Raw genomic sequence first — 55526 nt, forward strand, 5'->3', positions numbered from 1 at the left:
CGGTAGCCCTCGGAGGGGATCTCGAACGTCGCCAGCACGGCGTCGATCACGTGCTTCTTGATGTCGGCCTCGAGGGTCGCGTGCTCGACGTCCTCGGCGTGCTGGGTCGAGAGGACCACGGTGTCGATGCGGAGGGGACGGTCGTCCTCGTCGTACTCGATGGTGACCTGGGTCTTGCCGTCGGGGCGGAGGTAGGCGAGCGTGCCGTCCTTGCGGACCTCGGTCAGCTTCTGCGAGAGGCGCTGGGCGATCATGATCGGCAGCGGCATCAGCTCGGGGGTGTCGTCGCAGGCGTAGCCGAACATCAGGCCCTGGTCGCCCGCGCCGCGCTTGTCGAGGTCGTCGTCGGAGGAGCCGACGCGCGACTCGTGGCCGTCGTCGACACCGGCGGCGATGTCGGCCGACTGGGCGCCGATCGCGACCTGGACGCCGCAGGTGGTGCCGTCGAAGCCCTTGTCGGAGGAGTCGTAGCCGATCTCGAGGATCTTCTTGCGCACGAGGTCGGCGACCGGGGCGTACGCGTCGGTGCGCACCTCGCCCGCCACGACCACGAGGCCCGTGGTCAGCAGCGTCTCGACGGCGACGCGGAGGTTCTGCTTGTCCCCGTCGTTCTCCATCAGGTAGTCCAGGACGGTGTCGCTGATCTGGTCAGCGATCTTGTCCGGGTGACCCTCGGTCACAGACTCCGAGGTGAAGAGGCGTCCAGCCACAGTGGTGCTCCTGTCAGGGTGCTCAGGGATCTCAGGCAAGGTGAGGCTCGCGCGGGTCGCGCGCGGGCCGGGTGACACGATAGCGATCGCCCACTATGCGGGACTCGCGTCTCAGTGGTCGAATCGCGACACGACCTCGTCCCAGATGACCTGGGCGAGGGCGCGCTTGGAGCCGTGGGGCACGTCGACGGCGGCGCCGTCGGCGCCGAGGATGACGGCCTGGTTGTCGGGGCTGCCGAACACCGCTCCTCCGCTCACGTCGTTGACGACGAGCAGGTCGCAGCCCTTGCGCGCCAGCTTGGTCCGCCCGAGCTCGAGGACCGTGCCGGTCGCGTCGCCAGTCTCGGCGGCGAAGCCGACGATCACCGACCCCTCGCGGAGGCGGTGCTGCGAGATCTCCTTGAGGATGTCGGGGTTCTGCTCCAGCTCGATGGCCGGCGACGAGCCGTCCTCCGCCTTCTTGATCTTGTCGTCGCTGACCGCGGTCGGCCGGAAGTCGGCCGGGGCAGCGGCCATGACCACGGCGTCGGCGGAGGCGGCGGCGGACACCACCGCGTCGTGCAGCTGAGCGGTCGTCTCGACCGTGACCACCTTCACGCCGGCGGGGTCGGGCTGCGCCACGTTGGCCGCCACCAGGGTCACCTCGGCGCCTCGGCCTGCGGCGGCACGGGCGAGGGCGTACCCCTGGAGCCCGGAGGAGCGGTTGCCGAGGAAGCGCACCGGGTCGAGGTACTCCCGGGTGCCGCCGGCGCTCACGACCACGTGGCGACCGGCCAGGTCGGGGGCGACGACACCGCGGGCGAGCACGTCGACGCCGATCTCGAATATCTCGAGCGGGTCGGGCAGCCGGCCCTTGCCGGTGTCCTTGCCGGTCAGCCGGCCCTCGGCGGGCTCGATCACCACGGCGCCGCGCGAGCGCAGGGTGGCGACGTTGGCCACCGTGGCGGGGTGCTCCCACATCTCGGTGTGCATCGCCGGGGCGAAGACGACCGGGCAGCGTGCGGTGAGCAGGGTGTTGGTCAGCAGGTCGTCGGCCAGCCCGTGCGCGGCCTTGGCGAGCAGGTCGGCGGTCGCCGGGGCGACGACGACCAGGTCTGCCGATTGCCCGATGGCGACGTGCGGGACGGCGTGGACGTCGGTCCACACCTCGCTGGAGACCGGCTTGCCCGACAGCGCAGACCAGGTCGGGGCGCCGACGAACTCCAATGCCGAGGCCGTCGGCACGACGGTCACGTCGTGTCCCGACTCGGTGAAGCGGCGCAGCAGCTCGCAGGCCTTGTACGCCGCGATGCCTCCGCTCACCCCGAGGACGACCCGCGCAGAACGAGCACGAGGCCGCGTCCCCTCGGGGGACACGGCCTCGGACGACTCAGTGGTCACACGTCACTCGGCAGCGTTGAACTGCGCCTGCGCCTCGGCGCGAGCAGCCGCGGCGGCGGCCTCCTCGGCGGCGAGCTCGGCGGGGTCGACGTCCTCACAGGTCAGCAGGTCGTCGTTGATCTCGCGCAGCGCGATCGACAGCGGCTTCTCCTGCACGTGCGTGTCGACCAGCGGGCCGACGTACTCCAGCAGGCCCTCGCCGAGCTGGGAGTAGTAGGCGTTGATCTGGCGGGCGCGCTTGGCGCTGTAGAGGACCAGCTTGTACTTGCTGTCGGTCTTGGTGAGCAGGTCGTCGATCGAGGGGTTGGTCACGCCCTCGGCGGCGATGTTGGGGGCAGACACAGCTAGAGCCTCACAAGGTCGAAGAGATGGATCGGCCGACGACTCAGGACTGATCTGGAGCGTCGACCATCATCAAGGCTACCAACTCCTCGGCTGCGGCGTGAACTTCGTGGTTGACGACGGTGACGTCGAACTCGCTCTCGGCCGCCAGCTCGTCGCGTGCGGTGCTCAACCGGCGCTCCCGCTCGGCCTCGTCCTCCGTGCCGCGACCGACCAAGCGGCGTACGAGCTCGTCCCACGACGGCGGCTTGAGGAACACGAACAGCGCCTCCGGCATGGTCGAGCGCACCTGCCGCGCCCCCTGGAGGTCGATCTCGAGCATCGCGGGGTGGCCGCTGGCCAGCGCCAGGTCGACGGGCCCGCGCGGCGTGCCGTAGCGGTGGGTGCCGTGGACGACGGCCCACTCGAGGAGGTCACCGCGCTCGGCCATGGCGTCGAAGTCCTCGTCGGTGACGAACCAGTAGTGGACGCCGTTCTCCTCGCCGGGTCGCGGCTTGCGGGTCGTGGCGGAGACCGAGATCCAGACCTCGGGATGGGCGCGGCGGACCTCCGCGGCGACGGTGCCCTTGCCGACGGCGGTCGGGCCGGCCAGCACGATCAGCCGCGAGTGGCCGGAGGCGGTGCTCACAGGGTCTCTTGCGGGCCGAACTCGCGCTCGAGCGCGGCGACCTGCTTGATGCCCAGACCCCGCACGCGACGACTCTCGGCGATGTTGAGCCGCTCCATCACCTGCTTGGCCCGGACCTTGCCGAGTCCGGGCATCGACTGCAGCAGCTCGACGACGCGCATCTTGCCGATGACCTCGTTCTCCTTGCCCTCACGCAGCACGTCGACGATCGAGGCGCCGGAGTTCTTCAGGCGGTTCTTCACCTCGGCCCGCTCTCGTCGCGATGCCGCGGCCTTGTCGAGAGCGGCCTGGCGCTGCTCGGGCGTCAGTGGGGGCAGGGCCACGAAGAGGTCCTTCTGGTGCGGGTGTCGGCGGTCCGGGTCAATCTAGTCAGATCGCGTCGGCAGGGGCAATCGGCCCACCGGGTGGGGTGGCGTGACGTCGTCCGCGCCGGACGCGTCACTGCGACAGCGGCGTCTTGCACACGTCGAGGGCCTGCTGCTCGATCCCGGCCATCGCGGTGACGGTCTCCTGGTCGCCGAGGTTGCGCGCGGCCGCCTCGATCGCGCGGCGCTCCGCAGCGGGGAGCGTGTCGGGCGTCGTCTCCGGGTCGTACGTCGAGGGGTCGACGTCCGCCGCGTCGAGGGCGTCCTGCAGCGCCTCGAGCCGGGAGACGACCTGGCTCCACTCGTCCTCGAGGTCCCGCGGGGCCGACGACCGGAGGTCGCGGTAGGCGTCCAACGTGTCGAAGATCGCGCCGGGGTCCTGGCTGGCGGCGGCGTCGCTGAGCTCGCGCTGGTGGTCCTGCACGGCCTCGCAGTAGCCGCTGGGGCCGTCGCCGCCGCAGCCGGCGAGGAGGGCCGCGGCCAGGGCCACCGGGAGCAGGACAGGGAGGCGGCTCACGCCTCGCCCAGCCCCGTCACCGACTCGTTGCCGCGCAGGGCCGCGTCGCGAAGGGCGACCGGGTTCGGCCCGGCGGCGAGCACCTCGCGCGAGGAGCTCGGCAGCACGTGGCGTGCTGCCGGCCCGAAGATCCGCTTGAGGTCGGCCACCGTCCCGCCCTGGGCGCCGAAGCCGGGCGCGAGCACGGGTCCGTTGAAGTCGAGGCGCTCGTCGCTGCTGCCGATGGTCGCGCCGACGACGGCGCCGAAGTCGCCGAGCGGCGCGGTGTCGGCGTTGAGGGTCGCGAGGTGGCCCAGCACCGTGCCCGCGACGGTGCCGTCCGCCGTCCGTGCGTGCTGCACCTCGGGTCCCTCCTTGTTCGAGGTGAGCGCGAGCACGAACACCCCGGCGTCGTGGCGACGCGCGGTCTCGATCATCGGGTCGATCGACCCGAACCCGAGGAACGGGCTGGCCGTGATCGCGTCGCTGGCCAGCGGGGAGGCCGGGTCGAGGTAGGCGTCGGCGTAGGCCTGGCTGGTCGAGCCGATGTCGCCGCGCTTCACGTCGAGCAGCACCAGCGCACCGGCCGCCCGCGAGTCGGCGATCACCCGCTCCAGCACCGCGACGCCGCGGGAGCCGAAGCGCTCGAAGAAGGCGCTCTGCGGCTTCACCACGCTCACGTGCGGCGCCACCGCCTCGACCACCGTCAGCGCGAACGTCTCGAGCCCGGCGACGTCGTCGCCCAGTCCCCAGTCGAGGAGCAGCGACGAGTGGGGGTCGATGCCGACGCAGAGCCGTCCGCGGGCCTGCATCGCGTCGTGCAACCTGGCGCCGAACCTCATGCGGGGTCCTCTTCTCGGGTGAGGGCGGCGCGCACCCGCGCCACCGTGGTCGGATCATGCAACAGGGCGGTGCCGATCTGCACGGCACGGGCGCCGAGGTCGAGGAACCGGCGGGCGTCCTGCTCGGAGGCCACTCCCCCGCCGCCGATCACCACCACGTCGGGCAGGGCCTCGGTGACGGCGGCGACGCAGCGCAGGGCGACCGGACCGATGGCCGGTCCGCTGAGCCCGCCGGGACGACCGTCGGGCATGGCGGCCGGGACAGCGTTGCCGATGACGACCGCGCTCGCGCCGGCGTCCACCACACCCCGCGCACCCTCGACGATGCGCGAGGCGTCGGGCCGGAGCTTGGCGAGCACCGGCAGGTCGCCGGGGAACTCGCGGCGCACGGCCCCCACGACACTCGCCGCGTGGTAGGGCTCGCGCACGTCGAACAGGTCGGACCCGGCCTGGTCGGGGGCGCCGATGTTGATCTCGAGCCCCGCGACACCCGGTGCGCGGCTGAGGCGGCGCGCCAGGTCGGCGTACTCCCCCATCGTCGCCCCGGCGATCGAGACGAAGACCCGGACGCCGGCCCGGACCAGCCAGGGCAGCTCGGTGGCCAGGAAGTGCTCGAGCCCGGGGTTCTGCAGGCCGATCGCGTTGACCAGCCCGCTCGGCGTCTCGACGACCCGTGGCGCGGCGTGGCCCGGACGGGGGTCGAGGGTGATCGAGCGGGTGACGAAGTCGAGTCCGACCAGGTCGGTGAAGGCGGCCAGCTCGCGGCCGGTGCCGCCGCAGCCGCTGGCCACCATCACGGGTCCGAGGCGCATGCTCACGACAGCGCCTCCCAGTGCACGCGGTCGCCGCGGATGACCGGCCCGTCGGCGCAGGCGCGGACCAGCCGCGTGGCGCCGTCCTCGGCGACCACCGGCACCGGGCAGCCCTGGCACAGACCGGTGCCGCACGGCATCGGCACCTCCAGCGCGACCTGGCTCCACGCCCCGCGGGCCTCGGCTTCCGCCGCGACGGCGCGCAGGGTGTCGTGCGGGCCGACGGCGTAGACGACGTCGGCGTCGGCTCGATCGAGGACGCCGGCGATCTCGGTGCGTACGTCGCCGCGCACACCCACGGAGCCGTCGCCGGTGATCACCGTGACGGCGCGTGCGGACCGCCGGGCCTCGAGGGCGGACAGCAGGCGCGCCTCGTCGGGCGCCGCCACCACCAGCGTGACCGCGCAGCCGCGCTCGCGCAGCCGCTCGGCCAGCGGGAAGAGCGGGGCGGCGCCGTGCCCCACGCCGACGAGGACGCACGCCACGGGCTCGCGGGGCAGTGCGAAGGGTCGCCCCAGCGGTCCGGTGACCTCGAGCCGCGACCCCACGGGGCGCTCGGCGAGCCAGGCCGTGCCGGGACCGGCGACGCCCACCACGACGTCGAGGGTGGGTCCGAACGCGCCCGACTCCTTGACGCGGTGGATCCACAGCGGCCGACGGGCGAGCCGCCCGCCGTCGACGCTGACGGCCACGAAGTTGCCCGCGCGGAACCGTTGCGGGATGCCCGGCGCCGTGATCGTCAGGTGCCGGTAGGCGCCCGACTTCTTCGTCGCCAGCACCTCGCCGGTGACGTGGAGGGGACCGAGCAGCGGCCGGGCGTCGTCAGCCAAGCCCGCCCACGATCGTCCGCGGCCACAGCGGACCCTCGTAGATGAAGGCGGTGTAGGCCTGCAGCAGGTCGGCCCCCGCGGCCAGACGCTCCCGGGCGTCGTCGGGGGTCGTGATACCGCCGACCCCGATCAGGGTCATCTCCGGTCCGACGCGTCCCCGCAGGGCCCTCATCACCTCGGTGGCGCGTGCGGTGAGGGGTCGACCGGACAGTCCGCCGGCCCCGATCTCCGCGACCTCGGCCGGGTCGCTTCGCAGGCCGTCGCGGCTGATCGTGGTGTTGGTGGCGATGATGCCGTCGAGCCCCAGCGCCACGGCCAGGTCGGCCACGGCGAGCACGTCGTCGTCGCTGAGGTCGGGGGCGATCTTGACCAGCAGCGGGACCCGGCTGGCGGTGTGCCGGTCGGCCTCGGCCCGGACGGCGGCCAGCAGCGGCTCGAGCAACTCTGTGGCCTGCAGGTCGCGCAGTCCCGGGGTGTTGGGCGAGCTGACGTTGACGACCAGGTAGTCGGCGTACGGCGCGAGCAGGCGGGTGCTCTTCTCGTAGTCCGCGACCGCCGACTCCTCGGGCACGGCCTTCGTCTTGCCGATGTTGACGCCCAGAACGGGCCCAGCGAGGAACGAGCTGGGGCCGTGATGCGACCCAGCCGTGACCACATCGCGATCCCTTCGACGGCGTCTGTCGGCCAACCTGGCCGCGACCACCTCGGCACCGTCGTTGTTGAAGCCCATCCGGTTGACGACGGCCCGGTCGGCCGGCAGCCGGAACAGCCGCTTCGGCGGGTTGCCCGGCTGCGGCTCGCCGGTCACGGTGCCGATCTCGACGTGCCCGAAGCCGAGCGCGCCGAGGGCGTCGATGCCGACGGCGTTCTTGTCGAAGCCGGCGGCCAGCCCGAGGGCGTGCGGGAAGTCCAGCCCCATCGCGGAGACGGGCGTCCCCGTCACCCGCGGGAGCCGGGCGGTGACAGGTCGGCCCGCCCGGATCGCCCGGAACGCCGCGTGGTGCGCCCACTCGGGGTCGCTGCGGGTCAGGACGTGGTCGAAGAGCAGCTGGTAGGCCCGGCCCATCAGGTGCGTGCGTTCCAGTCCTGGAGGCTGCGCACGCCGATGTCACCCGCGGCGAGGGCCTCGATCCCCTGCACCGCGGCCGCGAGGCCCTGGACCGTGGTGATGCACGGGATGTTGGCCTGCACCGCGGCGGTGCGGATCTCGTAGCCGTCCACGCGGGCCGAGCCGCCCGTGGAGTAGGGCGTGTTGATGACCAGGTCGATGTCCCCGTCCCGGATCAGCTGCACCGTCGTCTTCTCGCCGTTCGGCCCGGCACCGTCGTGGTGCTTGCGCACGGTCGTGACCTCCACGCCGTTGCGTCGCAGCACACCGGCGGTGCCACCGGTGGCGAGGATCTCGAAGCCGCGCTCGGCGAGCACCTTGATCGGGAAGATCATGTTGCGCTTGTCGCGGTTGGCGACCGAGACGAAGACCCGTCCGCTCGTGGGCAGCGAGCCGTAGGACGCGGCCTGGGACTTCGCGAAGGCCGTGCCGAAGTCGGCGTCGAAGCCCATGACCTCGCCGGTCGACTTCATCTCCGGACCGAGCAGGGTGTCGACGTTGCGGCCGTCGGGGGTCTTGAACCGGTTGAACGGCATCACGGCCTCCTTGACCGCGATCGGCGCGTCCTCGGGCAGGTCGCCGCCGTCGCGCTCGGGCAGCAGGCCGCCGGCCCGCAGCTCGGCGATCGTCTCGCCGAGCATCACCCGCGCCGCGGCCTTGGCGAGCGGCGTGCCGGTCGCCTTGGAGACGAACGGCACGGTGCGCGAGGCACGCGGGTTGGCCTCGAGGACGTAGAGCACGTCGGAGCCGAGCGCGAACTGGATGTTGAGCAGGCCCCTGACGCCGACGCCGCGGGCGATGGCCTCGGTGGCCGCCCGGATGCGGGCGATCTCGGCGGCGCCCAGCGTGATCGGCGGCAGGGCGCACGAGGAGTCGCCGGAGTGGATGCCGGCCTCCTCGATGTGCTCCATCACGCCGCCCAGGAACAGCTCGGTGCCGTCGAAGATCGCGTCCACGTCGATCTCGACCGCGTCGTCGATGAACCGGTCGACCAGCACCGGCCGGTCGGGGCTGATCTCGGTCGCGCTCTCGATGTAGGAGCGCAGCCGGTCGTCGTCGTACACGATCTCCATGCCGCGCCCGCCCAGGACGTAGGACGGCCGCACCAGCACGGGATAGCCGATCGACTCGGTGATGCGCTTGGCATCGGCGTACGACGTCGCCATCCCGTGCTTCGGCGCCGGGAGCCCGGCCTCGGCGAGCACGCGGCCGAAGGCACCGCGCTCCTCGGCGAGGTCGATCGCCTCCGGCTGGGTGCCGACGATCTTCACGCCCGCGTCGTGCAGGCCCTGCGCGAGCCCGAGCGGCGTCTGCCCGCCGAGCTGGCAGATGACGCCCGCGATCGGGCCGGCCTGCTGCTCCGCGTGGACGATCTCGAGCACGTCCTCGAGCGTGAGCGGCTCGAAGTAGAGCCGGTCGGAGGTGTCGTAGTCGGTCGACACGGTCTCGGGGTTGCAGTTGACCATGATGGTCTCGTAGCCCGCCTCGGCCAGCGCCATCGATGCGTGCACGCAGGAGTAGTCGAACTCGATCCCCTGGCCGATCCGGTTGGGACCGCTGCCGAGGATGATCACCGCCTCCTTGCCCTCCGCGCGGGGACGCACCTCGGTCTCCTCGTCGTAGGACGAGTAGTGGTACGGCGTCTGGGCGGCGAACTCCGCCGCGCAGGTGTCGACGGTCTTGTAGACCGGGCGCAGCCCGAGGGCCTGCCGCACGCCCCGCACGACGTCCTCGCGCAGGCCGCGGATGGCCGCGATCTGGGCGTCGGAGAACCCGTGTCGCTTGGCCCGCCGCAGCGTCTCGTGGTCGAGCTCGACGGCGGCAGCGACCTCGTCGGCGACCTCCTTGATCAGGAACAGCTGGTCGACGAACCACGGGTCGATCTTCGTGGCGTCGAACACCTCCTCCTGCGTGGCGCCGGCGCGGATCGCGTCCATCACCGTGCGCAGCCGACCGTCCGTCGGGATCCCGGACGCGGCGAGCAGCTCGGCCTTGTCGCCGACGGGCGAGGCGAAGTCGAAGATCGCGCCCTTGCTCTCCAGCGAGCGCAGTGCCTTCTGCAGCGACTCGGTGAAGCTGCGACCGATCGCCATCGCCTCGCCGACGCTCTTCATGTGCGTGGTGAGCGTGGTGTCGGCGCCGGTGAACTTCTCGAAGGCGAAGCGCGGCACCTTGGTGACGACGTAGTCGAGCGACGGCTCGAACGAGGCCGGCGTCTCCTGCGTGATGTCGTTGCGGATCTCGTCGAGGGTGTAGCCGATCGCGACCTTGGCCGCGATCTTGGCGATCGGGAAGCCGGTCGCCTTCGAGGCCAGGGCGGAGCTGCGCGAGACCCGCGGGTTCATCTCGATGACGATCAGGCGACCGTCCTCGGGGTTGACGGCGTACTGGATGTTGCAGCCGCCGGTGTCGACGCCGACGCTGCGGATGATCCCGATCGCCATGTCGCGCATGGCCTGGTACTCCCGGTCGGTGAGCGTCATCGCCGGAGCGACGGTGATGGAGTCGCCGGTGTGCACACCCATCGGGTCGAGGTTCTCGATCGAGCAGATGATCACCACGTTGTCCGCGGTGTCGCGCATGACCTCGAGCTCGTACTCCTTCCAGCCGATGATCGACTCCTCGAGGAGCACCTCGCTGGTCGGCGACGCGTCCAGGCCACCGCCGCCGATGCGGATCAGGTCCTCCTCGTCGTAGGCCATGCCCGAGCCGGTGCCGCCCATGGTGAAGGACGGGCGGACCACCATCGGGTAGCCGAGCTCCCGGGCGCCCGCGAGCAGGTCGGCCTCGGAGTGGCAGATGAAGCTGCGGGCGCTCTCGCCGCCGAGCTCGGCGACGATCTTCTTGAAGACCTCGCGGTTCTCGCCGCGGTCGATCGCGTCGATGCTGGCGCCGATCAGCTCGACGTCGTACTTCTCCAGGACGCCGGCCTGGTCGAGCGCGATCGCGCAGTTGAGGGCGGTCTGGCCGCCGAGGGTGGCCAGGAGGGCGTCGGGGCGCTCCTTGGCGATCACCTTCTCGACGTAGTCCGGGGTGATCGGCTCGACGTAGGTCGCGTCGGCGAACTCGGGGTCGGTCATGATCGTGGCCGGGTTGGAGTTGACGAGGATGACCCGCAGGCCCTCCTCCTTGAGCACCCGGCAGGCCTGGGTGCCGGAGTAGTCGAACTCGCAGGCCTGGCCGATGATGATCGGCCCGGAGCCGATGACCATCACGCTCTCGATGTCGGTGCGCCTGGGCATGTCAGGCCCCCTTCCGCTCGGTCATGAGCTCGACGAAGCGGTCGAAGAGGTAGGCCGCGTCGTGCGGGCCGGCGGCCGCCTCGGGGTGGTACTGCACGGAGAAACTCTTCAGCGTCCCGTCGTCGTCGCGGAGCTCGAGGCCCTCCACCACGTCGTCGTTGAGGCAGACGTGGCTCACGCTGGCGTCGCCGTACGGCGTGGTGGTGGCCCCGTCGAGGGGCGCGTCGACCGCGAAGCCGTGGTTGTGGGCGGTGACCTCGACCTTGCCGGTGGTGCGGTCCATCACCGGCTGGTTGATGCCGCGGTGGCCGTACTTGAGCTTGTAGGTGCCGAAGCCGAGCGCGCGACCGAAGAGCTGGTTGCCGAAGCAGATCCCGAAGTAGGGCAGGTCGCGCTCCAGCGCCGCCTGCAGCAGCTCGACCTGGCCGGTCGTCGCGGCCGGGTCGCCGGGACCGTTGGAGAAGAAGAGCCCGTCGGGGGCGACCGCGAGGACGTCCTCGATCGTGGACGTCGCGGGCAGCACGTGCACCTCGATGCCGCGCTCGGCCATCATCCGCGGCGTGTTGGCCTTGATCCCGAGGTCGACGGCGGCGACCGTGAAGCGCTTGGTGCCGACCGGCTCGACGACGTAGGCCTCGGGCGTGGTGACCGCCTCGCTGAGGTTGGCGCCGGCCATCTCGCCCGACTCCAGCACCCGGCGGAGCAGGGCGTCCCGGTCGGTCTCCGTGGTGGAGATGCCGACGCGCATCGCCCCGCGCTCGCGCAGGTGGCGGGTCAGGGCGCGGGTGTCGACGTCGCAGATGCCGACGACGCCCTGGTCACGCAGCTCGTCGTCGAGGGTGCGGCGCGAGCGCCAGCTGGACGGCACCCGGGCGGGGTCGCGGACGACGTAGCCGGCGACCCACACCTTGCGGGACTCGGGGTCCTCGTCGTTCATGCCGGTGTTGCCGACGTGCGGGGCCGTCATCACGACGACCTGGCGGTGGTAGCTGGGATCGGTGAGCGTCTCCTGGTAGCCGGTCATGCCGGTGGAGAAGACCGCTTCGCCGAAGGTCTCTCCCTCGGCGCCGAAGGCGTATCCGGTGAAAGACCGCCCGTCCTCGAGGACGAGCAGTGCGGGCGCGCGAGAGGGCAACGCCGTACCTCCTTCTCCGCCTCACAGGACGGATCGTTAAAGGATGTTCGAGCGCGCCGAGCCTATCAGCGGTGGGGACCCGCGCCGGGACCCGTCCCGTGTCAGGACCGGCACGGACGGCGATGGGGACCGCTCGGGCAGGATGGGCCGGTGCCCGAGGGACACAGCATCCACCGACTGGCCCGACGGCATCGTCGGCTGCTGGTCGGCCGGCGCGTCCGTGCCTCTAGCCCGCAGGGCCGCTTCGCGGAGGGCGCCGCACTGATCGACGGCGCCACCGTCGTCGGCACCGACGCGTGGGGCAAGCACCTGTTCCACACCTACGCCGACCACCCGGGCGGGGAGCCGCTGGTCCTCCACGTCCACCTGGGGCTCTACGGCAAGTTCCGCGAGGGCAGGGGCGAGCCGGACGAGCCCCGCGGGGCCCTGCGTCTGCGGCTGGTCGTCGACGGGCCCGACGAGCGCTCGTGGCTCGACCTGCGCGGACCGACCGCCTGCGAGATCGTGACCGCGCCCGAACGCGACCTGATCCTGGACCGGCTCGGCCCCGACCCGCTCCGCAGCGGAACCGACCTGCGCGCGTGGATGCCGAGGCTGGCCCGCAGCCGGGCGCCGATCGGCACCCTGCTGCTCGACCAGTCGGCGGTGGCGGGCATCGGCAACGTCTACCGCGCCGAGCTGCTGTTCCGTCACGGCGTCGACCCCCACCTGCCCGGCCGCGAGGTGGATCCCGGGGTGCTGGACGCGATGTGGCTCGACCTCGTGCGGCTGATGCGGGCAGGCGTGCGCTCGGGGCGGATCGTCACCACCGAGCCCGAGCACCGCGAGCGTCCGGCCGGGCGCGTGCGCCGCATCGACGCGCACTACGTCTACGGCCGTGTCGGGCGCCCCTGCCGCGTGTGCGGGACCGCGGTGCTCGACGGCCAGCTGGCCGCCCGACGCCTCTTCTGGTGCCCGGTGTGCCAGCCGCCGGGTGGCGGTCGCTGAGCCTCACTCGAGGCTCGTCTCCGGCCCCGTCCACCGACGCCGCAGCCATCGGTCGTGCGTGGCGACGACGACGGTGCCGACCGCGCTCCCGATCGCCTCCTCCAGCTCACCGGCCAGGGCGAGCGAGATGTGGTTGGTGGGCTCGTCGAGCAGCAGCAGGTCCGGACCCGAGGCGATCGCGACCGCCAGGCCGAGCCGGCGGCGCTGGCCCACCGAGAGCAACCCGACGGACGTGCGCAGGTCGCGCGGGTGCAGGAGCCCCAGGCCGAGCAGGTCCGGGGCCGTCGCCGGGGTGAGGTCGTCGTACGTCGCCTGCGCCGACCGCCGCGGGTCCGCGAACACGACGTCCTGGGCCAGCTCGGCGACCGTCCGCGCCCCCACCTGCACCTCGCCCGCGTCGGGAGCGATCCGACCGGCGAGGACGCCGAGCAGCGTGGACTTGCCGGTGCCGTTGCCGCCGCTCACGAGCAGGTGCTCCCCCGCGGCCACGTCCAGCCGGTCGAGCCGCAACCGTCCGGCGACCTCGAGGTCGCGCACCAGGGCGACCCGCCCGCTGCCTGCCGCCGCGGTGAGCGGGGCCTCGAAGGACAGCAGCGCCCGCGGCTTGCGGACCTGCTGCTGCTCGGCGGCCTCGAGGCGCTGCACTGCGTCGCGCTTGCGGCGTGCGTGGGCGCGCTCGACGTTGGCGCCCTTGAAGGCGTGGATGAACTTGTCGTTGTCGCGTGGGCCGCGGTTGTGCGCGATCGCCTCGGTGCCGAGCTGGGTGGTCGCCCGCAGGACCTTCAGCTCCTCCTGCTGCTGGGCGTACGTCGCCTCCCACCGCTCGCGCGCCCTCCGGCGGTGCTCCTCGTAGTCGCTCCAGCCGCCGCCGAACCGGCGCCCGCCCTCCCCGTCCGTGCCGAACGCGCTCGGGTCGAGGTCGACCAGGTCGGTGGCGACGTCGTCGAGGAACACGCGGTCGTGGCTGGCGAACAGCACCACCCCCGGCAACCCGGTCAGGAAGTCGGCCAGCACCTCCAGCGCGGCGTCGTCGAGGTGGTTGGTCGGCTCGTCCAGCAGCAGGCAGCCCGGGCGCGTCGTCATGATCGTCGCCAGCGCGAGCCGGGTCCGCTGGCCGCCGGAGAGCGAGCCGACCAGCCGCGTGGGGTCGAGACGGCCGAGGCCGAGCTGCTCGGCGGCCACCTCGGCGCGACGGTCGGCGTCCCACGCGTCGTGGGCCAGCGCCACCTCCAGCGCCGTGTCGTAGGCGGTGGCCGCGGCGGGGTCGGCGAGGTCGGCAGCGAGACGCTCCACCTCCGCGACCGCGTGTCGCAGCGGTCTCAGGGTGGCGGCCAGCACGTCGGCGATCGACGCATCGGCCGAGAACGGGGGCTCCTGCCCGAGCATCACGAGATCGGCCGGCGCCTGGACGGTGCCGGTGAGGCGTGCACGTCGGGGCAGCCGGCCGGTGACGGCCCGGAGCAGGGTCGACTTGCCGGCACCGTTCTCGCCGACCAGCGCGACCCTGCGGCCGGGCTGGACGACGAGGTCGATGCCGTCGAGGACCGGCCGGTCGCCGTACGACACGGACAGGTCGGTGAGGATGAGTGGGGTCAGTGGCATGAGGGTCACCCGGGAGGACGAGGTCGGACTCGCCGGGCGCCGCCTCGAGGGAGGCTCGGCCGCGGGCGCGAGTCGGGTCGGGTTCAGATCCACATGGTGCCGTCGACCCTAACCGGACGCCGATCGTCCTGTCGCCTCCTTATCGTCTACCCCGTGCATGAGCTGACGAAGGAACAGGCGCGGCGGATCTCGGTCCTCGCCCAGCTGCTCGACGCCGAGCGCCCCGACGACCTGCTGGAGATGGTCCGCCACCTCACCCTGCTCCAGGTCGAGCCGACGGCGGCCGTCGCGCCGAGCGCGCACGTCGTGGCGTGGTCGCGTCTCGGTGCCGGCTACCGGCAGTCGGCGCTGGACGACCTCGTCGGCTCGGGCGCGCTGGTGGAGCTGCACTCGATGCTCCGCCCGGCCGAGGACCTCGCGCTGCACCGCGCCGAGATGGCCGCGTGGCCGAGCCCGGTCGAGTGGAAGGACTGGGAGCGCTCGCTCGCGGAGTGGGTCGAGGCCAACGACGACACGCGGCGCGACATCCTCGCCAAGCTGCACGACGAGGGCCCGTGCACGACGCGCGAGCTGCCCGACACGACGCTGGTGCCGTGGCAGTCGAGCGGCTGGAACAACGACCGGAACGTCAGCCGGCTGCTCGACATGATGGTGCAGCGCGGCGAGGTCGCCGTGGCCGGCATGGACGGGCGCGACAAGCTGTGGGACCTCGCGGAGCGCGTCTATCCCGACGTCGAGCCGGTGCCCCTGGAGGAGGCGATGCGGATCCGCGGCGAGCGCCGGCTGCGCTCGCTCGGCCTGGCCCGCGCCCGCGCGGCCGTCGCGCCGTCGGAGCCCAACGACGTCGGACCCGTCGGCGAGGACGCCGTGGTCGAGGGCGTGCGGGGCAGGTGGCGCGTCGACCCGACCTACCTCGCCCGCCTCGACGACTTCAGTGGGCGCGCCGCGCTGCTCTCGCCGCTCGACCGGCTGGTGTTCGACCGCAAGCGGATGGAGGAGCTGTTCGAGTTCGACTACCAGCTCGAGATGTACAAGCCGAAGGCCAAGCGCCGCTTCGGCTACTGGGCGCTCCCCGTGCTGTACGGCGACCGGCTGGTCGGCAAGGTCGACGCGACCGCCGAGCGGGACGCCGGGATCCTGCGGGTCGACGCCGTCCACGAGGACGGCCGCTGGACGAAGGCGATGCGCACGGCCGTGGGCGAGGAGATCGACTCCCTCGGCGACTGGCTGGGCCTGGTGGTGACCTGAGTCCTGACGTGGGTCGTGGCCTGGGTCAGGACCAGTGGTTGCGCATCACGTCGTAGCGCACCGCGGGACTGTCGTCGCTCTCCGGGACGCCGTTGCGCATCACCAGCGCGAGGGCCCCGTCGTCGACGCTGACCTCGATCTCCCAGGTCCAGCCGGGGGCGTACTCGTAGCCCACGGTCGCTCCCGTCGGTGAGCCGGTGCCCCGGAGCTGGACGACGTCGCGCTGGTGCCAGCTGTCCACCCACGCGGCACTCACGGCGCCGTCCTCCGCGGGGATGCCGAGCATCAGGGTGCCGCGCTGCGCGCCGTCCTCGGCGTGGGTCCAGGTGTAGGTGACGAGCACCGCCCGGCCGTTGGCCACCGCGTCGACCGAGACGCTCGACGCGCCTTCGTCGAAGTCGTCGTCCGGCATCATCCGGAAGGCGTAGCCGCCGTCGCCGTCACCGAGCGGAAGGTCGTAGGGGGTGTCCATCGGTGCTCCTCAGGCGACGGGTCGGTCGACGAGTCGGGCGGCGGGTCGGGCGGCGGGTCAGGCGACGAAGATGCAGAAGACGTGGCCGGCCGGGTCGGCGTAGGCCCGCAGCGGCTCCTCGGGCGTGTGCGTGCGGTCGTAGCGCAGCTCGCCGCCGAGCGCGAGCACCCGCTCGTGCTGCTCGTCGAGCTCCGCGACGCTCGACACGGTCAGGTCGAGGTGGAGCTGCATCGGCACCCCCGGCTCCGGCCAGGTCGACCGCTGGAGGTCGTCGGTGAGCTGGAACGCGAGCTGGCGGTTGCCGTCGTGGTCGGTGAGGACGAGCCAGTCCTCGCCCTCGGTCGGCTCCTCGTCGCCCGGCCGGAACCGCAGGTCGAGCAGCTCGCGCCAGAAGTCCGCCGTCCCTCGCACGTCGTCGGTGTCGAGGACGGTGTGCAGCAGCCGGGGGTGCGTGCTCATGTCGTCGAGGATAGGCCGGGTCAGTAGTCGCCGCGCTGCTGCAGCGGGGCCGGCCGGCCGTCCGGGTCGTGCAGCCGCTCCAGCACCGCCCGCAGCGCCGTGGCCTCGACGCGCCCGACGTGGGGTCGGGGCAGTCCCCTCAGGTGTCCGGGCGGTCGCGCCCCGACCCGCCCGCCGGCGTGCCACGCGTCGAGGGCGCGGGCGGAGGCGGCGTACGTCGCGAACATGCCCTGCGGGTCCAGGCAGTCGGCCATCGTGGTGGTCACGTCGGGCTGCGAGCCGTCGTCGGGCATCCGGCCCAGGTGCTCCATCGCGAGTCGCAGCCGCAGCGCCGTGGCGTACTCCTCGTCGAGCACCACGCACGACAGCTCGGAGTCATGGGTCCAGGAGCGGCGGTTGAAGTTGTCGGAGCCGACCGTGGACCAGGTGTCGTCCATGACGCACACCTTGGCGTGCACGTAGACGGGGGTCCCGTGGACGTTCTCCAGCCCGTAGGCCGCGACCCGGTCCGGGGCCAGCTCCCACAGCGGCTCCAGCGCGCGCGTGCGGGCCAGCAGCTCCGCCCGCCGGGAGACGCCCTCCACGTCGGGGTGCATCGGGAGCACGACCATCACCCGCAGCCCCGGGTTGGCCTCCAGAGCGGTCAGGAACGGCGCGGCGACGTCGTGGCCCCAGAAGTACTGGTCCTCGACGTAGACCAGCGCGCGGGCCTGCTCGAGGGCCTTGCGGTAGCCCCGCGCGACGCTGCGCTCGCCGCCGCGGGCGAACGGGTAGTCGAGCCCGTGCCGGAGGTTGGGGTAGGTGCGGAGCAGCTGGACGCGGTGCGGTCCGGCGGGGGGCGGCGGAGAAGTCTGCTCCGGCAGCGGGTCGGGCGTCGTGTCGTGGCGCCGCAGCGCGTCGGCCACGCGACGGATCGGGTTGCGGCTCAGTGGGGTCGGGTCCTCCCAGCGCTCCCGGAACACGGTCTCGATGGCGTGCACGGCCGGGCCCTGGATGCGGACCTGCACGTCGTGCCACGGCGGGTTGGCGCCGTACTCCTCCGCGAGCGGCTGGGGCTGCGGGTCGCCGAGGTGACGGTGGTCGTCGCGGCGGTTGTGGGCCAGGTCGATGCCGCCGATCCAGGCGACGTCGCGCGACGGGTCGTCGCGGTGCCGGACCACGACCATCTTCTGGTGGTGGGAGCCGCCGGTGCGCACCCTCATGTCGAGCAGCACCTCGGCCCCGCGCTGCTGGAGCTGCTCACCGAAGTGCCGGTTCTCCGAGGCGAAGAAGCCGGTCTGGTCGAGGTGCGAGCGCCAGACCAGCCCGCGGACGTCGACACCGCGCTCGTCGGCGCCGCCGAACACGCTGAGCACGTCGCTGTCGTCGGCCTCGGTGAGCCGCTGGTCGGCGTCACCCTGCCAGTCGGTGAACAGCACGAGGTCACCGGGCCGGGTGGCGGTGATGACGGCGTGCAGGTCGGCGAGGTAGGCCGCGCCGTCGACCAGCGGCACCACGAGGTTGCCGTCGACCCACGCGGCCCCGTCGGGTGAGGTGTCGTCGATGCGGGTGCGCGGGTTGGCCCGCTCCTCGCGGGTCAGCAGCCACTGCTCGGGATCGGTCACGGTCAGTAGAGGCCCTGCGCGTAGTTCTCCGGGCGGTAGTAGTCGTCGAGCTCGTCGAGGGTCTTGCCGGCCTGCGGCTCCAGCTCCTGGGTGATGACGGCCCGCCGCGGGACCAGCGCCTCGGGGTCCCACGTCTCGGGGTCCCACAGGCCCGAGCGCATGAACGCCTTGCCGCAGTGGAAGAAGATGGTCTCGATCTCGACCACCAGGGCGAGGATCGGGCGCCGGTCGCGGACCGCGAGGTCGTCGAAGAACGGCGCGTCGTCGACCAGCCGGCCGCGGCCGTTGATCCGCAGGGTGTCTGCGCGGCCGGGGATCAGGAAGTTGAGCCCGACGTGCGGGTTGGACAGGACGTTGCGGTAGCCGTCGACCCGCTTGTTGCCCGGCCGCTCGGCCAGCGCGATCGTCCGGTCGTCGACCACGTGCGCGAGCTGGCCGGCGGGGTCGCCCTTCGGGCTGGCGTCGCAGCGCCCGTCGGCGTCGGCGGTCGCGAGGACGCAGAACGGGGAGGCGGCCAGCCACGCGCGGTCGATGTCCGTGAGGGTCCGGCGCTCCTTGGCGACCGCCCGATCCCCCGGTGTTCCGACGATCCCGACCAGCTGCTCGAGGGTGGTGATCTGCATGGCTCGAGACTAGACCCGGGCTCCGTTTGGGTCCCGGGTCGAGGGGTAGGTCGACCGCGGACATCCACCACGAAAGGTCTCACCATGCGCACCCGCCTCGTCGGCCTCGCCGCCGCCTCGCTCCTCCCCCTCGCCGCCCTGACGGGCTCGGTCGTCCCCGCCCAGGCCGCGGTCGTCGTCGACTGCGCCGGCGGCGCGGTCACCGTCGACCAGTCGGTCGAGGACGTCACGGTCACCGGGGTCTGCACGGACATCACGGTCTCGGGCTCCAACTCCGTCGTGACGGTCCCGGACGCGACGAGCCTCACCGTCACCGGCAGCAACACCACCGTGACCGCCGGTGCGGTGCAGGAGGTCGCGATCAGCGGGTCCAACGTCCGGGTGTCGACGCCGGGCGCCGGCCGCGTCACCGTGAGTGGGGGCAACTCCCGGGCCGTCGTCGCCGGCACGGTCGGGACCGCGAAGATCACGGAGGCCAACAGCACCGTCAAGGCGGCCACCATCACCACTGGCCTGATCAAGGCCTCCAACAGCGACCTCGTCGCGACCAGCGGCACCTCCGTGGTCGTGCGCGGCGCCAACAACTCGGTGCGCTACGCCACGCTGCCGAAGCTCACCGTCGTCGGCGCCAACAACCACGCCAGGGTCACGAAGGGCAAGACCAAGGTCACGGTCAAAGGCCCCAACAACGTGATCCGCGTGAAGAAGAGGGCCTGACCTCAGGAGGTCAGCGCGCCGTCGCGGACCGTGACGCGTCCGGCGTGCACGGTGTGCACCACCCGGGACGTCAGCGATCGACCGTGCCACGGGTTGTTGCGCGAGAGCGACACCGAGTCGGCACGGTCGACCGTCACCGACGCCGACGGGTCGACGAGCACGACGTGGGCCGGCGTGCCGACCTCGAGCGACCCGTGGTCCGTCAGCCCGGCGATGCGGGCCGGCGTGCTCGACATGACGCGAGCGACGTCGGTCCACGCGAGGTCGGGCACCGCGGTCCGGACGACCGCCAGCGCCGTCTCCAGGCCGATCATCCCGAACGCGGCGTCGACGAAGGCGTGCTCCTTGTCGTGGCGCGCGTGCGGGGCGTGGTCGGTGGCCACGGCGTCGATCGTGCCGTCCGTCAGCGCGGCGCGCAGCGCCTCCACGTCCTCACCCGGGCGCAGCGGGGGGTTGACCTTGAAGGTGGGGTCGTAGCCCTCGAGCAGGTCGGTGGTGAGCAGCAGGTGGTGGGGCGTGACCTCGGCCGTGACGTCGATGCCCTGGCCCTTGGCCCACCGGACGACCTCGACAGAGCCGGCCGTGGAGACGTGGGCGATGTGCACCCGCGAGCCGGTGTGGCGGGCCAGCATCACGTCGCGGGCGACGATCACCTCCTCGGCGATGCCGGGCCAGCCGGGCAGCCCGAGGCGCCCGGACACCTCGCCCTCGTGGCAACAGGCGGTCGGGCCGGCCAGCGACGGGTCCTGGGCGTGCTGCGACACGACCCCGCCGAACGCCTTGACGTACTCCAGCGCCCGCCGCATGACCCGCGCGTCGTGGACGCACTTGCCGTCGTCGGAGAACACCCGGACCTTCGCCCGCGAGCGCGCCATCAGCCCGAGCTCGGCCAGCTCCTCGCCGGCCAGCCCCTTGGTCACTGCGCCGACCGGCTGGACGTCGACCAAGCCGGCCTCGCGGCCCAGGTCGAGCACCCGCAGCGCGGCCTCGGCCGTGTCGGTGGCCGGCGACGTGTTGGCCATCGCCAGCACGGCGGTGTAGCCGCCGACCGCTGCGGCCCGCGACCCCGTGAGGATCGTCTCGGCGTCCTCGCGCCCCGGCTCGCGCAGGTGCGTGTGGAGGTCGACCAGGCCCGGCAGCGCGACGAGGCCGTCGGCGTCGAGCACCTCCGCCCCGAGGGGCGGTTCGTCGACCAGCAGGCCGGCGTCGTCGACGTACAGGTCCTGCGTCTTCTCCCCCAGCACGCTGGCGCCGGTGATGACCAGGGACATCAGGACTCCTCTCCCGCAAGCAGGTGGTAGAGCACGGCCATGCGCACCGCGAGGCCGCTGGAGACCTGCTCCAGCACGACCGACTGGGCGGCGTCGGCCGCGTCTGCGGCGATCTCGAGGCCGCGGTTCATGGGACCGGGGTGGCAGATGGGGGCGTCGGGCCGCAGCAGCCGGAGGCGGTCGCGGGTCAGGCCGTAGCCGACGGTGTACTCCCGCGCGGACGGGAAGTAGCCGCCCGACATCCGCTCCTTCTGGACCCTCAGCATCATCACGGCGTCGGCGTCGGGCAGCACGTCATCGAGGTCGTACGACGTCGCGAACCCGGCCTCCTTCGACCACGGCCCGATCCCGCTGGGCATCAGCGTCGGCGGGGCCACGACGGTGACGCGGGCCCCGAGCTTCGTCAGGCACAGCACGTTGGACCGGAACACCCGGCTGTGCGTCAGGTCGCCGATGATCGCGACGTGCTTGCCGTCGAGCGAGCCCATCCGCCGCTGGAGTGTGTAGGCGTCGAGCAGCGCCTGCGTCGGGTGCTCGTGCATGCCGTCCCCGGCGTTGATGACGACCGCGTCGACCCACTCCGAGACCTGCTGGGCGGCGCCGGAGGCGGGGTGGCGGATCACGAGACCGTCGACGCCCATCGCGCAGACGGTGAGCACGGTGTCGCGCAGCGACTCGCCCTTCGACGCACTCGAGCCCTTGGCCGAGATGTTGATGACGTCGGCCGAGAGCCACTTGCCGGCGATCTCGAAGGACGAACGGGTGCGCGTCGAGTCCTCGAAGAACATGTTGATCACGGTGCGTCCGCGCAGGGCGGGCAGCTTCTTGACCTCGCGCCGCTGCACGTCGTGCATGTCTGCGGCGGTCGCGAAGATCTCCTGCACCTGGTCGGCAGAGACGTCGTCGATGGAGAGCAGGTGCTTCACGAGATGGTCACCTCGTCGAGGTCGTCGCACTCGGCGAGGCGGACGCTGACGCGCTCGGCGCGAGCGCTGGGGAGGTTCTTGCCGACGTGGTCGGCGCGGATCGGCAGCTCGCGGTGGCCGCGGTCGACCAGCACGGCGAGGCGTACGGCGCTGGGCCGGCCCAGGTCCGCCAGCGCGTCGAGCGCCGCGCGGATCGTACGACCGGAGAACAGCACGTCGTCGACCAGCACCACGATCTTGTCGTCGATGCCGCCGGGCGGGATCACGGTCTTGTGGGCCCGCCTGGTCGGCTGCTTGCGCAGGTCGTCGCGATACATGGTGACGTCGAGCTCACCGACGTCGACGCCCGAGCCCTCGACGGCGCGGATGCGCTCGGCGATGCGGTGCGCCAGGGGCACGCCGCGGGTGTGGAGGCCGAGCAGGACGAGGTCGTCGGCGCCCTTGTTGCGCTCGAGGATCTCGTGCGCGATGCGGGTCAGCGCCCGGGCGATGTCACCGGGGTCGAGCACGATGCGAGGGTCGGCCGCGTCAGTCATGGGCCCTGACCTCCTTCTCCGCCTCACAGGACGGATCGTTAAAGGATGTCGAACGGCGCGACCCTACCAACGGGCCGACTTCATGGGCGAGTCGTCGACTTCCCGGGGCATGCAAACCCCGGGAAGTCTGGGTTTCCCCGGCTAGCCGGGGAAACCTGAGACGGCCCACCGACCCGGGCCGACTTCATGGGCGAGTCGTCGACTTCCCGGGGCATGCAAACCCCGGGAAGTCTGGGTTTCCCCGGCTAGCCGGGGAAACCGGGGACGGCCCACCGACCCGGGTCGGCGCTCCGGAAGTCAGCGCTCCAGGATCGCGACGACGCCCTGGCCGCCGGCGGCGCAGATGGAGATCAGGGCGCGGCCCTCGCCCTTCTGCGCCAGCAGCTTCGCGGCGACCGGCACGATCCGGCCGCCGGTCGCGGCGAACGGGTGGGCGGCGGCCAGCGAGGAGCCGTTGACGTTCAGCTTCGTGCGGTCGATCTCCCCGAGCGGCTCGTCGCGGCCGAGGCGCTCCTTGCAGAACACCGGGTCGGCCCACGCCTTGAGCGTGGAGAGCACGACGGAGGCGAACGCCTCGTGGATCTCGTAGTAGTCGAAGTCCTGCAGCGCCAGGCCCTCGCGCTCGAGCATCTCGGACACGGCGTAGGCCGGCGCCATCAGCAGGCCCTCGTTGCCGGTGACGTAGTCGACGGCGGCGTACTGGTAGGCGGTGATGTAGGCCAGCACCGGCAGGTCGTGCTCCTTCGCCCACTCCTCCGAGGAGAGCAGCACGGTCGAGGCGCCGTCGCTGAGCGGGGTCGAGTTGCCCGCCGTCATCGTCGCGGCCTCGCCCTTGCCGAACACCGGCCTGAGCTTCGCGAGCTTCTCGACCGTCGAGTCGGGGCGCATGTTGGCGTCGCGCTCAACACCGCGGAACGGCGTCACCAGGTCGTCGTGGAAGCCATCGTCCCAGGACCGGCCGAGGTTCTGGTGGGAGGCGGCGGCCAGCTCGTCCTGGGCCTCGCGGGTGATGCCCCACTCGAGGGTGGTCAGCGCCTGGTGCTCGCCCATCGACAGGCCTGTGCGCGGCTCGTTGTTGCTCGGCGGCAGCAGGCCGATGTCGCCGGGGCGGATCCCGGCGAGGGCCTTGAGCTTCCCGACGGTGTCCTTCTGCTGGTTGACCTTGATCAGCTTCTTGCGCAGGCGCTCGCTGATGGCGATCGGGGCGTCGGAGGTGGTGTCGGTGCCGCCGGCGATCCCGACCTCGATCTGGCCGAGCGCGATCAGGTTGGCCACGTGGGTGACGGCGGCGAGGCCGGTGCCGCACGCGATCTGCATGTCGGTGGCCGGCGTCAGCGGGCTGAGCCTGGAGCCGAGCACGGTCTCGCGCGTGAGGTTGAAGTCGCGGCTGTGCTTGACGACCGCGCCGGCCGCGACCATCCCGACCTTCTCGCCCTCGAGGTGGAACCGCTCGACCAGCCCGTCGAGCGCGGCGGTGAGCATCTCCTGGTTGGACGCGTCGGAGAAGACGGTGTTGGACCGGGCGAACGGGATGCGGTTGCCACCGAGCACGGCGACGCGGCGAGTCGAGGAATTCATGCTCCTATCCTTGCCGTTCGACCCCGCGCAGGGAATGCGATGAGCGCCACGTCACGAAATGTGGACACTGAGTTACACCACTTGTTACAACACTCCCGGACCACCCACCCCACTCCACCGGAGGACCCGCACCCATGAGCGACCGTTACCAGGGCTTCGTCTCGACCCCCCTCGGCAGGCTGCTGGTCAAGAACCTCGGTCTGCCCAGCCCGACCCGCCTGGAGAGGTACGCCGCCGGCGCACCGCTCGTCACCGGCACCGTCGCGCTGGGCGGCGAGGGCCGCCTGAGCGGGTCGCTGCCGACCGTCCTCGACGACCTCGACATCGCCTGGAGCCTCCCGACGTCGGGCGAGAAGTACAAGGGCCTGGTCTTCGACGCCACCGGGATCACCGACTCCGCAGGTCTCGTCGCGCTCCAAAAGTTCTTCACCCCGCTGCTGCGCAGCCTCGACACCTGCCCCCGCGTCGTCGTCCTCGGCACCACCCCCGAGTCGCTCACGGGCTCCGAGCGCGTCGCCCAGCGCGCGCTCGAGGGGTTCACCCGCTCGCTCGGCAAGGAGATCGGCCGGGGCGGCACCGTGCAGCTCGTCTACGTGGACGAAGGTGCGGACGACGCGATCGCCTCCACGCTCGCGTTCCTGCTCTCCCCCAAGTCGGCGTACGTCTCGGGCCAGGTCGTGCGCATCGGCGCCCACCAGGAGAAGCAGGCCGGGCCGGTCGCCGACTGGTCGCGCCCGCTCGACGGCAAGGTTGCGCTGGTGACCGGCGCGAGCCGCGGCATCGGCGAGCAGATCGCCCGGGTCCTGCACCGTGACGGAGCCACCGTCGTCGGCGTCGACGTCCCGCAGGCGGCCAGCGAGCTCCAGGCGCTGATGCGCGAGCTCGACGGCGACCACCTGCTGCTCGACATCACCGCGAAGGACGCGCCGCAGCGCATCGCCCACCACCTCACCACCGGGCACGGCGGCGTCGACGTCGTGGTGCACAACGCCGGCATCACCCGCGACAAGAAGCTCGCCAACATGGCCGAGGACCGCTGGGCCGGCGTGATCGGCGTCAACCTCACCGCCCCCGAGCGCATCACCCGCCAGCTGCTCGACGACGGCGTGCTCAACGACAACGGCCGCATCGTCGGGGTCGCGTCGATCGCGGGCATCGCCGGCAACGTCGGCCAGACCAACTACGCCGCCTCCAAGGCCGGTGTCATCGGTCTCGTCGACTCGCTGGCCGACGACCTCGGGCGCGGGATCACGATCAACGCCGTCGCCCCGGGCTTCATCATCACCGCGATGACCGCGGCCGTGCCGTTCGCGACCCGCGAGGTCGGCCAGCGCCTCAACGCGATGAGCCAGGGCGGCCTGCCGGTCGACGTGGCCGAGGCCATCGCCTGGTTCGCCTCCCCCGGTTCGACGGCCGTCAACGGCAACGTCGTGCGGGTGTGCGGCCAGATGATGCTGGGCGCCTGATGGAGACCAGACAGCTCCACGGGACACCCGGTGGGCTGCGGACGCTCGCCCGGGCCGCGTTGCCGGTCCTACCGGTCGTCAACCAGCTGCCGGGCGTGAGGAAGGCGCCGGCCGGTTCGTTCTCGGGGTTGTCCTTCGCGCGCGCCGGCGCGGAGGTGCAGCGCGCCGACGTCGAGGCGTACGCCGCCGTGTGCGCCTTCCCCCGCAAGGACACCGTCCCCCTGCCCTACCCGCACCTGCTGGCGTTCCCGCTGCACATGGCGATCATGGCCGACCCGGCGTTCCCCTATGCCGCCATCGGGATGGTCCACCTCGAGAACACCATCACCGCCCACCGCGCGATCGGGGTCGGCGAGGTCCTCGACCTGACGACCGCCGTGGGCGCACCCCGCCCGCACGCGAGGGGCGCGCTGCTCGACTTCGTGACCAGCGTGACGAGCGGCGACGACGTCGTGTGGGAGTCCGTCTCGACGTACCTGCGCCGCGGCGTGCGGACCGACGGCGAGCCGGACGCGCCGCTGGTCGTGGGTGACCCGCTCTCCGGCGGGGTGCAGTGGCGACTGCCGGGCGACCTCGGACGCCGCTACGCGGCCGTGTCGGGCGACCACAACCCGATCCACCTCTACCCGCTCACGGCCAGGGCGCTCGGCTTCCCGCGCCAGATCGCGCACGGGATGTGGACCCTGGCGCGCTCCGTGGCGGCAATCGAGAACCGGCTGCCCGACGCCGTGAGCGTCGAGGTGGCGTTCAGGAAGCCGGTGTTCCTGCCGGGAACGGTGGCCTTCGCCGAGCGGGCCGACGACGGGACGCACACCTTCTCGCTGAGCAACCCGAGCGACGGCTCGCCGCACCTGGTGGGACGGGCGACGCCCGCCTGAGGATCAGCCGCGCGGGTTGCCGAAGCGGACGGTGGTGACGGTGGTCCGCGCGGCGATGTTGTCGGGCAGCGACGAGGCGATGCGCGAGGTCATCGGGAAGACGGCGCGGCCCTGGGTGAACGTCGCGGTGGCGGGCGTCCAGGCCCCGACGTCGGTGATGCCGTCGCCGTCCCAGTCACCCGCGACGGCCAGGTCGCCGGGAACGCCGAGCACCAGCTGCGAGGTCCACGCCTGGCCGCCGGCGTCGACCACGCGCAGCGTGAAGGTCGAGGTGGCGGGGTCGTACAACCCGAGGTCGGTCACCCCGTTGCCGTCCCAGTCGCCCGTAACGGGCTGGTCGTCGGCGTCGCCGAGGACGACGGCGGTCGAGGAGCCGTCGGCCAGCCGCTGGTAGAACGTGCCGACCGAGGAGCGGTAGACGCCGATCTCGTCGGTGCCGTTGCCGTCCCAGTCCCCGGCGATCGCGCGGTCGGTGGGGACGCCGAAGCCGACCTTGACCACCTTCGTGGCCGTCTTGAGGCGGAACTTCGCCTTCTTCGCGCGCCAGACGCCGACGTTGACGGTGCCGTCGCCGTCCCAGTCGCCCAGCACCGGCTCGTCGGTCGCGTTGCCGAAGACCATCACCCGCGCGCCCGCCGGCTCGTTGACGACGAACGACGACTTCTTGCCGCGGCGGAAGACCGCCACCTCCGAGATCGCGTCGCCGGTGAAGTCGGCCGCGACCGGGACGTCCACGCAGTTGAACGACGTCAGGTCGCCGAAGAAGTAGGGCACGCCGTTGAAGGACGTGGCGACGTCGGTGCCGCCGAGGCGCTCCTCGAAGTGCAGGTGGGCGCCGTGCGAGTTGCCGGTGTTGCCGACGGTCCCGATGGCCGTGCCCTGGTCGACGCGCTGCCCGGCCGTGACCGTGACGGCGTCCATGTGGCCGTAGACGGTGCTCTCGCCGTTGCCGTGGTCGATGACGACGTGGTGGCCGTAGCTGCGGGTGCTGGTCGAGTCGGCCGTGGTGACCATGCCCGCGGCCGCCGCGACGACGGTGTCGCCCTCGTCGCCGGGCCGGTTCCAGTCGATCGCCTTCATCGACGGGGTGTGGCTGCCGCGCGTCGACCCCGTCCACTTCTGCCCGCAGGGGAAGGGCATCTCGTACGGCGTCAGCGGGACGGCGTACGCCACCGAACCCGTGACCAGGGTGAGCGACAGGCCGGCGAGTGCGGCGGCCGAGACGAGTGACAGGCGACGTCGGGCAGGGGTCTTCACGGCGCGGTACATCTCTCTGCTGGTCGGGCCTCCACGAACCAGAGGCAGGGATGTGGGACCGCGCCGGGGAAGAGTCACAGACGCCACACGAGTGATCACACGTAACCACGTGGGAGGCGCGCCTGTTCGCGAAATGCCGAGATTCGACCCGATCTGCTGCTAGGTCTCCGGTAACGCCACCATCCGCGCACTCCCGCCACCACCGGTCATGCCGGGAGTGCGTGTTTCGTGGCGTTACCGGAGCGGCCGGTCAGGAGTCGCGGGGCTCGCGGATCCGGATCAGGCCCTCCTGGGCCACCGTGGCGACGAGGGTGCCGTCGGCGGAGAAGACCCGCGCGGTCGCGAGCCCGCGTCCGCCGACCGCGCGCGGCGAGACCTGGTCGTAGAGCCACCAGTCGTCGGCGCGGAACGGCCGGTGGAACCACACCGTGTGGTCCAGCGAGGCCATCTGCATGCCGGGCGTGCCGAAGTGGACGCCATGCGGCACCAGCGCAGCCCCGAGCAGGGTCAGGTCGCTGGCGTAGGTGAACGCCGCCTGGTGGGTGAGCGGGTCGTCGCCGAGGTCGCCGTCGATCCGCAGCCACAGCCGCGCGCGAGCCGGATGGTCGGGGTCCTCGGGCAGCCCGATCTTGGACGTGCCGAGGTAGCGGGCGTCGAGGGCGGCCCACTCGCGCACCCACTCCTCGCCCGCCTTCTCGCCCTGCGAGCGCGCGAGGTCGGCCATCGAGAGGCCGTGCTCGGGGCCGGCCACGTCGGGCATGCGGTCCTGGTGCTCGAAGCCGTCCTCGGGCTTCTGGAAGCTGGCCGTGAGGTAGTAGATCGGCCGCCCGTGCTGGCGCGCCATCACCCGCCTGGTCGCGAACGTGCGGCCGTCACGGATCCGCTCGACGTCGTAGATGATCGGCACCGCCGGGTCGCCCGGGCGCAGGAAGTAGGAGTGCAGCGAGTGCATGACGAAGTCCTCGTCGAGGCTGCGGTTGGCCGCGACCACGGCCTGCGCCGCCACCTGCCCGCCGAAGACGCGCTGGCGCGACGTGTCGGCCTGCCGGCCGCGGAAGAGGTCGACGTCGAGCGGCTCCAGCACCAGGAGCGAGGCGAGCTCCTCGGCCGAGGCCGCCATCAGCCGCGGCCCTCGTCGTCGTCGAGCCCGGCCAGGAACTGCTCGAACTGGCGCCCGATCTCCTCACCGGTCGGCATCGGCTCGTCGGCGGCCAGCAGGGACGACCCCTCGGCCTCGGCCTTGCGGAAGGCGTCGTACTGCTGCTCGAGGCCGTGCACGACCTCCCCGACCTCGGCGTGGGTCTCGAGGTAGGACGCGATCTCCGTCTCGGTGGTCTCGGCCGCGTTGCGGACCTCCGTGAGGTCGATCGTCAGCCGGCCGCCGATCTCCAGTTGCTCCAGCAGCACGACGGCGGCCTGCGGGTACTCCATCTGCGCGAGGTAGTGCGGGATGTGTGCGACGTACCCCATCGCGTCGTGGCCCCACTCCCCCAGGCGGATCTCGAGCAGCGCGTGCGCGCTCGCCGGCACCCGGAGCTCGCCGCTCCACGGGCTCGGGCCGCTGACCAGCTCGGGCCGGTTGGCGTGCGGCGTGATGGCGATCGGACGGGTGTGCGGGACGGCCATGGGGACGGCACCGAGGCTCACCACGCGGCGTACGTCGAAGCGCTCGACGACCTCGCGCACGGCGCGCGCGAAGGCCTCCCAGCGGATGTCGGGCTCGGGACCGCGCAGCAGCAGGAACGGGGTGCCACCGGTGTCGCGCAGCGCCCGCACGACCAGCCGGGGCGCCTCGTAGTCGGCGTAGTGGTCGCGCACGAACGAGACGGGCGGACGCCGGGCGCGGTAGTCGTGGAGCGAGTCGACGTCGAAGGTGGCCACGACCGTGCCGTCGGTCAGGCCCTCGAGGTGCTGGGCGGCGAGGTCGGCGGACTGGCCGGCGTCGAGGAAGCCGGAGAGCGCCATCACGAGCGTGAGGTCGGAGGCCCGGCCGTCGACGGGATCCAGGGCGGAGCCGGCGTCATCGACGATGTGCACCAGGCGTGAGGGTTCGGGCATGGCCCCAGCCTAGTGAGCGGGGCGGCGTGACCGGGCACACAGCCGGGGTTGTGTGCGGTTCGTTGTTACTCAGGGGTAACGTAACGACCGTCCCTCGTCCTCCAGATCCGTCCCCAGGAGATCACGTGTCCCGTCAGCTGCGAGAGGTCGTCTTCGTAGACGGCGTGCGCACCCCGTTCGGCAAGGCCAAGGGCCAGTACGCCGAGACGCGCGCCGACGACCTCGTCATCAAGTGCATCAGCGAGCTCATGCGGCGCCACCCGTCGCTCCCGCCCGAGAAGGTCGACGAGGTCGCCATCGCCGCGACGACCCAGATCGGCGACCAGGGCCTCACGATCGGCCGCACCGCCGCGCTGCTCGCGGGCCTGCCGCAGAGCGTGCCCGGCTTCGCCATCGACCGCATGTGCGCCGGCGCCATGACGGCGGTGACCACGACGGCGGCCGGCATCGCGTTCGGCGCCTACGACGTCGTGATCGCGGGCGGTGTCGAGCACATGGGCCGCCACCCGATGGGCGAGGGCGTCGACCCCAACCCGCGGATCGTCTCGGAGAAGATCGTCGACCCCGAGGCGCTGTCCATGGGCAACACGGCCGAGAACCTGCACGACCGCTACCCCACGATCACCAAGGAGCGCGCCGACGCCTACGCCGTGCGCTCGCAGGCCAAGACCGTGGCTGCCTACGAGGCCGGCAAGATCCAGCCCGACCTGGTCCCTGTCGCCACCCGCAGTGCCGAGGACGGCTGGGGCCTGGCCACCACCGACGAGCCCGTCCGACCCGGCACCAGCATGGAGTCGCTGGCGGGCCTCAAGACGCCGTTCCGCCCCCACGGTCGGGTGACCGCGGGCAACGCCGCCGGCATCAACGACGGCGCCACCGCCGCCCTGCTCGCCGACGAGGAGACCGCACGCGAGCTCGGCCTGCCCGTCCGGATGCGCCTGGTCTCCTACGCGTTCTCGGGCGTGGAGCCCGAGGTGATGGGCGCCGGTCCGATCCCGGCGACCGAGAAGGCGCTGGCCAAGGCCGGTCTGACCATCGACGACATCGACGCCTTCGAGATCAACGAGGCGTTCGCCGTGCAGGTCCTCTCCCTGCTCGAGCACTACGGGATCGCCGACGACGACGAGCGCGTCAACCCGTACGGCGGCGCGATCGCCATGGGCCACCCGCTGGCCTCGTCCGGCGTGCGCCTGATGACGCAGCTGGCCAACTCGTTCGCCGAGCGTCCCGACGCGCGCTACGGCATCACCACCATGTGCGTCGGCATCGGCATGGGCGGCACCGTGATCTGGGAGAACCCGAACTGGAACGGAGAGACCAAGTGAGCGACCTGTTCGCGCGAGCCCAGGAGCTCGCCACGGACGCCGAGCGCGTCACCGCAGCCAAGCTGAGGAACGTCACCGTGCCGGGTGGGCAGACCATCGGCCTGATCACCCTCGACAACGGCGAGGACCACACCAAGCCCAACACGTTCGGCTTCGGCTCGCTGCTGGCGCTCAACACCGCCATCGACGCCGCGCTCGCCGACGAGACGGTCGACGCCATCGCCGTGACCGGCAAGCCGTTCATCCTGGCCGCCGGCGCCGACCTCACCTCGATCCAGAGCGGCGGCGCCGACGCCGTGCGCACGATCGCCGAGCTCGGGCACGCCGTGTTCCGCAAGCTCGGTGACGGCGGCAAGCCGTCGTTCGGCTTCATCAACGGCCTCGCCCTCGGCGGCGGCCTCGAGGTCGCGCTGCACTGCACCTACCGCACCGTCATGGACTCCGCGCCGGCCCTCGGACTGCCCGAGGTCATGCTCGGCCTGGTCCCCGGGTGGGGCGGCACCTACCTCGTGCCCAACCTGCTCGGCGCCGACAAGGCGGTCACGCTGGCGATCGAGAACCCGCTCAACCAGGGCAAGACCCTCGGCGGCCGGGCGGCCTTCGACTTCGGTCTGGCCGACGCCGTCTTCGGCGGCGTGGACTTCCTCGAGCAGTCGCTGCTGTGGGCCGGCCGGGTCCTGTCCGGCGACGTGGTCGTCGAGCGGCCCGAGATCGACCGGGGCGCGGGCTGGGACGCCGCGATCGAGCGCGCCGAGGGCATCGTCGCCGCCAAGACCGGCGGCGCCTCCCCGGCCGCGAAGCAGGCAGTCGCGCTGATCGCCGGGGCGCGTGACGCCGACCGCGACGCCGGCTTCGCGGCCGAGGACGACGCCCTCGAGGCGATGTCGCGCACCCCCGAGCTGCTCGCCAGCCTCTACTCCTTCGACCTGGTGCAGAAGCGCGCCAAGCGTCCGGCCGGTGCCCCCGACCGCTCGCTCGCGCGGCCCGTCACCAAGGTCGGCATCGTCGGGGCCGGCCTGATGGCCAGCCAGCTCGCGCTGCTGTTCGTGCGCCGCCTGAAGGTGCCCGTGGTCCTCACCGACCTCGACCAGGAGCGCGCGGACAAGGGCGTGGCCTACGTCCACGCCGAGCTCGACAAGCTGCTCGCCAAGGGCCGCTCCAACCAGGACAAGACCAACCGCCTCAAGGCGCTGGTCACCGGCTCGATGGACCAGGCGGAGGCCTTCGCGGGCGCCGACTTCGTGATCGAGGCCGTGTTCGAGGAGATGTCGGTCAAGAAGTCGGTCTTCGCCGCCGTCGAGAACGTCGTCTCCCCCGAGTGCGTGCTGGCGACCAACACCTCGTCGCTCTCGATCACCGAGATGGCCGCCGACCTCGAGCACCCCGAGCGGGTCGTGGGCTTCCACTTCTTCAACCCGGTCGCGGTGATGCCGCTGCTCGAGATCGTCCGGGGCGAGCAGACCGACGACGCCACCCTGGCCACCGCCTTCGGCACCGGCAAGGGCCTGGGCAAGACCACGATCCTGGTCAAGGACAGCCCGTCGTTCATCGTCAACCGGCTGCTCGGCCGCTTCATGGGCGAGGTCGCCCGGATCGCCGACGAGGGCACGCCGGTCCCCGTCGTCGACTCGGCCTTCGCCGGCGTCGCGCCGATGCCGCCGTACATGCTGCTCTCGCTCGTCGGCCCGGCGATCGCGCTGCACAACAACGAGACGCTGCACGGCGCGTTTCCCGAGCGGTTCTACGTCTCGCAGAGCCTGAAGCGGGTCGTCGAGGCGAAGAAGTCCTCGTTCTACGGTCCCGACGGTGCCCTCGACCCCGAGGTCGCGGCGCTGCTCGTGCAGCCGGAGCACCCGGTCGTGAAGAGCCCCGAGGAGGTGCGCGAGCAGACCCTGTCCGCGCTCGCCGACGAGGCGCAGCGGATGCTCGACGAGGGTGTCGTCGCCGCCCCCGAGGACCTCGACCTGGCGATGATCACCGGGGCGGGCTTCTCGTTCTGGAACGGCGGCCTGACCATGCTGCTCGACATCGCGGGCATCTCGGAGAAGGTCAACGGCAAGCGGTTCCACTGATCCACGCGTGACCCACGAGGGCGTCCGACCGGGCCGGTCGGGCGCCCTCGTGGCGTTCACCGAACCTTTCGTGGGCGTGGGATCGTCATGACGGGTGAATCCCACACGACGAGCACCAGGAGCACCCCATGCCACGACGCGATCCGGCGGCCTTCGCCGAGTTCGTCGCTGCGCGCTCGCCCGCCCTGCACCGGGCGGCTTACCTCATGGTCGGCGAGCGACAGCTCGCGCAGGACCTCCTCCAGGAGTCCCTGACCAAGACGTACGTCGCCTGGCCACGGCTGCGCGACCACGGCAAGGCCGAGGCCTACACCCGCAAGGTCATCACCACCACGGCGATCACGTGGTACCGCCGCAGGTCGTGGAACGCCGAGCGCCCGACCGAGAGCCTGCCCGACACCGTCGCCGGCGGCCACGACGACGCCGTCACCCAGCGGGAGTGGCTGTGGACGGCCCTGCAGGAGCTCCCGCCGCGCCAGCGCGCGGCCATCGTGCTGCGCTTCTACGAGGACCTCACCGAGGCCCAGACCGCCGAGGCGATGGACTGCGCCGTCGGCACCGTCAAGAGCCAGGTCTCCGCCGGACTGGCCAAGCTGCGCGACCGGCTCGGCGACCGCTTCGGCGAGCACGCCGACGACCTCCTCCCCCCAACCCTGATGGTGGTGACCCCATGACCGAGCTCCTCAAGGACACGATGGACCAGGCCGCCGACTCCCTCCTCGCCCCCGACCTCGACGTGCAGGCGATGGTGCGCGAGGGCGACCGGCGGGTGGGCCGCCGCCGCACCGCCGTCGTCGGCGCCGGGGTCGCGGCCGCGGTCGTCGCGGCGATCGCCGTACCCTCCCTGCTGCCGCAGGACCAGCAGCGGGCGACGGAGCCGGTGGGCTTCGCGGCGGTGTTCGAGGCCCACCAGCCGTCCTGGGCGACGGGCTCGGAGGTGCACGTCGGCGGCCGCAGCTTCGACGCAGGGCATCAGGTCTTCGCCTACGTCCAGACCACGGAGGGCGTGGTGTTCTCCGACCCGTCCGGTCAGGTCTGGGCCAGCAACGGCACGCAGACGGTCGGCGTCGGACGCACCGACGCCGAGCACCCCCGCCTCGAGGCGGACGGCTCGCGGGTCGCCTGGACGACGTACGGCGATGGGAGGCCGACCGAGTTCACCGTCTACGACCAAGCGACCGGAGAGGTCGACGGCCTCGCCGCGCAGACCGGCGACGCCGAGGTCCTCGCCCTCGACGGCACGGACGTCTACGCGCGGGACGGCCGCGAGATCGTGCGGTGGAGCCTCGCGACAGGGACAAGGACCTCGCTGGGGCGGCCGACCGGGATCGAGATCGAGGACGTCAAGGCGGGTGTGATCGCCCACCAGCTGCCGCACGCCGACGACGGGGCGACCTCGCCCTACTTCGGTCGGGAGCTCGGCGAGACCCTGGCGCCGGACTTCTACCAGACCCTGGCCCTCTCCCCCGACGGCACGACGGCCCTGGGTGAGTCGGAGGCAGACGTCCCCGCGCTGGCGGACACGGCCACGGGCGCGGTCACCCCGATCACCGTCCCCGGCTACGGCTTCTTCGTGGGCTTCGGCTGGGTGGACGACGACACCTACGTCGGTCTCGGGGTCAACGAGCCCTACCAGACCACGCCGCTGGACCTCCTCGAGTGCGAGGTCGGCGGGACGTGCACCGTCACCGCCGAGGCGATCGGGTCGGCCGCGTCGGGCGTGGTCCTCCCCTTCGGCCAGTCGATGGACGACTAGGGGAGGCCGGGGCGGGTCAGCCGCGCGACGAGTAGTCGCGGGCCGGCTCGCCCTGCCCCTGCCCGACCCGGCTGTGCCGGTAGCCGTAGCCGAAGTAGATCGCGAAACCGAGCGCCATCCACACCAGGAACCGCAGCCACGTCTCGGCGGTCAGGTTGAGCATCAGGAAGACGCAGATGGCAGCCGAGAGCCACGGCAGGAACGGCGAGAACGGCACCCGGAACGAGCGCTCGAGGTCGGGCCGGCGCCTGCGCAGGATGGGTACGGCGATCGACACCAGCGCGAACGCCGACAACGTGCCGATGTTGACCATCTCCTCGAGCTTGCCGATCGGCGTCAGCGACGCGACCAGCGCGACCACCACGCCGATGGCGACCGTGATCCGCACCGGCGTGCCCGTGCTGGGGTTGACCTTCGCGAGCGCCAGCGGCATCAGGCCGTCGCGGCTCATCGCGAAGAACACGCGCACGGCGCCGATCAGCAGGGTCATCACCACGGTCGTCAGCCCGGCCACCGCGCCCGCCGAGATCAGCGTGGCGTAGCCGTCCTTGCCCTGCGCCACGAAGGCGTTGGCCAGGGCCGCGTCCGGGTTGATCTCGTCGTACCTCACCATCCCGGTGATGACGAGCGCGACCGCGACGTAGAGGATCGTGCAGACCACCAGCGAGCCGATGATGCCGCGCGGCAGGTCGCGCTGCGGGTTCTGCGCCTCCTCCGCCGTGGTGGCCACGACGTCGAAGCCGATGTAGGCGAAGAACACCAGCGAGGCGGCGAACAGGACGCCCGCGGTGCCGTAGACGCCGGGCGCCCCGAACACCGACTGGATCAGCGGCGTGTGCAGCCAGCCGCCGGCCGTCTCCCCGGGCGCGCTCTCCGGCACGAACGGCTTGTAGTTGTCGGTGTCGATGAACTGGATGCCGGCGATGATCACGAACAGCACGACGAAGAGCTTGAGGGCGACCAGCGCCAGGTTGACCCGGAGGGACTCCTTGATGCCGAACGCCACCAGCGCCGTCAGCACGGCGACAAGCAGGAACGCGGCGAGGTTGAACGTGTCGCCGTAGCCGAGGTGGTCGGGCCAGCCGACGCCGATCTGGCCGAGGAAGGTCTCGAAGTACGACGCCCACCCCTGGGCCACCACGGAGGCGCCGAGCATCAGCTCGAGGATCAGGTCCCAGCCGATGATCCAGGCGACGAGCTCGCCGAGCGTGGCGTAGGAGAACGTGTAGGCGGAGCCGGAGACCGGCACCGTGGAGGCGAACTCGGCGTAGCACAGTGCGGCGAGCGCGCAGCAGATCGCGGCGATGATGAAGGAGAACACCACGGCCGGCCCGGCGTAGGCCTGCGCGACTCGGCCGGTCAAGGTGAAGATGCCCGCCCCGATGATGACGCCGATGCCGAAGACGGTGAGGTCGAGCGCGGTCAGGCTTTTCTTGAGCTTGAAGTCCGGGTCCTCGGTGTCGGCCATCGAGTTCTCGATCGACTTCGTGCGCAGGATGTCCATGGTCGCAACCTAGACCCGGCGTGAGGTTACGTGCGAGTCACTCGTACGTCGCCACGATCCGTCGCGCCGCCTCGCGCGCGAGCTGCGCCGAGCCCATCTGGAGGGTCTGCTGCAGCTGGTCGTCCTGGCGCTCCGGGCTGGTCTGCGCGAGGTCGTCGAGGAGCTGCCACAGCCGCTCCTCGCCGTACATCTCGACGATCGTCTCGCACGCCCACCAGGAGATGCCGTAGTGGGCGGCCTGGTCGGCGTCGTTGTAGTCGACGTCGGCGGGCAGCTCGTCGAGGCCGGCGTCGGCGGCGTCGATCGCGGACTGGCTGATGAGCCGCTCGTCGGCGGGCAGCGGCTGCACGGAGACCCACTCGGCGATCCCTTCGCCCAGCCAGGTCGGGACCTCGTCGTCGCGGCTGCCGAGGGCGACGTGCGTGAGCTCGTGGCGGATCAACCGCGCGAGCTGGTCGGCCTCGCTCGCGAGCATCCGCGGGTGCAGCAGGAAGCGGGTGCCCGCGAGGGGGGCGTCGCGGTCGAGCCGCGAGGGGACGGGGAACGAGACGGCGTCGAGCGCGTCGGGGTCCTCGGCGGGGAGGTCGTCGAGCCCCTCGAGGAGGTCGGTGTCGGACAGGGCGTAGGCGACGACGTGCGCGTCCCAGTCGTACGGCACGACGTCGGCGACCTCGTCGATCCCGTCCTCGACCGCGCGCATGACCTGGTCGGCCTGCAGCGCGCTCTGCCGGTCGAAGATGCCGAGCACGCCACCGCGCTGCACGACCGTGATCGCCTGGTCGTCCCACGGCTGGACCTCGACGCCGGTGCGCTGCTCCCAGGAGCGGTCGCGGTCACCGGCGACGAGCACGGTGCCGGAGGCCGGGTCGTGGGTGAAGTGGAAGAGGGCCGGCCGCACCACCGGCACCGCGTCGAAGCCGCCGAGCTGGAGGTGGACCTGCACGACGACGTCGAAGCCGCCGGCCGCGCGCACCAGCGAGTCGGCCTCGACGCGGTAGGCCAGCCGCCGGACCGGCAGCTGCGCCATGTTGGCGAAGTAGACCTGCTCACGCTCGACGAAGCGCGGCGCCGACGGGTCGACGGTCGCCATGAAGGCCTGCTCGTCGGCCTGCACCAGGGCGTGCCCGCGCTGGCGCAGCAGCTTCTTCATGAGCGGCAGCACCTCGGCGGCCACGCCATCGGGCGTCTCGTCGGCGGGCGGGTCGCCGGAGCAGCCGGCCAGGAGCGGGCCGACCATCAGCACGGCGGCCAGGAGCAGGACGGCACGCGAGCGCGCCTGCGGCTCAGGCCGGGTGGTCGGCATCGTGCAGGGCCCGGCCGTCGGCGACGGCCGTCACGTCCTCCACGATCCCCCGCGCGATGGTCTGCGCGTCCAGCCCGATGCGGCTCAGGATCACGTCGCGCTTCGCGTGGTCGAGGAACTCCTGCGGGATCCCGTGCAGGCGGAAGGGTGTCGCCACACCGGCGTCGTTGAGGGTCTGCAGCAGGACGGCGCCGCACCCGCCGACGCGTCCGTTGTCCTCGATGCTGACGACGAGGCTGTGCCTGCGTGCGAGGTCGACGATCGCGGGGTCGACCGGCTTGACCCAGCGCGGGTCGACCACGGTGACGCCGATCCCCTGCGCGGCGAGGCGCTCGGCCACGTCGACCGCGACCGTGCACATGGAGCCGACGGCGACCACGAGCACGTCCTGGTCGCCGCTGCGCACCAGCACGTCGGCGTGGCCGGCCTTGTCGATGGCGTCGACGTCGGCGGGCGGCGGCCCCTTGGGGAAGCGCACCACGGTGGGGGCGTCGTCGACCAGGACCGCCTCGTCGAGCAGCTCGCCGAGGCGGGTCACGTCGCGCGGCGCGGCCAGCCGCAGCCCTGGCACGACCTGGAGGATCGACATGTCCCACATGCCGTTGTGGCTGGCGCCGTCGTCGCCGGTCACGCCCGAGCGGTCGAGGACGAACGTGACACCGCACTTGTGCAGCGCGACGTCCATGAGCACCTGGTCGAAGGCGCGGTTGAGGAAGGTGGCGTAGACGGCGAACACCGGGTGCAGGCCACCCATCGCCATGCCCGCCGCCGACGTCGCGGCGTGCTGCTCGGCGATCCCCACGTCGAAGGTGCGCTCGGGGAAGCGCGTGGCGAAGGTGTCGAGCCCGACCGGGTGCATCATCGCGGCGGTGATGGCGACGACGTCCTCGCGCCGCTCGCCGATCTGGACGATCTTGTCGGAGAAGTGGTCGGTCCAGATCCGGCCCTTGGGCTTCTCGGCGCCGGTCTGGACGTCGAAGGGCCCGGGCGCGTGGAACTGGTCGGCCTCGTGCCGCTCGGCAGGGTCGTAGCCCATGCCCTTGCGGGTGATCGCGTGCACGATGACCGGCCCGCCGAAGCGCTTGGCCTGCGTCAGCGCCTGCTCCATCGCGTCGCGGTCGTGGCCGTCGACCGGCCCGACGTACTTCAGCCCGAGGTCCTCGAAGAGTCCCTGCGGGGCGAGCGCGTCCTTCATGCCCTTCTTCACGGCGTGCAGGGCGTCGTACGCCGCGTGCCCGACGCCGGGAACGGCGTTGAGCCGCCGCTTGACCTGGTCGAGCACCTGCTCGTAGCGCGGGTTGGTGCGCAGCGAGGTGAGCGCCGTGGCGAGTCCGCCGATGGTCGGGGTGTAGGAGCGCTCGTTGTCGTTGACGACGATGACGAGCCGACTGTCGCGGGCGATGGCGATGTTGTTCAGCGCCTCCCAGGCCATCCCGCCGGTGAGGGCACCGTCGCCGATCACCGCGACGACGTGCCGGTCCTCGCCCTTGACGCGGTAGGCCTTGGCCAGCCCGTCGGCGTACGACAACGAGGTGGACGCGTGGGAGTTCTCGACGATGTCGTGGTCGGACTCGGCCTGGCTGGGGTAGCCGCTCAGGCCGCCCTCCTGCCGCAGGGTGCCGAAGATGTCGTGGCGGCCGGTGACGAGCTTGTGGACGTAGGCCTGGTGGCCGGTGTCGAAGACGACGCGGTCGCGCGGTGAGTCGAAGACGCGGTGGATGGCCAGCGTCAGCTCGACGACGCCGAGGTTGGGTCCGAGGTGGCCGCTGGTGCGCGCGACCGTCGAGATCATGAGGTCGCGGATCTCGGCGGCCAGCGCGTCCATCTCGGCGTCCGAGAGGTTGCGCAGGTCCTGCGGAGAGGTGATCGACTCGAGATGACCCATGTCGGCGAGTCTATTTCATGCCTCTGTCGAGCACGGCGACGGCAGGCTCGTGCAGGCTGCCCATCCAGACGCGGCCGTCGTGCTCCCGGACCCCGGTGACCATGTGGTAGCCGCCGTCGGGCACGTCGAGGTCGTGGACGAGCGTGCCGTCGTCGGCGAACGCCTGCACCCGGATGGTCCGCTTCGGCTTGGGCTGGAGGGCCTCGGGGATCCTGGTGACGAGCTTGCGCACCGGCAGCGGCGCGGTCTGGAGCCGCTCGACGAGCGGGTCCGTCGGCGAGGCGATGGTGACCCAGATCAGGCCGTCGCTGCCGCGCGAAATGTTGTCGGGATAGCCCGGCAGGTCCTGCACCAGGAAGTCGCGCTCCCCGGCGCGCGGCCCGCCGATCCACCAGCGGACGACGGTGCGCGCACCGGTCTCGGCGACGGCCACGAACTGCTCGTCGCTGCTCAGGGCCACGCCGTTGGCGAACGCCAGGTCGTCCAGGACGACGGTGACGGTGCCGTCGACGTCGCGCCGTACGAGCCGTCCCGTCCGGGTGTCCTGGACGAAGTCGTCCTTCCACTGCGCGACGCCGTAGTGCAGGGAGGAGTCGCTGAACCAGATGGTGCCGTCGGCAGCGATGGCCGCGTTGTTGCAGAAGCGCATCCGGCGGCCGTCGACGTCGGTCAGGAGGGTCTCGACCGAGCCGTCGGCGACGTGCACGACGAGCAGCCCGGCCTCGGCGTCGCAGACGAGGAGGTCGCCGTCGTCGAAGAGCTCGAGGCCCAGCGGACGGCCGCCGGTGCGGGCGACCCGCTCGATGCGGGCGCCGTCGGGGCTGATCCGGTGGATGGTGCCGTCCTCGGTGCCGGTGTAGACGCTGCCGTCGGGAGCGACGACGACGTCCTCGGCGCCGGGACCTGGGACGGGGTGGACGGTGAGGGTCATGCCGTCATGCTGGCGTAGATGTCGCTGCTCAGGAAGGCCGGCACGATGTCGACCGCGGCGTGCGTGAGGTCCAGGCCGCGGGCCGTGGCCGGTTCGACGAAGACGATCTGGCGTCCCTCGTGGCACTCGATGTCGTCGTCGGTGAGGTCGGTGGCCGCGACGAAGACCTGCATGCGGTCCCAGGTGCCGTAGGCCTCCCGGTGGTCGACCAGGAACTCGGCGAAGAGCTCGAGCCCGCCCGGGTCCACCCGCACGTCCGTCTCCTCCTCGAGCTCCCGGTGGGCGGCCGTCTCGAACGACTCCCCGTCCTCCACGTGCCCGCCGGTGAGCCCCCACTTCTCGGGGTCGATGCGCGGGTGCTCGTCCCGCTCCTGGAGCAGGATCCAGCCCCGGCGGTCGACGAGGATGATCCCGGCGAAGCGTCGTCGGCCGTCCTGGGTCGTCACCCGGGCGACCCTAGCGACGCCGTGGTCACAGACGGGCGACGTAGCGCCGACCGCGCAGCGCGTCCTCGACCAGCCCGACGGACCGCCGCGTCGCCAGCAGTCGCGCCTCGTCGAGCCGGAAGGTCTGCACCGCCGCCTCGACGACCTCGAGCGAGGCGACGTCCTTGAGGTCGGCGCGGATCTGGCTCAGCCCGCGGCGGCAGGCCATCTGCTGCGCCTCGACGTGCAGCACCGCGAATCGCGCCAGCACGACCACGTGGCGCCGCAGCCCGGCGTAGCGGCGGTACTCCGCCGGGCACAGGTCGAGCAGCCAGCTCGCGGCCGTCGCCTCCCAGTCGGGTGCGTCCGGCGGGCGCACCTCGCGCGGCCAACCGGGCGGCGGGGCGTACGTGGGCACGCGAGCAGTGTATCGAACATGTGTTCGATCGGGTCACTGTCCCCCGACATCGCTCAACCGCTCGCGCAGGCCGGCCGCGAGCCCCGCGATCGTCAGCGCGTCGAACAGGCCCCCGCCGACCTCGGCGATCCGCCGGCGGCGTACGGGCCCCAGGCGGAGCCGCAGGTGCACCCGTGTCCCGGGCGTCCCGCCACCGCTCGTCGGGGCCAGCTGCAGGCACCAGCTGACGTCCGTGCGGCCGCGCCGCGAGGTGTAGAGCAGGACGCTCGGCTCGTCGATCGCCGCGAGTGTGAACGTCGCGTCGGCCCCGCCCCAGTCCGGGATCACGTCGCCGACGTGGTGGTCGAGGAACGACGGCTCGATCCGCCGCAGGGCGCGTCGCCGCGGAGGCACCAGTCGCTCGACCGCGCGAGGGAGGTACCACCCCGCGCGGCGCTTGCCGAGCTGCACCAGCCACGGCCACACCGTCGTGGGAGGCGCGGGCAGGTTGAAGGCCCGGTCCATCACCACGTCCGCACGCACGAGGTCGTCGCCGGGGCGGGGCGCGAGCCGCTCCTCCTGCGTCGCCGCACACAGGTCCACGATGTCTGTCTACACCGCGTCACGTCGCGGGCGGGTGCTCCCGGGCGAAGAGGTCCTCGAGGAAGGCCAGGTCGGGGTCGCGCAGACCCGCCGAGTCGTGGCGCCACCACACGTCGGGGTAGACGACGCGGCCCGCCATCCAGTCCTCGTGCGACGCGTGGACCACGACCTGGAAGGCGGCCTCCGGCGTACGGCGCGACGGCGCCTCGAAGCCCAGGCTGCTGGCGCGGGAGAAGCCGCGTGCGCCGTAGAACGCCGGACTGCCCTCGAGGAACAACGCCGGTCGGCCGGCCCCTCGAGCCGCCTCGATCGCCGCCGCGACCAGCGCCGTCCCGATGCCGCGGCCCTGATGGTCCGGTGCCGTGCTGAGCGGGCTGAGCATGGCGACGTCGACCAGCTCGCGGCGGGCGTCGAGCCAGCAGTGGCTGACACCGACGTGCCCGACGACCTCGTCGCCGTCGACGGCCACGACCTCGGCGAGGACGAGCCCCGACGCGCGGACCTCGCGCCACAGGTCGCCCACCTGGTCGCCGTGCTCCGGCGCGTCCGCGCCGAAGGCGGCGCGGATCACCGTGTCGACGGCGTCCTCGTCACCGGGGCGGGCGGGGCGCAGGTCCGGTGTGCTCACGCGGCCATCATGCAGCGGTCGTGGGCTCGCCGGTCACGTCGACGCCGCCGGCGCACGACGCGAACGGCTCGGGGGCGGTGTGCCCGTCGCCGTACGCCTCGATGAACAGCTCCAGACGGTCGTCGCCGGCTCCCGAGAGCACCAGCTGGCGTCCCCAGACGGTGACGACGACGGGGCCGGGCAGTCCGTCGTACGGCGACAGGATCCCTTCGTCGGGCAGCAGGTCGGCGAGGTGGTCGACCGCGGCCGTCGGCAGCCCGGGCGTGTAGGTGATCCAGACGGTCCCGTGCTCGAGGGCGTGCACGGCGTTCTCGTCGGGGACGGTCACGTCGTAGACGCCGCAGGCCAGCCAGGCGGGGGCGTGCGGCCCGCCGACCGGGGGCGTGACGTCGTAGGCGACCCTGCCGTCGACGTGGTCGACCGGCAGGTCGTCGTAGGTCCGGACCGCGCTGAGGTCGGGCGGCGCGGCCTGCCGCAGGGCGACCGGCACCAGCAGGGCCGCCCCGATGAGCGCGAGCGCCAGGGTGACCGACGCGGCCAGGACGTAACGTCCTGGCCGCGTCGGCTCGGGCAGCGCTGTCGGCTCGGGCAGTGCTGTCGGCTCGGGCAGTGGTGCGAGCTCGTCGTGGGACGGCTCGGTCACGGACGCAGCGCCGACTCGATGCGCTCGACCTTGGCGCTGAGCTGGCCCTCGTAGCCCGGCCGGATGTCGGCCTTCAGCACGAGCCCGACGCGGGGCGAGACCTCGGCGACGACCTCGACCGCACGCTTCACGACCGCCATCACCTCGTCCCACTCCCCCTCGATGTTGGTGAACATCGCGTTGGTCTCGTTGGGCAGGCCCGACTCGCGGACCACGCGCACGGCGGCCGCGACCGCGTCGGTCACCGACCCGGTCTCGTCCCCCGAGACCGGGCTGATGCTGAAGGCGACGATCATGCCTTGAGCAGGTTGCGCAGGACGTACTGCATGATCCCGCCGTTGCGGTAGTAGTTCGCCTCGCCGGGGGTGTCGATGCGCACGACGGCGTCGAACTCCACGTCACCCGCCGTGACCTTGACGGTCTTGGGCGTGCTGCCCTCGTTGAGGGCGGTGATCCCGGAAATCGAGAACTCCTCCTCGCCGGTGAGGCCCAGCGACTCGGCGTTCTGGCCGGCGGGGTACTGCAGCGGGATGACGCCCATGCCGATCAGGTTGGAGCGGTGGATGCGCTCGTAGGACTCGGCGACGACGGCCTTGACGCCCAGGAGCGAGGTGCCCTTGGCCGCCCAGTCGCGCGACGAGCCGGAGCCGTACTCCTTGCCCGCGAGCACCACGAGCGGGATGCCCGCGGCGATGTAGTTCTCCGAGGCCTCGAAGACGCTGGTGACCTCGCCGCCCGCGGTGAAGTCGCGGGTGACGCCGCCCTCGGTGCCCTCCGCCAGCTGGTTGCGCAGGCGGATGTTGGCGAAGGTGCCGCGGATCATGACCTCGTGGTTGCCGCGGCGCGAGCCGTAGGAGTTGAAGTCACGCTGCTCGACGCCGTGCTCGGCGAGGTAGCGACCGGCCGGGCTGTCCTTCTTGATCGCGCCGGCGGGGCTGATGTGGTCGGTCGTGACCGAGTCACCCAGCTTGAGCAGGACACGAGCGCCGGAGATGTCCTCGACCGGGGTCGGCTCGTCGGGCATGCCGTCGAAGTAGGGCGCGCGACGGACGTACGTCGACGACTCGTCCCACTCGAAGGTGTTGCCCTCCGGGGTGGGCAGCGACTGCCAGCGCTCGTCGCCGGCGAAGACGTCCTTGTAGGAGTCACCGAACATGTCGGAGTTGATCGCGTGGGCGATCGTCTCCTCGATCTCGCTCGGGCTCGGCCAGATGTCCTTGAGGAAGACGTCGTCGCCGTTCTGGTCCTGCCCGAGCGGGTCGCCGAACAGGTCGAGGTCCATCGAGCCGGCCAGCGCGTAGGCCACCACGAGCGGCGGCGAGGCGAGGTAGTTCATCTTGATGTCGGGGTTGATCCGACCCTCGAAGTTGCGGTTGCCCGACAGCACGCTGGTCACGGCGAGGTCGGCCTCGTTGACCGCGGCCGAGACCTCGGGGATGAGCGGACCGGAGTTGCCGATGCAGGTCGTGCAGCCGTAGCCGACGAGGTTGAAGCCGAGCTTGTCGAGGTACGGCGTGAGGCCGGCGCGCTCGTAGTAGTCGGAGACCACCTTGGAGCCGGGGGCCAGCGTCGTCTTGACCCACGGCTTGCGCGAGAGACCCTTCTCGACGGCGTTCTTGGCCAGCAGCGCCGCGCCGATCATCACGCTCGGGTTGGAGGTGTTGGTGCACGAGGTGATGGCGGCGATCGTGACGGCGCCGTGGCCGATCTCGAACTCCTGGCCGTCGAGGCTGACGGTCGCCGTGGCGTCCTTGTCGTCCGTGTAGTCGGCGAGCGCGGCCTGGAAGCCCTCCTGCGCCTTGGTCACCTCGACGCGGTCCTGCGGGCGCTTGGGGCCGGCGAGGCTCGGGACGACGGTGGAGACGTCGAGCTCGAGCTTCTCGGAGTAGCGCGGCTCGGCGCTCGGGTCGTGCCAGAGGCCCTGCTCCTTTGCGTAGGCCTCGACGAGCGCGAGCTGCTCCTCCGAGCGACCGGTCAGGCGCAGGTAGTCGACCGTCTGCTGGTCGATCGGGAAGACCGCGATCGTCGAGCCGAACTCCGGGCTCATGTTGCCGATCGTGGCGCGGTTGGCCAGCGGCAGCGCCGAGACGCCGGGTCCGTAGAACTCGACGAACTTGCCGACGACGCCGTGCTTGCGCAGCATCTCGGTGATCGTGAGGACCAGGTCGGTGGCCGTCGCGCCCTCGGGCAGGTCGCCGTTGAGCTTGAAGCCGACCACGCGCGGGATGAGCATGCTGACCGGCTGGCCGAGCATGGCCGCCTCGGCCTCGATGCCGCCGACGCCCCAGCCGACGACGCCGATGCCATTGACCATCGTGGTGTGGGAGTCGGTGCCGACGCAGGTGTCGGGGTAGGCCTGCAGCTCGCCATCCACCTCACGGGTGAAGACCGTGCGGGCCAGGTGCTCGATGTTGACCTGGTGCACGATGCCGGTGCCGGGCGGGACGACCTTGAAGTCGTCGAAGGCGCCCTGGCCCCAGCGCAGGAACTGGTAGCGCTCGCGGTTGCGCTCGTACTCGATCTCGACGTTCCTCTCGAACGCGTCGGCCGAGCCGAAGACGTCGGCGATCACCGAGTGGTCGATGACCATCTCGGCGGGGGCCAGCGGGTTGATCTTGGTGGCGTCGCCACCGAGCTCGGCCATCGCCTCGCGCATGGTGGCGAGGTCGACCACGCACGGCACGCCGGTGAAGTCCTGCATGATCACGCGCGCCGGCGTGAACTGGATCTCCTTGTCGGGCTCCGCGGTCTCGTCCCAGCCCGCCAGCGCCTTGATGTCGTCGGCGGTGATGTCCGCGCCGTCCTCCGTGCGGAGGAGGTTCTCGAGGAGCACCTTGAGGCTGAACGGGAGGGAGTCGACGTCGAGCCCGTCGCCGACCACCTTGTCCAAGCGGAAGATCTCGTAGGACTTGCCGTCCACGTCGAGGGTGCTCTTGGCGCCGAAGCTGTCCTGACTGGCCATCCGCCACATCTCCTGTTGAGTCGTCGGGTCTCTCACCCATCTTGCCCACGTCGGTCGAACCTGCGGAAGCAAGGCTGACCTAATTCGTCGGCCGGGTGTTTATCTCGACATCAAGATACATGACGCCGAGAAAGGTGTCACGCGATGCCGGCCCGCGCGTCGAGCCGTTGGAGCAGGTCGTGCGCGGCCAGCTCCACCTGCTTGTGACGCCACTCGGCCGCCCGGTAGACGCAGGCGATCAGGCCGCTGCGATGGACTCGCCTCAGGTCGCCGTACCCGAACGCGTGGCGCGCCTTCGTCTCGTCGTTGGCGCCGACCGTGAGGCCCAGGTGCCAGGCGGCGTACTCCTCCCAGCCGTGCTTCTCGAGGAAGGCGTTCTGCGCCTCCGCGTCGGGCTGGAGGTCGCCCCAGTCGCTCTCGAGGACGTACTGCCGTCCCTCGATCAGCCGGCGCGCGTGCTCGACGGCGGCCGGGTTGACCTCGTAGGCGGCCATCAATGGATCCTGTCGCGCCAGTCGTCCGGGACCCGGTCCGCCGGACCCGGAGCGGTCTGCTCGTCGGGGTGCGACGTCGGCGGCGCGAGCGCCGGGCCGAGCACGCCCTTCTCCTTCCCGTAGTCCCAGAACCAGTCCTCGCCCGGTTCGTACGACTGCACGACCGGGTGACCGGAGTCGTTGAAGTGGGCGGTCGCGTGCTGGCCCGGCGAGCTGTCGCAGCAGCCCACGTGGCCGCACTGGGCGCACCGGCGCAGGTGCACCCACCAACCGCCCGCCGCGTCGCACTCCACGCACCCGGACCCGCTCGGCGGCACGTCCGTCTCGATCCCGTTGCTCTCCATGGTGCGACGCTACCCATCTCGCGGCCGGGATGGCACTGTCCCGATCCGCGTTGGCACTGTCCCGATCCGCGTTGGCACTGGCCCGATCCGTGGCGGCACTGGCCCGATCCGTGGCGGCGGACCCCGGAAGTCCTCGGGGCGCCGGTTGCGGGACCTGTGGGTGTCCACGAGCACCCACTCCGGGATGTGGAACGGGGTCCTGTGCCGAGGCTCCCGACCAGCGCGAGCCTCGGCGACCAGTTGCGCCCACGTGGGGTGGTCGTCCAGGTCGGCCAGCGTGGGCTCCCGCCCCAGCTCCCACCACCTGCCGTACCGCACCCGCGGCAGCCCCAGGTCGCAGGACCGCGCCAGGATCGGCCCGATCCACGCCGTGCTCTCCGCTCCGGTCGGCGCCCACCAGCCCTGCGTCCACACGAAGGCGTGCGCCGGGTAGCGCCGGCCTGCCGCGTCCCGGGCCGCCACCGATCTCATCGGCCGCACCCGCTGCCCGTCAGGCCCCACCGCAGCCAGCCGCAGGTCGGCCACCTCCAGGACACGAGCCAGCATCCGCGCCGACGGCGACCGCCGGCCGGTCTCCCACTTGGCCACCGCCGACTGCGAGACTCCCAGCTCGTGCGCGAGCTCGCGCTGCGACAGCCGGGCGCGGCGGCGCGCCCGCCGGACCAGTCCCGACACCTCCCCGCCCGGGTCGACCTCGTTGTTGGCCTCGTTGACCTCGCTGCTGTCACTTGCCTTGCTGTCGCTGGTCTTCATCCCATCCCCCGATGGTTCGGCGTCTGACCCCTCGATCCCAGCACCAGCCACCGACATCGCGCCGCTAGGACCTGAGTCCCCTGTGGACTCAGGTCCTAGCGAAGGCGGTTGTACGCCGCGCCGCTGGTCATGAGGGCACGAGCCCTCAGAACCCGAGCAGCTTGCCGAACGCCGAGAACACGGCGTCGAACGTCTTCGTGATCGGGTTGGTCGGGCCGGTGGTGCTCGACTTCTGCCAGAAGAGCGGGTGACGACCGGTGAACTGGTCGTCGACCAGTGGGGTTCGGCCCCAGAGGTACGGCCAGAACACCTCGGTCCGGTTGACGCCGACGGTGAGGCGGGAGTCGAAGCCCATCACCAGGTGCTGCTCCATCCGGGTGGACCTGTCGCGTGGGGTCGTCGCGACGACATCGCCAGTGCCTTGGACGATCAGGCTCCCGGTGCCGCCGAACATGATGTAGCGCACCTGCCAGGTGGCCAGAGACACGACGCCCCAACGCCACCTGGTCCGAAGCACCGGGGCACCCATGACGCCGACGACGTGCTTTGGGTGCATCACCAGGCCCGGGTGGTCTGCGAAGTCGATGCGCATCAGGTACGAGTCCGGGTCGTCCGGAGCAGCCAAGGTCGCCGTGGTGCCCTCCTGGTCGCCGGTCACCCGGCTGAGTCCGTAGAGGCCGGCGGCAAAGCTCACGAACGGCGCGGACCAGTCGTACAGGAGCCGGCTGCGGATCGTTCCCTCCACGGGTCGAACATGCTCCGACCGCGCCGACAGCACCTCTCCGGGGCCGAGCTCGATCGTCATCGTCCGCTGTGCCGGCGTGGTGTCGACGCGGGCCGACGAGTCGTCGAGGTCCTCGGCCAGGTGGATCGGCCTGTGCGCGCGACTCACGATCGGCATCAGCACGAAATAGCTGACGACGCGCAGTGCTCCGGGCAGGACGAGAGCGAGCAGTGCGATGGCGGCCAGCCACCTCCACGACTGCGCCCACTGGTCGACCACCCAACCGACGCCGGACCCCTGGGCCTCCTCCAGGCTCGCCTCCTCGGCCTTCTTCTGTTCCAGCGCCGACTCCGTGTCGTCGATCTCCCGATCGTTCGAGGACAGCTCGCCGTCCTCCCCGAGACGGGCCAGCTTCTCCTCGTTGCTCAACGACGGGTCCGTGAGGACCGCGGCCTCGTCCTCGGCCGTGGCGAGGTTGCGCTCGAGGGTGGTCAGCGTGTCCCGCGCCGCATCGGCCGCCCGCTCCTTGAGCTCGCACGTATTCGGCACCACGGGCAGGCTCTCGATCGCCTCTCGGAGCCGACTGCAGTCGTCGCCCTCCTCGATGCGAACCTCCAGCTCGTCCCGCTGGTCGGCGACTTCCTGCCTGCCAGTGGCGAGCTCCGCCTCGACCGTGGTCCGCAGCGAGTCGACGGCCGCGCTCCGGCGTTCGTCCGCGGCGCCCTGCAGCTGAGCGAGGTCATCCTCGAGCGCGGCCCGCTCCTCCGTCACCTGCTGCAGTCGCTCCCGGTCCGTCACGGCCTCCTTGAGGGCCGGGACCGCGGTCTGGACGACCAGGTAGCCGAGGAACAGGGCCACCACCAGCGCCGCGAGCAGACCGGCCTTCCTCAGCAGGAACCCGAGGACAGCCGAGACGAGACGCACTCGCGCGATCCTAGTTCCGCCCCACGCCTCGCAGGATCAGTTTCGGGTCAACAGGGCGACGCACTCGACGTGGTGGGTCATCGGGAACAGGTCGAAGGCCCGCAGTGTCTCGAGGCGGTAGCCGTGCTCGGCGAAGATCGCGACGTCGCGGGCGAGGGCGGCGGGGTCGCAGGCGACGTACGCGACGGCCCGGGGTGCTCGGTCGACGACCTGCTCCACCACGGCCCGCTTGGCGCCCTCGCGGGGCGGGTCGAGGACGACGAGGTCGAACGGTTCGTCGTACGCCGACGCGAGCACCTTCTCGACGGGCCCGCACTCGACGACGGCACCCCGGTGGTGCGCGAGGTTGCCCTTCGAGTGGCCGGAGGCGGCGCGGTCGGCCTCGATCGCCACGACCCGGGTCCCGTCGCCCACGGCATCGCCGAGGAAGGCGGCGAACAGCCCGACCCCGGCGTAGAGGTCGAGGACCTTCTCCCCCGGCTGCGGCGCGAGCACGTCGAGCACCGTCGAGACGAGGGTGGTCGCGGCGCCGGGGTGGACCTGCCAGAAGCCGTCGCCGGAGACGGTGAACGAGTGGTCGAGCACCTGTTCCGTCACGGTCACGTCGGTGACTGGTTCGCGGGCGTCCGGGGCCGCGATCAGGCAGTCGTCGACCGGCACCACGCGTCGCGACCTGTGCGCCCGCAGACCTCGCCGCCCGTCGGGGGTGTGGGCCCACTGCATGCGGGTGCGCCAGTGAAGGCCCTCCACGTCACCGGGCACGGCCTCGACCGTCACGTCGACGTCGAGGCCGGCGAGGCGACGGAGCTGCTCGGCGACCACGGCGGCCTTCAGACCGCGCTGGGCGGACACCGCCACGTGCTGGAAGTCGCACCCGCCGCACAGCCCGGGACCGGAGACGGGGCAGGGGGCGGGCACGCGGTCGGGTGAGGGCTCGAGCACGCTGACCGCATCGCCGCGCCAGAACCGGTCGCCGTCGGTCCCCTCGGTGATCTCCACGACGACTCGCTCGCCGGGCAGGCAGTGACGGGTGAAGACGACCCGCGACTCGGGCTCGGGGAGCCGGACGATGCAGTGGCCGCCGTGGGCCACCGGCCCGACCTCCGCCTCGAAGCGTTCCCCGACCCTCGAGCGTCCCCGCTCCTTGCGCGGCCGGGGGCGACGGGTCACGGGTCGATCTGACGGTCGTAGTCGATGCTGCCCGAGTCGCGCACGCGACCGGAGCGCAGGTCACCGGCCTGCACCCGCTTCGCCTCGCGCGACTCGCGCTCGGCGGCGATCCTGGACGAGCGGAGCTGGTAGGGCACCGAGATGACCATCACGCCGGGCGTGAAGAGCAGCCGGCCCTTGAGCCGCAGGGCGGTCTGGTTGTGCAGCACCTGCTCCCACCAGCGCCCGACGACGTACTCCGGGATGTAGACCGCGACGACCCCGCGCGGGCTGGAGCGACGGATCTCCTGGGCGTACTCCACGATCGGCCGCACGATCTCGCGGTACGGCGAGTGGAGCACCTTGAGGGGGGTGTCGAGGTTGCGCTCGTCCCACTCCTCCATGAGCTTGTTGGTCGCCTCGGCGTCGATCGAGACGTAGACCCCCTCGAGCAGGTTGGGCCGGGTCGCCTTGGCGAAGGCGAGCGCACGCAGCGTCGGCTTGTGCAGCTTGGAGACGAGCACGATGGCGTGCACCCGGGTCGGGAGCACCTTGTCCTGCTCGTCGGCCGCGAGCTCCTCGGCGACCATCGAGTAGTGGCCGCTGATGGCCTTCATGATCATGAAGAACACGATCATCGCGATGATCGTGATCCACGCCCCGGCCAGGAACTTGGTCAGCAGCACGATGACCAGGACCACCGCCGTCATCCCCAGCCCGAAGGTGTTGATTGCCCGCGAGCGCATCATCCGGCGGCGCGCCGTCGGGTCGGTGGTGTCCTTGAGGTGACGCGTCCAGTGGCGGATCATCCCGAGCTGGCTGAGGTTGAACGAGACGAAGACGCCGACGATGTAGAGCTGGATCAGCTTGGTCGTCTCGGCGTCGAAGATCAGGATGAGGATGATCGCCATGACGGCCAGGAAGACGATGCCGTTGCTGTAGGCGAGCCGGTCACCGCGCGAGCCGAGCGAGCGCGGGGCGAGCCCGTCCTGGGCCAGGATCGAGCCGAGCACCGGGAAGCCGTTGAACGCGGTGTTGGCCGCGAGCACGAGGATGATGCCGGTGACGGTGACCACGAAGTAGAAGCCCGGCGAGAAGTCGCGGAACACGCCGTGGGCGATCTGCGAGATGACAGGGTGCTGCTCGTAGCCGCCCGGCAGCGCTCCCCCGGCGGCGGTCCGCAACCGGTCGAGCTCGTGTGGGTCGACGTACCGGATCCGCATCTGGTTGGCCAGCACGATGACGCTCATCATCATCGACACGGCGATCAGGCCGAGCAGGAGCAGCGTCGTCGCCGCGTTCTTGCTCTTGGGCCGCTTGAAGGCGGGCACGCCGTTGGAGATGGCCTCGACCCCGGTCAGCGCCGCGCAGCCCGACGAGAACGCCCGGGCCAGCAGGAACACCATCGCGACCTGGGTGAGCGGGCCGTCCCAGCCGTCGGCCGGCTCGATCTCGAGCTGGGAGCTCTCCGCGAGGGGCAGGTTGCCGACCAGCAGCTGCAGCAGGCCGAAGGCGCACATGCCGAGGATGGCGACCATGAACAGGTACGTGGGTACGGCGAAGAAGCCCCCCGACTCGCGCACCCCGCGCAGGTTGAGCGCCGCGAGCAGGATGACCGCGACCGTCGCGACCGTGGCCTCGTGCCCGATCAGGGACGGGATCGCGCCCGCGGCGTACTGCGAGGCCGACGAGATCGACACCGCCACCGTCAGGACGTAGTCGACGAGCAGGGCACTCGCCACGGTGATGCCGGCGTTGCGACCGAGGTTGACCGTGGCCACCTCGTAGTCGCCGCCGCCCGACGGGTAGGCGTGCACCGTCTGCCGGTAGGAGGCCACCACGGTGAGCATGACGAGCGCGACGACGAGGCCGATCTTCCAGCTCCAGACGTAGGCCGAGGCCCCCGCGACGCTGAGCATGATGAACACCTCGTCGGGGGCGTAGGCCACCGACGAGAGGGCGTCGCTGGCGAACACCGGCAGCGCGATGCGCTTGGGCAGGAGCGTCTCGCCCAACTGGCTGCTACGGAGCTTGCGCCCCAGCAGGATCCGCTTCGATACGTCGCCGACACTCACGAGGGGACAGCGTAGTCATCTGCGTTACGGTTCCCTCGTGCATGTCGTCATCATGGGGTGTGGCCGGGTCGGTTCGACCCTTGCCCGGAGCCTCGAGGAGCGCAACCACACGGTCTCCGTCATCGACAGCGACCCCGATGCGTTCCGCCGCCTCGGCCCGTCGTTCAACGGCGACAAGGTGACCGGCTACGGCTTCGACCAGGAGGTCCTGGAGAAGGCCGGCATCCGTCGCGCCGACGCCTTCGCGGCCGTGTCCAGTGGTGACAACTCCAACATCATCGCTGCCCGCGTGGCGCGCGAGACGTTCGGCATCCAGCAGGTCGTCGCCCGCATCTACGACCCGGGCCGCGCCGAGGTCTACCAGCGACTCGGCATCACGACCGTCGCCACGGTCAAGTGGACCGCCGACCAGGTGCTGCGTCGGGTGCTGCCCGCCGGCGCCGAACCCGACTTCCGCGACCCGTCGGGGACCATCCGGGTCGACCACATCCAGGTGCCTGAACGCTGGATCGGCGAGCGCACCATCCACCTCCAGGAGCAGTCCCGCTGCCGCATCGCCTGGATCGACCGCCTGGGCGAGGGCATGATCCCGACCCGGGAGACCGTCATCCAGGAGGGCGACATGCTGCACCTCGTGATGCGCGAGGAAGTGGCCGCCCACGCCTACTCCGTGCTCGACGCCGGACCCGAGGAGCGCTGATGAGAGTCGCCATCGCCGGAGCGGGTGCCGTGGGTCGCTCGATCGCCCGCGAGCTGATCGACAACGGGCACCAGGTGCTCCTGATCGACAAGTCCCCCGGCTCGATCCGCCCCGAGCGGGTCCCCAACGCCGAGTGGCTGCTGGCCGACTCGTGCGAGCTCTCCTCGCTCGAGGAGGCGCAGCTCGACAAGTGCGACGTGGTGATCGCGGCCACCGGTGACGACAAGGCCAACCTGGTGACGTCGCTGCTGGCCAAGACCGAGTTCGGCGTGCCGCGCACCGTCGGTCGGGTCAACCACCCCAACAACGAGTGGCTCTTCACCGAGGCCTGGGGCGTCGACGTCAACGTCTCGACCCCGCGCATCATGTCCGCGCTCGTCGAGGAGGCGGTCAGCGTCGGCGACCTGGTGCGGCTCTTCACGTTCCGCCAGGGCAACGCCAACCTCGTCGAGATGACCCTGCCGCCCGAGTCGCCCTACGTCGGCACGCCGAGCGGCCTGGTCCCCTTCCCCGACAACTGCGCGCTGGTGACGATCCTGCGCGACGGCCAGGTCTACACGCCGAGCGGCGAGCAGCCGCTGGAGGCGGGCGACGAGCTGCTGTTCGTCGTCCCGGCCGAGCTCGAGGAGGGGCTGCAGAAGCTCCTCAACCCGCGCGGCGACCGCAGCTAGCAGCCCTCAGGACTCCGCGGGCGCCGTGATCGGCGTGTGGTTGCGGGTGAGCATCCACACCATCGCGCCGAGGGCGGCGAGCTGGAGCGGCCAGCCCAGACCGATCTTGAGCACGCCCAGGACCGCCACCGCGGTGTCGGCGTCCATCGATCCCGAGTTGCCCGCGAGCCACACCGGCGCCTGCACGAGCACGCGCAGCAGGCAGGGCAGCACCAGCAGCCAGGTCAGCCGTGTGCAGAGCTTCACGATCTGCTTGTCCTGGTGCCAGGCCGTCGGGTCGCCGGTGACGCTGCCGACCATGAACCCGACGATCGGCCACCCGACCAGGCAGGTCAGGGCGAGCACGACGGTGTAGCCGGAGTTGTAGATGATCCCGGGGAGGAAGTAGGCCAGCGCCTGCTCCTGCTCGCTGCCACCGTTCGCGGCCGAGCGGGCCACGAAGAGCCACCCGATGCCGATGCCGACCAGCGCGTTGACGACGAACTGCACGCTGGAGCGCTGCACCAGCCGGACGAGGAGCAGCACGACCGCCGCGGACACGCTCACGATCAGCGCGAGGTTGAGCTCGCGGGTGGTCAGCCACAGGACGGTGAACACGATGGTGGGGACGGCCGCCTCGGCCATGCCGCGCCGGCCGCCGAGGGCCTGGGACAGCTGCTGGCGGACGACGGCCTCGACCGTCTCCACGGACGCGGGCGCGCCCGAGGAAGACGCACCCGACGCGGGCGCACCCGAGGACGGCGCGCCCGAGGACGGGCCGCCCGGGGTCGAGTCGGTCACGGGATCAGCTCGTAGCGGGGGTTGAACAGGACGCGGTGCCCGGTCGCGGAGCCGATCCGGCCCTCGACCCGCATCGCCCGGCCCGGGCCGATGCCGGCGATCCGCCGCCGCCCGAGCCACACGATGGTGATGACGCCGCTGCCGTCCTCCAGCTCCGCCTCCAGGGCGGGCACGCCGCCGCGCGGGCGCAGCGTCACGGTCTTGATCGTGCCGCGCAGGCTCACGCGCTCCCGGTCGGGGGCGTCGGCGATGCTCACGTCACCCGCCTCGGCGTAGGTCGCCCGCAGGTCGCGGGCGTGCGCCTCGCCGCTGTCGGCCCAGCGCGACAGGCTGCGCCGCAGGCGACTGCGCCTGTCGTGCGGCGCAGCGTCCTCGGTCTTCTCACCCACGGCGGGTCACTTCACCCGTCGGGCCTGGTCGGGCAGGATCGCCGGGATCGGCTCGCCGACCGGCATGGCGCCGGCCCCGCGGCGTACGACGACCTGCGCCAGCGCCGCCTCCCACGTCCCGGCCTCGTCCGGCGCCACGGCCGGACGGCCGAGGAACGACGCGCGCAGCATCCACCGCTCGCCGTTGACGCCGATGATGCGCGAGGGCTGGAGCCCGACGGTGCCGTCGGGCTTCTGGACGGGGACCTGACAGATCAGCTCGGTCCCGAACGGACCCTCGCGCTCCTCCGCCTTGCCCCCACGGCCGGTGATGTCGGCCTGGATCTGCGGCCGGACGGTGCCCCACAGGTCGCCGTTGCGCGGCGCGGCGAAGGCCTGCACCTCGAGGGCGCCGTCCTGGCCGGCGAGCATCACGGACTGCACGGCACCGGTCTTCTCGTCGACCTGCAGGCGCAGCTCGTGGCCCTCGCTCGGCGCGATCAGGAGCGAGCCGAGGTCGACACGCTGCACCCCGTCG

The 55526-nt window shown here is 71.8% G+C and carries 55 protein-coding genes (2 of these 55 cut by a window edge); 11 read left to right on the plus strand and 44 right to left on the minus strand.

What is annotated here, in order from left to right; all coding sequences use genetic code 11:
* From metK to carA, 12 genes are all read right to left on the minus strand, one after another.
* Positions 1-710: the 5' portion of a methionine adenosyltransferase gene (metK, locus tag C7S10_RS17955; protein WP_108345830.1), read on the minus strand. Its footprint begins 493 nt before the window's first position; 710 of the gene's 1203 nt are visible here — the first part of the coding sequence; its start codon is at positions 708-710; the stop codon falls past the left edge of the window.
* 111 nt (positions 711-821) lie between these two features.
* The gene (gene coaBC / locus C7S10_RS17960) at positions 822-2012 is read right to left on the minus strand and encodes a bifunctional phosphopantothenoylcysteine decarboxylase/phosphopantothenate--cysteine ligase CoaBC (protein ID WP_243395457.1); all 1191 of its coding nucleotides are present in this window, start codon (positions 2010-2012) and stop codon (positions 822-824) included.
* Positions 2013-2093: 81 nt separating this feature from the next.
* A complete protein-coding gene (gene rpoZ / locus C7S10_RS17965) occupies positions 2094-2432 on the minus strand; it encodes a DNA-directed RNA polymerase subunit omega (RefSeq protein WP_010833183.1) in 339 nt (112 codons plus the stop codon).
* Positions 2433-2475: 43 nt separating this feature from the next.
* Positions 2476-3060 carry a guanylate kinase gene (gene gmk, locus C7S10_RS17970; RefSeq protein WP_207769453.1) on the minus strand — a complete coding sequence of 195 codons (585 nt, stop codon included), beginning with the start codon at positions 3058-3060 and terminating at the stop codon, positions 2476-2478.
* Positions 3057-3383 carry an integration host factor, actinobacterial type gene (gene mihF / locus C7S10_RS17975; RefSeq protein WP_108345831.1) on the minus strand — a complete coding sequence of 109 codons (327 nt, stop codon included), beginning with the start codon at positions 3381-3383 and terminating at the stop codon, positions 3057-3059. Before mihF ends, gmk begins: the two co-directional genes overlap by 4 nt.
* A 115-nt stretch (positions 3384-3498) precedes the next feature.
* Positions 3499-3942 carry a hypothetical protein gene (locus tag C7S10_RS17980; protein WP_108345832.1) on the minus strand — a complete coding sequence of 148 codons (444 nt, stop codon included), beginning with the start codon at positions 3940-3942 and terminating at the stop codon, positions 3499-3501.
* Positions 3939-4763 (minus strand): orotidine-5'-phosphate decarboxylase, encoded by an 825-nt coding sequence (gene pyrF, locus C7S10_RS17985; RefSeq protein ID WP_108345833.1) that lies wholly within the window; start codon positions 4761-4763, stop codon positions 3939-3941. Before pyrF ends, C7S10_RS17980 begins: the two co-directional genes overlap by 4 nt.
* On the minus strand, positions 4760-5575 hold the full coding sequence (locus C7S10_RS17990; protein WP_108345834.1) for a tRNA-dihydrouridine synthase: 816 nt from the start codon (positions 5573-5575) through the stop codon (positions 4760-4762). The genes pyrF and C7S10_RS17990 overlap by 4 nt, the downstream gene beginning before the upstream one ends.
* Positions 5576-5577: 2 nt before the next feature.
* Positions 5578-6405, minus strand: coding sequence for an iron-sulfur cluster-binding protein (locus C7S10_RS17995; RefSeq protein ID WP_207769454.1), 828 nt, complete (start codon positions 6403-6405; stop codon positions 5578-5580).
* Positions 6398-7471 (minus strand): quinone-dependent dihydroorotate dehydrogenase, encoded by a 1074-nt coding sequence (locus C7S10_RS18000; protein WP_108345835.1) that lies wholly within the window; start codon positions 7469-7471, stop codon positions 6398-6400. Before C7S10_RS18000 ends, C7S10_RS17995 begins: the two co-directional genes overlap by 8 nt.
* Entirely contained in the window at positions 7471-10755 is a 3285-nt protein-coding gene (carB, locus tag C7S10_RS18005; protein WP_108345836.1) for a carbamoyl-phosphate synthase large subunit, read from the minus strand. Before carB ends, C7S10_RS18000 begins: the two co-directional genes overlap by 1 nt.
* A gap of 1 nt (position 10756) precedes the next feature.
* Entirely contained in the window at positions 10757-11890 is a 1134-nt protein-coding gene (gene carA, locus C7S10_RS18010) for a glutamine-hydrolyzing carbamoyl-phosphate synthase small subunit (RefSeq protein WP_108345837.1), read from the minus strand.
* Positions 11891-12040: 150 nt separating this feature from the next.
* Between carA and C7S10_RS18015 the strand changes: the two genes are divergently transcribed.
* Positions 12041-12877: an Fpg/Nei family DNA glycosylase gene (locus C7S10_RS18015; RefSeq protein WP_108345838.1), complete on the plus strand. Its 837-nt coding sequence runs from the start codon at positions 12041-12043 to the stop codon at positions 12875-12877.
* Positions 12878-12880: 3 nt separating this feature from the next.
* Here the strand turns inward: C7S10_RS18015 and C7S10_RS18020 are convergent, their stop codons facing one another.
* Entirely contained in the window at positions 12881-14479 is a 1599-nt protein-coding gene (locus C7S10_RS18020) for an ABC-F family ATP-binding cassette domain-containing protein (protein WP_108345943.1), read from the minus strand.
* A 153-nt stretch (positions 14480-14632) separates the two neighbouring features.
* Here C7S10_RS18020 and C7S10_RS18025 point away from each other — a divergent pair, with 153 nt between their 5' ends.
* The gene (locus tag C7S10_RS18025) at positions 14633-15727 is read left to right on the plus strand and encodes a DNA glycosylase AlkZ-like family protein (RefSeq protein ID WP_243395458.1); all 1095 of its coding nucleotides are present in this window, start codon (positions 14633-14635) and stop codon (positions 15725-15727) included.
* Positions 15728-15752: 25 nt separating this feature from the next.
* Here the strand turns inward: C7S10_RS18025 and C7S10_RS18030 are convergent, their stop codons facing one another.
* The 4 genes from C7S10_RS18030 to C7S10_RS18045 are packed head-to-tail and all read right to left on the minus strand — an operon-like array spanning position 15753 to position 18885.
* The gene (locus tag C7S10_RS18030) at positions 15753-16199 is read right to left on the minus strand and encodes a hypothetical protein (protein WP_108345840.1); all 447 of its coding nucleotides are present in this window, start codon (positions 16197-16199) and stop codon (positions 15753-15755) included.
* A 57-nt stretch (positions 16200-16256) separates the two neighbouring features.
* Entirely contained in the window at positions 16257-16658 is a 402-nt protein-coding gene (locus C7S10_RS18035) for a VOC family protein (protein ID WP_108345841.1), read from the minus strand.
* Between the two features lie 20 nt (positions 16659-16678).
* Positions 16679-18262, minus strand: coding sequence for a phospholipase D family protein (locus C7S10_RS18040; RefSeq protein WP_108345842.1), 1584 nt, complete (start codon positions 18260-18262; stop codon positions 16679-16681).
* Positions 18263-18264: 2 nt separating this feature from the next.
* Positions 18265-18885 (minus strand): MSMEG_1061 family FMN-dependent PPOX-type flavoprotein, encoded by a 621-nt coding sequence (locus C7S10_RS18045; RefSeq protein ID WP_108345843.1) that lies wholly within the window; start codon positions 18883-18885, stop codon positions 18265-18267.
* A gap of 84 nt (positions 18886-18969) precedes the next feature.
* Between C7S10_RS18045 and C7S10_RS18050 the strand changes: the two genes are divergently transcribed.
* The gene (locus tag C7S10_RS18050; RefSeq protein ID WP_108345844.1) at positions 18970-19602 is read left to right on the plus strand and encodes a DUF3060 domain-containing protein; all 633 of its coding nucleotides are present in this window, start codon (positions 18970-18972) and stop codon (positions 19600-19602) included.
* Between the two features lie 2 nt (positions 19603-19604).
* Here C7S10_RS18050 and C7S10_RS18055 read toward each other — a convergent pair whose 3' ends face one another.
* From C7S10_RS18055 to C7S10_RS18070, 4 genes are all read right to left on the minus strand, one after another.
* Complete coding sequence (locus C7S10_RS18055) at positions 19605-20873, minus strand: dihydroorotase (RefSeq protein ID WP_108345845.1); 1269 nt, start codon at positions 20871-20873, stop codon at positions 19605-19607.
* Positions 20873-21799 carry an aspartate carbamoyltransferase catalytic subunit gene (locus C7S10_RS18060; RefSeq protein ID WP_108345846.1) on the minus strand — a complete coding sequence of 309 codons (927 nt, stop codon included), beginning with the start codon at positions 21797-21799 and terminating at the stop codon, positions 20873-20875. The genes C7S10_RS18055 and C7S10_RS18060 overlap by 1 nt, the downstream gene beginning before the upstream one ends.
* On the minus strand, positions 21796-22335 hold the full coding sequence (pyrR, locus tag C7S10_RS18065) for a bifunctional pyr operon transcriptional regulator/uracil phosphoribosyltransferase PyrR (RefSeq protein WP_108345847.1): 540 nt from the start codon (positions 22333-22335) through the stop codon (positions 21796-21798). Before pyrR ends, C7S10_RS18060 begins: the two co-directional genes overlap by 4 nt.
* Positions 22336-22632: 297 nt before the next feature.
* The gene (locus C7S10_RS18070) at positions 22633-23913 is read right to left on the minus strand and encodes an acetyl-CoA C-acetyltransferase (RefSeq protein ID WP_108345848.1); all 1281 of its coding nucleotides are present in this window, start codon (positions 23911-23913) and stop codon (positions 22633-22635) included.
* 134 nt (positions 23914-24047) lie between these two features.
* Between C7S10_RS18070 and C7S10_RS18075 the strand changes: the two genes are divergently transcribed.
* Positions 24048-25379, plus strand: coding sequence for a 3-oxoacyl-ACP reductase (locus C7S10_RS18075; RefSeq protein ID WP_108345849.1), 1332 nt, complete (start codon positions 24048-24050; stop codon positions 25377-25379).
* On the plus strand, positions 25379-26257 hold the full coding sequence (locus C7S10_RS18080; RefSeq protein WP_108345850.1) for a MaoC family dehydratase: 879 nt from the start codon (positions 25379-25381) through the stop codon (positions 26255-26257). The genes C7S10_RS18075 and C7S10_RS18080 overlap by 1 nt, the downstream gene beginning before the upstream one ends.
* Positions 26258-26260: 3 nt before the next feature.
* Here the strand turns inward: C7S10_RS18080 and C7S10_RS18085 are convergent, their stop codons facing one another.
* The 3 genes from C7S10_RS18085 to C7S10_RS18095 form a co-directional block, all read right to left on the minus strand.
* A complete protein-coding gene (locus C7S10_RS18085; RefSeq protein ID WP_165807213.1) occupies positions 26261-27514 on the minus strand; it encodes a M23 family metallopeptidase in 1254 nt (417 codons plus the stop codon).
* A gap of 250 nt (positions 27515-27764) precedes the next feature.
* Positions 27765-28634 (minus strand): acyl-CoA thioesterase, encoded by an 870-nt coding sequence (locus C7S10_RS18090; protein WP_108345852.1) that lies wholly within the window; start codon positions 28632-28634, stop codon positions 27765-27767.
* Complete coding sequence (locus C7S10_RS18095) at positions 28634-29572, minus strand: PAC2 family protein (protein ID WP_108345853.1); 939 nt, start codon at positions 29570-29572, stop codon at positions 28634-28636. The genes C7S10_RS18090 and C7S10_RS18095 overlap by 1 nt, the downstream gene beginning before the upstream one ends.
* A gap of 125 nt (positions 29573-29697) precedes the next feature.
* Between C7S10_RS18095 and C7S10_RS18100 the strand changes: the two genes are divergently transcribed.
* The 4 genes from C7S10_RS18100 to C7S10_RS18115 all read left to right on the plus strand — a co-directional run bounded on the left by C7S10_RS18100 (position 29698) and on the right by C7S10_RS18115 (position 34725).
* Entirely contained in the window at positions 29698-30897 is a 1200-nt protein-coding gene (locus tag C7S10_RS18100) for a thiolase family protein (protein ID WP_108345854.1), read from the plus strand.
* Entirely contained in the window at positions 30894-32969 is a 2076-nt protein-coding gene (locus C7S10_RS18105) for a 3-hydroxyacyl-CoA dehydrogenase NAD-binding domain-containing protein (RefSeq protein ID WP_207769455.1), read from the plus strand. Before C7S10_RS18100 ends, C7S10_RS18105 begins: the two co-directional genes overlap by 4 nt.
* A gap of 128 nt (positions 32970-33097) precedes the next feature.
* A complete protein-coding gene (locus C7S10_RS18110; RefSeq protein WP_108345855.1) occupies positions 33098-33643 on the plus strand; it encodes a SigE family RNA polymerase sigma factor in 546 nt (181 codons plus the stop codon).
* Positions 33640-34725: a hypothetical protein gene (locus C7S10_RS18115; protein ID WP_108345856.1), complete on the plus strand. Its 1086-nt coding sequence runs from the start codon at positions 33640-33642 to the stop codon at positions 34723-34725. The genes C7S10_RS18110 and C7S10_RS18115 overlap by 4 nt, the downstream gene beginning before the upstream one ends.
* A 16-nt stretch (positions 34726-34741) precedes the next feature.
* Here C7S10_RS18115 and C7S10_RS18120 read toward each other — a convergent pair whose 3' ends face one another.
* The 17 genes from C7S10_RS18120 to C7S10_RS18200 form a co-directional block, all read right to left on the minus strand.
* On the minus strand, positions 34742-36229 hold the full coding sequence (locus C7S10_RS18120) for an amino acid permease (protein WP_108345857.1): 1488 nt from the start codon (positions 36227-36229) through the stop codon (positions 34742-34744).
* Between the two features lie 37 nt (positions 36230-36266).
* On the minus strand, positions 36267-37532 hold the full coding sequence (locus tag C7S10_RS18125; RefSeq protein WP_108345858.1) for a gluzincin family metallopeptidase: 1266 nt from the start codon (positions 37530-37532) through the stop codon (positions 36267-36269).
* Positions 37513-39417, minus strand: a complete 1905-nt coding sequence (dxs, locus tag C7S10_RS18130) for a 1-deoxy-D-xylulose-5-phosphate synthase (protein ID WP_108345859.1) — start codon at positions 39415-39417, stop codon at positions 37513-37515. Before dxs ends, C7S10_RS18125 begins: the two co-directional genes overlap by 20 nt.
* Before the next feature lie 10 nt (positions 39418-39427).
* Positions 39428-40348, minus strand: coding sequence for an SMP-30/gluconolactonase/LRE family protein (locus tag C7S10_RS18135; RefSeq protein ID WP_108345860.1), 921 nt, complete (start codon positions 40346-40348; stop codon positions 39428-39430).
* A complete protein-coding gene (locus tag C7S10_RS18140) occupies positions 40345-40794 on the minus strand; it encodes an NUDIX domain-containing protein (RefSeq protein ID WP_108345861.1) in 450 nt (149 codons plus the stop codon). The genes C7S10_RS18135 and C7S10_RS18140 overlap by 4 nt, the downstream gene beginning before the upstream one ends.
* Before the next feature lie 25 nt (positions 40795-40819).
* Positions 40820-41191, minus strand: a complete 372-nt coding sequence (locus tag C7S10_RS18145; protein ID WP_108345862.1) for a hypothetical protein — start codon at positions 41189-41191, stop codon at positions 40820-40822.
* 33 nt (positions 41192-41224) lie between these two features.
* Positions 41225-41773, minus strand: coding sequence for a hypothetical protein (locus C7S10_RS18150; protein WP_207769456.1), 549 nt, complete (start codon positions 41771-41773; stop codon positions 41225-41227).
* Positions 41774-41792: 19 nt separating this feature from the next.
* On the minus strand, positions 41793-42401 hold the full coding sequence (locus C7S10_RS18155; RefSeq protein WP_207769457.1) for a GNAT family N-acetyltransferase: 609 nt from the start codon (positions 42399-42401) through the stop codon (positions 41793-41795).
* Positions 42402-42408: 7 nt separating this feature from the next.
* Entirely contained in the window at positions 42409-43044 is a 636-nt protein-coding gene (locus tag C7S10_RS18160; protein ID WP_108345864.1) for a DUF3105 domain-containing protein, read from the minus strand.
* Positions 43041-43340 carry an MTH1187 family thiamine-binding protein gene (locus C7S10_RS18165; protein WP_108345865.1) on the minus strand — a complete coding sequence of 100 codons (300 nt, stop codon included), beginning with the start codon at positions 43338-43340 and terminating at the stop codon, positions 43041-43043. Before C7S10_RS18165 ends, C7S10_RS18160 begins: the two co-directional genes overlap by 4 nt.
* A complete protein-coding gene (acnA, locus tag C7S10_RS18170; RefSeq protein WP_108345946.1) occupies positions 43337-46006 on the minus strand; it encodes an aconitate hydratase AcnA in 2670 nt (889 codons plus the stop codon). The genes C7S10_RS18165 and acnA overlap by 4 nt, the downstream gene beginning before the upstream one ends.
* A gap of 137 nt (positions 46007-46143) precedes the next feature.
* Positions 46144-46500 carry a hypothetical protein gene (locus C7S10_RS18175; protein ID WP_108345866.1) on the minus strand — a complete coding sequence of 119 codons (357 nt, stop codon included), beginning with the start codon at positions 46498-46500 and terminating at the stop codon, positions 46144-46146.
* On the minus strand, positions 46500-46844 hold the full coding sequence (locus tag C7S10_RS18180) for a UBP-type zinc finger domain-containing protein (protein WP_108345867.1): 345 nt from the start codon (positions 46842-46844) through the stop codon (positions 46500-46502). The genes C7S10_RS18175 and C7S10_RS18180 overlap by 1 nt, the downstream gene beginning before the upstream one ends.
* Positions 46845-46853: 9 nt before the next feature.
* Entirely contained in the window at positions 46854-47597 is a 744-nt protein-coding gene (locus tag C7S10_RS18185) for a helix-turn-helix domain-containing protein (RefSeq protein ID WP_207769458.1), read from the minus strand.
* A 145-nt stretch (positions 47598-47742) separates the two neighbouring features.
* Positions 47743-49245 (minus strand): hypothetical protein, encoded by a 1503-nt coding sequence (locus C7S10_RS18190; RefSeq protein WP_108345868.1) that lies wholly within the window; start codon positions 49243-49245, stop codon positions 47743-47745.
* Between the two features lie 36 nt (positions 49246-49281).
* Complete coding sequence (locus C7S10_RS18195) at positions 49282-50415, minus strand: class I SAM-dependent RNA methyltransferase (protein ID WP_108345869.1); 1134 nt, start codon at positions 50413-50415, stop codon at positions 49282-49284.
* Entirely contained in the window at positions 50412-52469 is a 2058-nt protein-coding gene (locus C7S10_RS18200; protein ID WP_108345870.1) for an APC family permease, read from the minus strand. The genes C7S10_RS18195 and C7S10_RS18200 overlap by 4 nt, the downstream gene beginning before the upstream one ends.
* A gap of 37 nt (positions 52470-52506) precedes the next feature.
* Between C7S10_RS18200 and C7S10_RS18205 the strand changes: the two genes are divergently transcribed.
* Both C7S10_RS18205 and C7S10_RS18210 read left to right on the plus strand, forming a co-directional pair.
* On the plus strand, positions 52507-53169 hold the full coding sequence (locus tag C7S10_RS18205; RefSeq protein ID WP_108345871.1) for a potassium channel family protein: 663 nt from the start codon (positions 52507-52509) through the stop codon (positions 53167-53169).
* On the plus strand, positions 53169-53840 hold the full coding sequence (locus C7S10_RS18210; protein ID WP_108345872.1) for a potassium channel family protein: 672 nt from the start codon (positions 53169-53171) through the stop codon (positions 53838-53840). Before C7S10_RS18205 ends, C7S10_RS18210 begins: the two co-directional genes overlap by 1 nt.
* 6 nt (positions 53841-53846) lie before the next feature.
* On the opposite strand, the gene C7S10_RS18215 is transcribed toward C7S10_RS18210, so the two are convergent.
* The 3 genes in view from C7S10_RS18215 to C7S10_RS18225 are tightly spaced (at most 6 nt apart) and all read right to left on the minus strand, a layout consistent with a single transcriptional unit that may run on beyond the window.
* Positions 53847-54620 (minus strand): DUF3159 domain-containing protein, encoded by a 774-nt coding sequence (locus tag C7S10_RS18215; RefSeq protein ID WP_108345873.1) that lies wholly within the window; start codon positions 54618-54620, stop codon positions 53847-53849.
* Complete coding sequence (locus tag C7S10_RS18220; RefSeq protein WP_108345874.1) at positions 54617-55009, minus strand: OB-fold nucleic acid binding domain-containing protein; 393 nt, start codon at positions 55007-55009, stop codon at positions 54617-54619. The genes C7S10_RS18215 and C7S10_RS18220 overlap by 4 nt, the downstream gene beginning before the upstream one ends.
* 6 nt (positions 55010-55015) lie before the next feature.
* On the minus strand, positions 55016-55526 hold the 3' portion of the coding sequence (locus tag C7S10_RS18225) for a DUF3710 domain-containing protein (protein WP_165807214.1). It continues 134 nt past the right edge of the window; only the last 511 of its 645 coding nucleotides appear in the window; its start codon lies off the right edge, out of view — the gene reads right to left on this strand; its stop codon occupies positions 55016-55018.

This window comes from Nocardioides currus (assembly GCF_003057875.1).
GTDB classification, from domain to species: Bacteria; Actinomycetota; Actinomycetes; order Propionibacteriales; family Nocardioidaceae; genus Nocardioides; species Nocardioides currus.

Bases quoted from the DNA above. Each gene is read 5' to 3' on its own strand.
- pyrF (WP_108345833.1), bottom strand. From the start codon at position 4,763: ATGAGGTTCGGCGCCAGGTTGCACGACGCGATGCAGGCCCGCGGACGG.
- C7S10_RS17990 (WP_108345834.1), bottom strand. From the start codon at position 5,575: ATGCGCCTCGGACCCGTGATGGTGGCCAGCGGCTGCGGCGGCACCGGC.
- C7S10_RS18000 (WP_108345835.1), bottom strand. From the start codon at position 7,471: ATGGGCCGGGCCTACCAGCTGCTCTTCGACCACGTCCTGACCCGCAGC.
- carB (WP_108345836.1), bottom strand. From the start codon at position 10,755: ATGCCCAGGCGCACCGACATCGAGAGCGTGATGGTCATCGGCTCCGGG.
- C7S10_RS18020 (WP_108345943.1), bottom strand. From the start codon at position 14,479: ATGCCACTGACCCCACTCATCCTCACCGACCTGTCCGTGTCGTACGGC.
- C7S10_RS18030 (WP_108345840.1), bottom strand. From the start codon at position 16,199: ATGGACACCCCCTACGACCTTCCGCTCGGTGACGGCGACGGCGGCTAC.
- C7S10_RS18035 (WP_108345841.1), bottom strand. From the start codon at position 16,658: ATGAGCACGCACCCCCGGCTGCTGCACACCGTCCTCGACACCGACGAC.
- C7S10_RS18045 (WP_108345843.1), bottom strand. From the start codon at position 18,885: ATGCAGATCACCACCCTCGAGCAGCTGGTCGGGATCGTCGGAACACCG.
- C7S10_RS18050 (WP_108345844.1), top strand. From the start codon at position 18,970: ATGCGCACCCGCCTCGTCGGCCTCGCCGCCGCCTCGCTCCTCCCCCTC.
- C7S10_RS18055 (WP_108345845.1), bottom strand. From the start codon at position 20,873: ATGTCCCTGGTCATCACCGGCGCCAGCGTGCTGGGGGAGAAGACGCAG.
- pyrR (WP_108345847.1), bottom strand. From the start codon at position 22,335: ATGACTGACGCGGCCGACCCTCGCATCGTGCTCGACCCCGGTGACATC.
- C7S10_RS18070 (WP_108345848.1), bottom strand. From the start codon at position 23,913: ATGAATTCCTCGACTCGCCGCGTCGCCGTGCTCGGTGGCAACCGCATC.
- C7S10_RS18075 (WP_108345849.1), top strand. From the start codon at position 24,048: ATGAGCGACCGTTACCAGGGCTTCGTCTCGACCCCCCTCGGCAGGCTG.
- C7S10_RS18080 (WP_108345850.1), top strand. From the start codon at position 25,379: ATGGAGACCAGACAGCTCCACGGGACACCCGGTGGGCTGCGGACGCTC.
- C7S10_RS18090 (WP_108345852.1), bottom strand. From the start codon at position 28,634: ATGGCGGCCTCGGCCGAGGAGCTCGCCTCGCTCCTGGTGCTGGAGCCG.
- C7S10_RS18095 (WP_108345853.1), bottom strand. From the start codon at position 29,572: ATGCCCGAACCCTCACGCCTGGTGCACATCGTCGATGACGCCGGCTCC.
- C7S10_RS18110 (WP_108345855.1), top strand. From the start codon at position 33,098: ATGCCACGACGCGATCCGGCGGCCTTCGCCGAGTTCGTCGCTGCGCGC.
- C7S10_RS18115 (WP_108345856.1), top strand. From the start codon at position 33,640: ATGACCGAGCTCCTCAAGGACACGATGGACCAGGCCGCCGACTCCCTC.
- C7S10_RS18120 (WP_108345857.1), bottom strand. From the start codon at position 36,229: ATGGACATCCTGCGCACGAAGTCGATCGAGAACTCGATGGCCGACACC.
- C7S10_RS18125 (WP_108345858.1), bottom strand. From the start codon at position 37,532: ATGCCGACCACCCGGCCTGAGCCGCAGGCGCGCTCGCGTGCCGTCCTG.
- dxs (WP_108345859.1), bottom strand. From the start codon at position 39,417: ATGGGTCATCTCGAGTCGATCACCTCTCCGCAGGACCTGCGCAACCTC.
- C7S10_RS18135 (WP_108345860.1), bottom strand. From the start codon at position 40,348: ATGACCCTCACCGTCCACCCCGTCCCAGGTCCCGGCGCCGAGGACGTC.
- C7S10_RS18165 (WP_108345865.1), bottom strand. From the start codon at position 43,340: ATGATCGTCGCCTTCAGCATCAGCCCGGTCTCGGGGGACGAGACCGGG.
- acnA (WP_108345946.1), bottom strand. From the start codon at position 46,006: ATGGCCAGTCAGGACAGCTTCGGCGCCAAGAGCACCCTCGACGTGGAC.
- C7S10_RS18175 (WP_108345866.1), bottom strand. From the start codon at position 46,500: ATGGCCGCCTACGAGGTCAACCCGGCCGCCGTCGAGCACGCGCGCCGG.
- C7S10_RS18180 (WP_108345867.1), bottom strand. From the start codon at position 46,844: ATGGAGAGCAACGGGATCGAGACGGACGTGCCGCCGAGCGGGTCCGGG.
- C7S10_RS18185 (WP_207769458.1), bottom strand. From the start codon at position 47,597: ATGAAGACCAGCGACAGCAAGGCAAGTGACAGCAGCGAGGTCAACGAG.
- C7S10_RS18210 (WP_108345872.1), top strand. From the start codon at position 53,169: ATGAGAGTCGCCATCGCCGGAGCGGGTGCCGTGGGTCGCTCGATCGCC.